The organism is Arthrobacter sp. P1_B3 (assembly GCF_056406615.1).
In genome coordinates this window covers 1-54,806 of the sequence record NZ_JBFTZV010000026.1, presented here as the reverse complement: position 1 = coordinate 54,806, position 54,806 = coordinate 1, and the positions used below count along the sequence as shown (strand labels likewise).

The window sequence follows — 54,806 nt, the reverse complement described above, 5'->3', positions numbered from 1 at the left end:
CGCCAGGGCCGCGGGAGGGCTTCCCGCGGGCGCCGGCGATTGGCCAAGAAAATTACGTTTCGGTAACATTGATGTTTTGGAAACTGGCCGGAAGGGATATTTGTGTCGAGCGAGCGAACCATCGTCACCCCGCCAAGGGCAGACGCAGGTTCTCCGTCGAGCCGAAAAGCAAGCTACCGCCCCGAAGTCCAGGGCCTTCGCGCCCTCGCGGTCCTCATGGTGGTCACCTACCATGTGTGGCTGGGGCGGGTCTCCGGCGGCGTAGACATCTTCCTTCTGATTTCGGCATTCCTGATGACGCTCAGCTTCACGCGGAAGGTCGAAAGCGGCGCGCCACTCCGGCTGCTGAGCCACTGGATGCATCTGCTCAAGCGCCTGCTGCCCGCCGTCGTCGTCGTGATTCTCGGCGTCCTCGCCGGCACCTGGGCCATCCTGCCGCAAAGCCGCTGGCCCGAGGTCCTTGAGCAGGCCTGGGCCTCCCTGTTGTACCGGCAGAACTGGCTTCTGGCGGACAGCGCCGTGGACTACTACGCCCAGGACCATTCGGGCGCGAGCCCGCTCCAGCACTTCTGGTCACTCTCGATCCAGGGCCAGGTGTTCGTGCTCTGGCCTCTCGTCTTTGCCGGCACGGCACTTCTTTCCCGCCTGCTCCGGCGCGTGTACAGCCGCCGGAACGGACAGGACCACGTGCTGCTGCGCTACCGGCCCCTGCTGGCAGCGGCCTTCGGCGCCATCTTCGCCGTGTCTCTCGCGTACTCGATTCAACAGACCGCAACGAACCAGGCCCACGCGTACTTCGATACCGGCGCCCGGCTCTGGGAGTTCGCCCTCGGCTCGCTCCTGGCCCTCGCCCTGCCGTACGTCAAGCCGGGCAAGATCCTGCGGATCGTACTGGGCTGGGCCGGCCTGRTGGCCATGCTCTCCTGCGGGCTGCTGCTGACCGTGGACCGTTCCTTCCCCGGATTCATCGCGCTGTGGCCCACGCTCGCCGCCGCCGCGATCATCACCGCCGGTCAAAGCGGCAGCCGCTTCGGCGTCGACCGCTTCCTGACCTGGAAACCCCTGGTGGCGCTGGGAGACAACTCCTACGCGCTCTACCTCTGGCACTGGCCGCTGCTGGTCCTGGCCCTCGCCGGGGCGGGCATCACGGCGCCGAACCTGTTTCAGGGGCTGTGCATCGTTGCCGGGTCCGTCGTTCTGGCCGTGCTCACCACCCGCTTCGTCGAGAAGCCGCTGCGCGAATGGCACTGGCCCAAGCGCCGCGCCTGGCGTACCGCCGTCGTGATTGCCGCCTGTGGTGCGCTGCTGGCCGGTCCCGTGGCCGTCTGGCAGAGCCAGCTCGTCGCCGACGAGGCCGAGGCGGCATCCCAGCCCAAGGAGCTGACCCCCGGCGCGGCCGCCCTGGCACCGGAAAACGCCGGCAAACCCACGCCGGAGGCGAGAATCATCCCCGCACCGGCAGCGATGAAGAACGAGTGGGCCGACATTGACGGGCTGTGCACGGACGGAAACGTCCCCAGTGACCCCTTGCTGCAGGGCTGCCTGCAGAACAACAGGCCGGAGAAGGTCACCAAGCGGATCGTGGTGCTCGGTGACTCGCATGCCCAGCAGTACATGGCGGCGCTGGGCCCCATCGCGAAGAGCCACGGCTGGGAAGTGGTCACCCTCCTAAAGGGCAACTGCCGCTTCGGCGGGGAATCCCCGGAGCGGGACGCGGACTGCAACGCCTTCAACAGGGCCAGCGCGCAGTACGTCCTGGACCACCACCCCGACGCCGTTTTCACGGTTGCGTCCCTGACCCACAAGGAAGCACCGTTCGAGACCGAAGTGCCCCAGTACCTGGAGGGCATCAAACCCTTCACCGACGCCGGCATGGACGTGGTGGGCATCCGCGACAACCCCCGCTTTAACATCAACATGCCCGAGTGCGTCCAGAAGAACGGCGAGGACGCGGCGGAATGCAACGTGCCGGAGCAGGAATCGCTCGCAGGGTCCTCACCGCTCGACGCGTACCGCGGCCGGGTGCCCGGGCTGCACCTGATGGACATGAGCGATTTCATCTGCGCCAACGGAACCTGCCCCGCTGTGGTGGGCAACGTGTACGTCTACAAGGACGACAACCATCTGACCAAGACCTACGTCCAGACCATGATCCCCATGTTCGAAAAGCGGCTGCTCGCCGCCACCGGCTGGAAATAGACCGGCCTTCCCCGGCGGGTGCGGCCGATCCCGGCTGGGGCGGCCGCAGGGCCGGTTTGGGCGGTCGGGGAGACGTGCGGGCATGGGACGGCTCACATTGAGCCGCACATTACTGCCCCGGAATATGGCTATCGCCGCCAAGGTTCTACTATTTATTCAGGACTTCTGCACAACCTGCTGCACAACCTTCTGCACAGACCAGACCCGTAATGACGGGCTGGTCATCTGTTGCAACCCCTACCCGTGAACCCCGTAACCCAAGGTAAGAGGCGCACTCATGACCCAGCCCGAACACAATCCCTTCGGCTTCATCGGCCTGACGTACGACGACGTCCTGCTCCTGCCCGGCCACACCGACGTGATCCCCTCGGAAGCGGACACGTCCTCCCGGATCTCCAAGCGCATCACGGTCCAGACCCCGCTGCTCTCCGCCGCGATGGACACCGTCACGGAGTCCCGCATGGCCATCGCCATGGCGCGCCAGGGCGGCCTCGGCGTCGTCCACCGCAACCTTTCCATCGCTGACCAGGCCGACCAGGTGGACCGGGTCAAGCGCAGCGAATCCGGCATGATCACCAACCCCCTGACCATCGGCCCCGAGGCCACGCTGGCCGAGCTGGACGACATCTGTGCACGCTACCGCGTCTCCGGTCTCCCGGTGGTGGACGAGGGCAACAGGCTGCTGGGCATCGTCACGAACCGCGACACGCGCTTCGTGCCCGAATCCGACTTCCCGCTGCGGCTGGTCAGCGACGTCATGACCAAGATGCCGCTCGTCACCGGGCACGTCGGCATCAGCCGCGAGGAAGCCTCGCACAAGCTGGCCACGAACAAGATCGAGAAGCTGCCGCTCGTTGACGAGCAGGGCCGGCTCAAGGGCCTGATCACCACCAAGGACTTCACCAAGGCCGAGCAGTACCCGCTCGCCACCAAGGACGACGAAGGCCGCCTGCGCGTCGGCGCGGCGATCGGCTTCTTCGGCGACGGCTGGGAACGCGCCATGACACTCGTGGACGCCGGCGTGGATGCCCTCTTCGTGGACACCGCTAACGGCCACTCCCAGGGTGTGCTGGAGATGATCCGCCGGCTCAAGTCCGATCCCGTTGCGGCGCACGTGGACATCATCGGCGGCCAGGCAGCCACCCGCGAAGGTGCCCAGGCACTGATCGACGCCGGTGCCGACGGCATCAAGGTCGGCGTCGGTCCCGGGTCCATCTGCACCACCCGCGTGGTGGCCGGTGTGGGCGTCCCGCAGATCACGGCCATCTACGAGTCGGCGAAGGCTGCCATCCCGGCCGGCGTCCCGCTGATCGCCGACGGCGGCCTGCAGTACTCCGGTGACATCGGCAAGGCGCTCGTCGCCGGCGCCGACACCGTGATGCTCGGCTCCCTGCTGGCCGGTTGCGACGAATCCCCGGGTGACCTGATTTTCGTCAACGGTAAGCAGTTCAAGAGCTACCGCGGCATGGGCTCCCTTGGGGCCATGCAGACCCGCGGGAAGAACACCTCTTACTCCAAGGACCGCTATTTCCAGGCGGACGTCTCCGGCGACGACAAGCTCATCCCGGAAGGCATCGAGGGCCGGGTCGCGTACCGCGGTCCGTTGTCGTCGGTGGCGTACCAGCTGGTCGGCGGCCTCCGCCAGACCATGTTCTACACGGGCGCACCGACCGTGGCCGAGCTGAAGGCGCGCGGCAAGTTCGTCCGCATCACCCCGGCCGGGCTCAAGGAATCGCACCCGCACGACATCCAGATGACGGTCGAAGCCCCGAACTACGGGTCGCGCTAAGACCCTTCGCCAGAACGGGTGAGCCCGCCGAAACCACAGTTTCGGCGGGCTCACCCGCTTAAGGGGCAGGCTCACCCTTCTTAGGGCGGCTTACGGCGGCCCGTTTCCAGCGGCGGTGCCGCTCACGCCGGCTCCGGGCCACGGAACTAGGCTGGAGGCATGTCCGAACTCCTGCCGGCACGTGCGCCCAAACGCAAGCTCGCGCTCAAGCCCTACGCCCGCGCCGTGGCGCAGGTGCTGCGGGTCAGCTTCCGGGCCTCGCCCGCCGCCGTCGTCATGAAGGTCCTCGGCTCGCTGATCTCGGCGCTCCTGCCGCTGGTCACGACGTACTTTGCGGCCCTGACCACCACGGCGCTGGCCGCCGCCTACGCGGGCGACGCCGACGCCGGCGGCCAGGCCGTCGTCTACGTCATCATCACCGCGGCACTCGGGCTCTTCTGGGGATCGTTCAGCAGCGTGGACCGCTACATCCAACAGCTCATGAGCTTCCGGGTCGGCGCGATAGTCGGGGATCTCATGTACGAGCGCTTCCTGACCCTGGACTTCTGGCGCTACGACGACAAAGAGACTGTGGACCTGTACGACCGCGCCAAGCGCTTCTCCGATTCCTATGCCCGCGTCCTGGACCGGATCGCCGCCATCTTCACCCAGCTCGTCTCCGTGCTCCTGGCCATCGGCGCGCTGTTGCTGGTCAGCTGGTGGATCGCCGTGATCGTCCTGATCGCGATCGTCCCCAGCGTCTACCTGCAGTTCAAGCTCTCCCGCGAGCAGATCGCGCACTGGAACACCCAGGTCGATTCCCGCAGGCAGCGCAGGATGATTGAAACCAACCTCCTGCGCCCGCAGCACATCGCCGAGATGCGGCTCTACGGGATCGTCGGCTACCTCATGGGGCTGCGCTCCCGGCTGCGGGACGCCGACGAAAAGCGCCGGCTGGACTTCCAGAAACGCTACATTCCCAAACAGCTCGCGGCCGATGCCCTGCAGTACGGCGCCGAGGTCGTCTCCCTGATCTGGGTGGTGGGCCAGATCATCGCCCGCGCCCAGCCGGTGGGGCAGTTCCTCTATGTCCAGCAGATTGTCAGCCGCGCCCTGTCCACCGCCAACAACCTCGTCTCCTCGCTCAGCTCGATCGACGAGGACCTGGCGAACCTCAAGGACTACGAGCTCTTCATGGCGCTGCCGGTGCAGTCCGGCCAAGCCCCGCCCCTGCTGCAGGCGCCGAAAACGGTGGACCTGCGGGACATCCGCTTCACCTACACCGGCAGCGAACTGGAAGTGATCCGCGGCATTTCGCTGACCATCAGGCAGGGCCAGCACATCGCGATCGTGGGGGAGAACGGCGCCGGCAAGTCCACCCTGATCCGCATCCTGGCCGGGTTGTACCGTCCCGATTCCGGGCAGGTGATGCTCGACGGCGTGGACCTCGCCGCCGTCGACGTCACGTCCTGGCACCGGCACCTGGCGGTGCTCAGCCAGGAGTTCCTCAAATACGAATTCGCCACCGCGGCGGAAAACATCTTCTTCGGCGACGTCGATTCGCCCCGCGATGACGGTCGGGTCCGTCGCTCCGCCGCGGATGCCGAAGCCCTCGAGTTCATCAACAAACTGCCCAACGGCCTGGACAACCATGTCAGCAACTGGATGGAGGACCCGCGCGGTCGGAAGGGTTCCGGCCTTTCCGGCGGGCAGTGGCAGCGCCTGGCGATGGCGCGGAACTTCTACCGCAACGCCTCGTTCATGGTGATGGACGAGCCGACGTCGGCCATCGACGCGCTGGCCGAGCACCGGATCTTCACGAGGCTCTTCGCTGACCGCGCCAGTACCATCATCGCCATCAGCCACCGCCTCGCCACGATCGAGAAGGCTGACGTGGTCTACATGCTCGAGGACGGCAGCATCGTCGAACAGGGCACCCACAAGGAACTCGTGGCGCTCCGCGGCCGCTACTTCCGGATGTTCGAATCCCAGCTGACCGTCCCGGATACCGAGAACGTCAGCGGCGAGTGAGGGGAGGGCCTTCGATGGTGGTCCGCACGCGGGCCAGGCTGGGTCGCGGCGGGACACTGCTGAAACCGAAGCCGACGGCGGGCCGGACGGCGGCGAACGGGGACTGCGCCCACAGCCCCACCACCGCGCGCAGGCCCGAGCCCGTGCCGATCCCGGCAATGTGCCCGTCGAAAATCCACCGCTGCCCGTGGTGCCAAAGCATGACGGACACAGTACGCCGAAGCGGCGCCCCGCGTCGGCTGGGATAACCTAGAGCAGTGACTTACGAGATTGAGATTGGCCGAGGCAAGCGTGGGCGTCGTGCCTACTCCCTGGATGACATTGCGATCGTCCCCAACCGGCGCACACGTGACCCCAAGGACGTCTCCGTCTCCTGGCAGATCGATGCCTACAAGTTCGACATGCCGGTCATCGCGGCGCCGATGGATTCGGCCATGTCGCCGGAAACCGTCATCGCCCTGGGCCGCCTCGGCGGACTCGGCGTGCTCGACCTCGAAGGCCTGTGGACCAGGTACGAGAACCCGCAGTCCGTGCTGGACGAGATCGGGGGCCTCGCGGACGAGACCAACAGTCCCGCCGTCACCCGGCGCATGCAGGAGCTCTACCAGGCGCCGATCCAGCCCGAGCTGATCACCTCGCGCCTCGCCGAGATCCGCGCCGCCGGTGTTACGGTGGCCGGCTCCCTGACCCCGCAGCGGACGCAGGAGCACTATAAGACCGTGGTGGCCGCCGGCGTCGACATCTTCGTCATCCGCGGAACCACCGTCTCGGCAGAGCACGTCTCCAAGGACCACGAGCCGCTGAACCTCAAGCAGTTCATCTACGAGCTCGACGTCCCCGTAATCGTCGGCGGGGCGGCCGGCTACACCCCGGCCCTGCACCTGATGCGCACCGGTGCCGCCGGCGTGCTGGTCGGCTTCGGCGGCGGAGCCACCACCACCACCCGCCGCGCCCTGGGCATCCACTCGCCGATGGCCTCGGCCATCTCCGATGTCGCGGCCGCCCGCCGCGATTACATGGACGAGTCCGGCGGACGCTACGTCCATGTGATCGCCGACGGCGGCATGGGATCCTCCGGTGACATCGTCAAGGCCATCGCCATGGGCGCCGACGCCGTGATGCTGGGCAGCGCCTTGGCCCGCACCGACGAAGCCCCCGGCAAGGGCTGGCACTGGGGCCAGGAAGCCCACCACGTCGAACTGCCCCGCGGCGACAGGGTCAACGTCGGGACAGTGGGGCCGCTCGAAGAGGTCCTGTTTGGGCCGGGCCACCACACCAACGGCACCTCCAACCTCATCGGGGCGCTGCGCCGTTCCATGGCGACCACCGGCTACTCGGACCTGAAGGAATTCCAGCGCGTCGACGTCGTCGTCTCGCCGTACGCCGGAAACTGAACGCCACACCGGCCTTTGTTTGGCCCTGCCCATCCGGGAAACTTGGACGTAGTCTGGTGCCCTACGAGGTTTGACCCGGATGGAGGCGTGACATGAACAGTTTTGCCGGCGGTTCTGCCGTGGCCGGAGGTGCCCTTGGGCCTGCGGAACGCGAGGCTTCAATCACTGTGCTCAGGGGCAGCACCGCCCCCGGCAAAGAGCTCGACATCCTGATCGTGGGCGGAGGCATCGTGGGCGCCGGCGCCGCCCTCGACGCCGTCACCCGCGGGCTCACCGTAGGCATCGTAGAGGCGAATGACTGGGCCGCGGGGACGTCGTCGCGTTCCTCGAAGCTTATCCATGGTGGCCTCCGGTACCTCGAAATGCTCGACTTCGGCCTGGTCAAGGAGGCACTGCACGAACGCGGCCTCATTCTCTCCGTGCTGGCACCGCACCTGGCCCGGCCGGTCCCGTTCCTGTACCCGCTCCACAAGCCGTTCCTGGAACGGCCCTACGTCGGCGCCGGAATCGCCCTGTACGACGCGATGTCCATCACCGGCGGGCACAGCCGCGGCGTCCCCTTCCACAAACACCTGACCCGGCGCGGAACCCTGCGCGCCGCCCCCAGCCTCAAGGACGACGCCTTCGTCGGGTCCATCCGCTACTACGACGGGCAAGTCGACGACGCCAAGTACGTCGCCAACCTCGTGCGCACCGCGGCGCACTACGGCGCCCACGCGGTCAACCAGATGTCGGTGGTGGACTTCGTGCGCGAAGGCGAGCGCGTGGTCGGCGCCAAGGTGGTCAACCACGAGGACGGCTCCAGCTTCAACATCCGGGCCAAGCAGGTCATCAACGCCACCGGAGTCTGGACCGACGAAACGCAGGCCATGGTGACAGACCGCGGGCAGCTCAAGGTGCGGGCCTCCAAAGGCATCCACCTGGTAGTGCCTCGCGACCGGATCCAGTCCACGGTAGGGCTGATCCTGCGGACCGAGAAATCCGTCCTGTTCGTGATCCCCTGGGGCAGGCACTGGATCATCGGGACCACGGATACCGACTGGCACCTCGACAAGGCCCACCCGGCGGCCTCCTCCAAGGACATCGACTACCTGCTGGAGCACGTCAACAAGGTCCTCAAGCGCCCGCTGACCCGCGAGGACGTCGAGGGCGTCTACGCGGGGCTGCGCCCGCTGCTGGCCGGGGAAAGCGATTCCACCGCGAAGCTCTCCCGGGAACACGTGGTGGCCCACCCCGTGCCGGGTCTCGTGGTGGTGGCAGGCGGCAAATGGACCACCTACCGGGTGATGGCCAAGGATGCCGTCGACGAGGCAACGCGCAGCATGGACGAGCGCGTCCCGCCCAGCTGCACGGAGTCCATCCCCCTGCTGGGAGCGAGCGGCTTCAAGGCCGCATGGAACCAGCGGAACCGGATGGCGGAGGAGACCGGCGTCCACGTGGCCCGGATCGAACACCTGCTCAACCGCTACGGTGCCATGGCTCCGGAGGTGCTGGCGATCATCGCCGACAGCCCGGAACTGGCCGAGCCCCTGCCGGGCGCGGACGACTATCTGGCCGCCGAAGCCGTCTACGCGGCCACTCACGAGGGCGCCCGGCATGTCCAGGACGTCCTGACCCGCCGCACCCGGATTTCGATTGAGGCGTGGGACCGCGGTGTGTCCGCCGCCCCGGTAGTCGCTAAACTAATGGGAGACGTTCTCGGCTGGAGTGATGCGCAGCGCGAGGGCGAAATCAAGCACTATCTGGCCCGGGTTGATGCCGAGCGCCTGAGCCAGCAGCAGCCGGACGACGAATCCGCCGACGCCGCACGGCTGGGCGTGGAGGACATCGTGCCCCTGCGCTGAGACGCAGCACCGGCCGGCAGTGGAGATTACAACGCTAGTCATTGGACTGCCGGCCGGCGTGCACTGACGCCACTTCGAAGGGACATCTCTTGGCGGAACCACTGGACCGGTACGACGCCGAGCTCACCACGCCCGAGATGGTGATCCTCGAAATGGATGCCACGGACAAGCTCGACGCCACTTCCCAGCTCGCCGAACGCATGCATGCGGCCGGACGAATTTCCGATCTCGAGGGATTCCTCCAACAGGTCAATGCCAGGGAGCACCAGCTCGCCACCGGCCTGCCCGGCGGCGTGGGGCTGCCGCATGCCCGCAGCGAGCTGGTCTCCCAGACCTCCATCGCTGTCGGCATCACGAAGTACGGCAGGGCACTGGACTTCGGGGCGGCGGACGGCCCGGCCACTGTGATTCTGCTCATCGCCACTCCGGCGAGTTCCTTTTCCGATCACCTCGAAGTGCTCGCGACACTGGCACGCTCACTGTCGAAGGAGTCCTTCCGCGAGTCGCTGCGCCGCGCCTACGACGCCGAAGTGATCGCCGAACTCATCAATTCCAGCCTGGTGTTCTTCGACCACTGAGAGTGGGGCAGGCCCTTTCGTGTCGACTCCGTCGCCACGCAGGGACCCGGCTGCCCCACTCTGGTCAGGCCCAACTGCTGCCCCGTTTCGCTGTTCTACACAGGGACGAAGTACGGTTAAGAGGTGCTGAAAACTGCCCTCAAACCCCGCTGGATCGCAGGACTCGTGTTCGCGATCGCCATTTCCGGGGTCTTTGTGCTGCTCAGCCAGTGGCAGTTTGGCCGTTCAACGCAGGCGGAAGCCCCAGTCTCCACCACAACAGAGGAGACGCGCCCGCTCACCTCGGTCCTGCAACCCGGGGGGTTCTTCCCCGGATCGGTGGCTGACCAGATGGTCTCCGCCACCGGCAGCTACGACCCCCAGAAGCAGGTCTTGGTCCCGGGACGGCTCAACGACGGGGCGAAGGGCTACTGGATCGTTTCCGCTTTCGCCGTCAAGGATGCCCCGGCCCTGTTGGGCCGCGGGGCCACGCCGCAGACCTGGATTCCGGTCGCGCGCGGCTGGGTCGCGGATCCCGCGGACGCCGTGGCGCCGCCGCCGGGCACCATCGAACTGACCGGACGGCTCCTTCCGTCCGAGTCCCCGCTGCCGCAAACCGATCCCGGGCCCGGCCGCGCCAGCGCCGTCTCAGTCGCCGAACTCATCAACGACTGGAACATCAGCAGCTACCCGGGCTTTGTCGCGGCGAGCACCGAACTGGCCGGCGGCACCGACGTCGGGGCCTCAGCCACCGGCGACGTCAAACCCCTCCGGATCGGCCCGCAGCCGCCCGTGCAGCAGGTCAACTGGCTAAACCTCTTCTATTCCGTGGAATGGGTGGTCTTCGCCGGCTTCGCGTTGTTCATCTGGTGGCGGCTCGTCAAGGACGACTACCGCCGGGACCTCGAAGACGAGCTCGACGAGGAACTCGCCGGGGACGAACCACCGGCCCAACACCCCACGGCCCAACACACGGCCGAACAGGCCACCGACCCGCATCCCACAGCCCCCCACCCCACAGACCCGAGAGTGCAATCATGATCGAGCCCCAGCCCGCCATCCAGCCGCAGACAACCAACGGCACGGGGAAAACCGGCAAGAAGCGCCGCTTCGGCGGCACCGAGGCCCAAATCCGGTCCGCCCTGAAGTTCTACAAGGTGCTCGCCTACCTGACAGGTTCGATGCTGCTGCTGCTGTGTGCCGAACTGGTCGCCCGGTACGGCTTCGGGCAGTACCTCTACGCCGGCGGCACCAACGCCATCACCGGCCAGCCGTTCGGCCTCGGATTTGCCGACGCCGAGCCGCCAGGGGTGATCGGGGGCGTCAACCTCTCCGTCGCGGTCCTGATCGTGCACGGCTGGATGTACGTCGTGTACCTCATTTCCAACTTCCGGCTGTGGTCCCTCATGCGCTGGCCGTTCACCAAGCTGGTGGTTATGGCCTTGGGCGGCGTGGTGCCGTTCCTGTCCTTCTTCGTTGAGAAGAAGTTCCACGCGGAGGTCGAGGCCGAACTCGCCGCCAACCCGCAGGCACCCCAGCGGTACTGAACCCCGGCGGCTCTAAACAGCGTCACGACGCCGGCAGCCGCCGTCGGGCGTGTGAGTTCGCTTACCTCCGCCCTCGATTCGGGGCCCGCGCCGGCTTCTCAATGTGCGGGCGGGCAGCGGCGCAAAGTAGGCTAGTGGGGTGACTACTCCCTCTGCATCCCAGACGTCCCACAGGCCCGTTCTGGTCGTTGACTACGGTGCCCAGTACGCGCAGCTGATTGCCCGCCGCGTCCGGGAAGCGAATGTGTATTCGGAAGTGGTTCCGCATACCTACAGCACCGAGCAGCTGCTGGCTAAGAACCCCTCCGCGATCATCCTCTCGGGCGGCCCCTCGAGCGTCTACGCCGACGGCGCGCCCAGCGTCGGCGCTGACCTCTTCGAGGCCGGTGTCCCGGTCTTCGGCATCTGCTACGGCTTCCAGGCCATGGCCAACGCCCTCGGCGGCAAGGTGGCCCAGACGGGGCTCCGCGAATACGGCGCCACCGAGACCACCACCCTGGGGGAGGGCCGCTCCATCCTGGCCGGCATGCCCCAGCAGCAGAGCACCTGGATGAGCCACGGCGACTCCGTCCATGAAGCCCCCGAGGGCTTTGAGGTCCTCGCGACGACGGCGGGCGCCGACGTCGCCGCGTTCGCCAACGAGGACAAGCGCCTTTACGGTGTCCAGTGGCACCCCGAGGTCAAGCACTCGGCCTACGGCCAGCAGGTCCTGGAAAACTTCCTCTTCAGGGGCGCCGGGCTGGAACCGAACTGGACCACCGGCAATATTCTGGAAGAACAGGTCCAGCGCATCCGCGAACAGATCGGCGACTCCAAGGTTATCTGCGGCCTTTCCGGCGGCGTCGACTCGGCAGTGGCCGCGGCCCTGGTCCAGCGTGCAGTCGGCGACCAGCTGACCTGCGTTTTCGTAGACCACGGGCTGTTGCGCGAGGGCGAGGCCGAACAGGTCGAACGTGACTTCGTGGCCGCCACCGGCGTCAAGCTCTATGTCGCCAACGAGCAGGAGCGCTTCCTGAGCGCACTTGCCGGCGTCAGCGATCCCGAGACCAAGCGCAAGATCATCGGCCGCGAATTCATCCGCGCCTTCGAGGAAGCCGAACTGGCGATCATCGCCGAAGCCGCGGCGCACGGTGAAAAGATCAAGTTCCTCGTCCAGGGCACCCTGTACCCCGACGTCGTCGAATCCGGCGGCGGCGAAGGTGCGGCCAACATCAAGAGCCACCACAACGTGGGCGGGCTGCCCGAGGACCTGCAGTTTGAACTCGTTGAACCGCTGCGCGCCCTGTTCAAGGACGAGGTCCGCGCGGTCGGTGCGCAGCTCGGCCTGCCGCAGGAAATCGTCGGACGCCAGCCCTTCCCCGGACCGGGCCTCGGCATCAGGATCGTCGGCGACGTCACCAAGGAACGCCTGGACCTGCTCCGCAAGGCCGACGCGATCGCCCGCGCCGAGCTGACCGCCGCCGGACTGGATGACGAAGTGTGGCAGATGCCCGTGGTGCTGCTGGCGGACGTCCGCAGCGTCGGCGTCCAGGGCGACGGCCGCACCTACGGACACCCGATTGTCCTGCGCCCCGTGTCTTCCGAGGACGCCATGACCGCCGACTGGTCGCGGCTGCCCTACGATCTCCTGGCCCGGATTTCCAACCGGATCACGAACGAGGTGGACGGCGTCAACCGCGTGGTGCTGGATGTGACCAGCAAGCCGCCGGGAACCATCGAGTGGGAATAGCAATGTGAATGGCCGGCCTTTCGAGGCCGGCCATTTCATTTTGTTCCTGACAATTCGAGCCGAATTTCGCACCGCCCAGTGTTGCGGCCCCGCACGTGCCGGGGATTCGGGCTACCCTCGAAAGCATGCCGGTATGGTCCAAGGCGTCCCGCGCCAGCCAGACAACCGCGAGCACCCACAACGCGGCCAGGGAAAGCGCGGACGCAACACAGACGAGCGTTGATACGTCGAACGCGCTAGAGTCGAGCCCGCCACGGTCCGGCGCAGAGAAATCGAGCACAGAAAAGAAGGCAGCAGTGTCAGTTGGTCAAGGCCACCCCGAGGGCTCCGAGGAGTTCAGGAAATGGCTGTCGGAGCTCAAGCCCGTCACCGGAGCAGATACCATGCTGCGCTTCACCAAAACGCCTGAAGGCTCGATCGACCTGACCCATGCCCATCCGTCCGGGCTTGCCCAGCTGATGGCAGGCCGGCGCACCCGGCTCTCGACGTTGATCCGCGACCGCCAGCAGTATGTTGTTGCGGCCAGGGCATCGCGGAACCTGCGCTCCAAGATTTTCGAACTCGCCAATGACCGCGGCATCGACGCGGGGTATTTCTCCGCCGGCACGGTCGTCTGGACGTCCGCCGTCGGGGGTAAGCCGCAACGGATCTCGGCCCCGGTCATGCTCACCGCCATTTCCCTCACGGTGCGCCCCGGCGAGGACGACTACGAACTTCAACTCACCGAACAGGCGCAGATCAACCCGGCGCTGGTTCGGCACCTCAAGTCAGTCCACGGGATCGTCTTTGACGTCAACGCGGTCACGCGGATGGCGTACAGCACGGCCCGTTATGACCCCCAGCCGGTTCTGGACCGTCTTGGCACCCTGGTCCAGCCGATCCACGGCGCGGAAGTCGAGCACAACCTGCTCGTCTCCACCTTTGCGGACCTCTCCGGCAACCTGGATGATCCGTGGATCAACCAGAACAACCCCCTTGTCACCGCGCTGGCACGGTCCGGTTCCGGCGAACGGGTCGACGTGCCCGCGCTTGAGCCCGGCCGCTTCCCCAGTACGGATGAGCGGGACCCGGCCGAGGAGCTTTTGCTGCTCGACGCCGACACGGACCAGCAGTATGTCATCGACGCCGTCCGGGCGGGTGACTCGTTGGTGGTCAGCAGCCCGCCGGGCACCGGCCAGACCCAAACCGTCATCAACACCATCGGCGCCCTCGTGGACGAGGGCAAGTCCGTCCTGGTGGTGGGTGACCGGCGTGCCAGCCTCGCCGAGATCTCCGCGCAGCTGGACGGCCTTGGCTTGGATTCGGTGCTCTTGCAGCTCACCGGCAACGCCAGCCCGCTGCAGCTCAAGGGCCAGCTGGTCCGGGCGATCGTCCGCAACGAGAAGTCTCTCCAGCCGCAGCTGAGCAACCTGCACGCCACGCTGACCGGGCACCGCCACGCCCTGATGGACCACGTCGCATCCCTGCACAATGTCCGGGCCCGCTGGGGCTGCTCGCCGTACGAGGCCATGCAGTCGCTGGCAGAACTGACCTCCATCCAGCCGGCGCCGGCCACGACGGTCCGGCTCAAGCGCAGCGTACTGGACAACATCCGGGACCGCGAGGAACTCGCCGGCCGGCTCCGCCGAGCCGCCGAGCTCGGCAGCTTCAGCCGCGCGTCCACCACCAGCCCCTGGCACGGCGCGCGTCTGCTCACCCGCAAGGAAACGCAGGAAGCGCAGAACGTTGCCCAGTCCGTGGCGGAGAAACTGCCGTTGCTGCGCGGGCGCATGGACGCCGTGGCGGAACACGCAGAGATCCGGCTCGGCGGGACGTTCGCCGAATGGGGCGAGCAGATCGAACTTCTCGTGGCCGTCCGCGAAAGCCTGGACAAGTTCACTCCCGACATCTTTGACCGGCCGGTCCATGACCTGATCTCCGCCACGGCGTCCTCCGCCTGGCGCCGGGAACGCGGGATCGAGATGCCGTCCATGCAGCGCTCGCGCCTGCGCCGGGTGGCCAAGGAATACGTCCGGCCCGGCGTGCACATCGCGGACCTGCACAGTTCCCTGGTCCTCGTGCAGGAGCAGCGCGCCGCCTGGTCCGGCTACGCCACCACGCAGCGGCACCCGGCCGTGCCGTCCGGGCTGGGCGAAATCACGGGCCTGTACCGGGAGCTCGCAGCGGAACTGGCTGAACTCGGCCAGGCGGTCAAGCAGACCGCCGCCGGCGGCGATGTGGATCGCGCGCCGTACGATGAACTCCTGCCCCGGGTGCGGCGGCTCGTCGCCGACACCGCGACCCTGGAAACCCTGCCCGAGCGCACCCTGCTGGTCGAAAGCATGCGTGAGCACGGCCTCGGCGAGCTCCTCGCTGACCTTGCAGAGCGCGAGGTTCCGGAGGGGTCGGTGACCGCCGAGCTGGAGCTGGCCTGGTGGCAGTCGGCCCTGGAAGCCATGATCAGCGGCGATGACTACCTCGCCATGTCCGACGGCGACGCCCTGCGCCAGCTTGAGGCGGAGTACCGGCTCGCGGACAATGCCCATATCGCCAGTGGTGCTGCCCGGCTGCGGTGGAACCTGTCCGAGCGGTGGCGTACGGCAATCGCGGCGTACCCCCGCCAGGCCGAGCTGTTGCGCAGCCTGCTCAAGGACGGCCGGGTGACCCTGGCAGCCCTGAGCGGCCAGGCGCAGGAGCTGCTGCCCACCCTTGTCCCGGTATGGTCCGTCAGCCCCTATCTCCTGACGGGCCTCCTGCCGATCGAGCAGACCTTCGACGCCGTCGTGATCCTCGACGCGGAGACGACTTCGCTGCAGGCAGTCCTTCCGGCCATCGCCCGGTCCCGGCAGGTCATCGCCTTCGGCGACGAACAGGTCGCCAGCCCCCGGACCTTTACCGTGGGCGTCGAACGGCTCGCGGCCGGGGAGAGCTCCTCCCAAAGCGTTGAGAGCTCGTACCGGGCACTCTCCGCTGTGCTTCCGGTCTGGAACCTGAGGACCGTGTACCGTGCGGTCGATGAAGACCTGGTGCGCCAGCTCAGCAAGGGTTTCTACGCCGGGGAACTTTCCCGGCTCCCTGAGGGGCAATCCGCCACGGGCCTTGACCGTACCCTCAGCGTGGAGTACCTGCCCGACGGCACGGGGCTGCCCAGCGCTGACCACGACGGCGTTGAATCGGTTGTTGCCGAGGTGAACCGTGCGGTGGAGCTCGTCTTCGAGCACGCCCGGCTCCGGCCGCGGACCTCGCTGGCCGTGGTGACCGGCAGCCTTCGCCACGCCGCCCGAATCGGCGAGGCCATCAGGGCGCAGCTGCCCAACTACCCTATGCTCGGCAGCTTCTTCACGGCGGGGGACGAGTCCTTCCGCGTGGTGGATCTGGAACGGGCCCAGGGCCTGGTCCGCGACCACGTCATTTTTTCCCCGGGCTATGGCCGCACCCCGCATGGGCGCACCCTCCACAGCCTCGGGCCGCTCTCCGCCGACGGCGGCCGGGCCAAATTCGCGCTGGCGATGACGCGAGCCCGCCGGTCCCTGCACGTGCTCAGTTGCTTCCGCCCCGAAGACCTCGATGTCAGCCGCCTCAGCCACGGCGCCGTGGACTTCTATGAACTGCTGGACCGTGAGATCGCGGGCAATACAGATCTTGGCAGCCCCGCGTCCCGGGCCGCGGCCAGCGAGCAGGCGCTCGGCGCCGATCCGCTCGTGGCCGACCTGGGCGACCGGCTCCGGGCACGTGGGGCACGGGTATGGCACCAGTACGACGGCGTCCTGAACATGGTGGCGGCCGCCGATCCGATGACCACGATCGGCCAAGACGATGCTGATATTCCCCGTCCGGTAGCAATCGAGTCAGATGGCACCGGCCACTACCGGCGGATGAGCGTCCGGGAACGCAGCAGGCTCCGGCCGCAGCTCCTGGAGCGGCTTGGCTGGCGCTACATGCCACTATGGACCATAGAGGTCTTCACAGATCCCTCGGCCTGTGCCGATCGGATTGGCGGCTACCTCGGGTTGGAGAAACCTGCCGTGTCCGGCCGGCTCCGGACATCGCACGGGTTCTTCGATGACGACATCGACCACCTGGCGATTGACCAGGCGCGGGCCGCTGAGTACCACGTGGCGGACGAACCCGCGGGGCAGGTATTTCGAGGCCGCGGAACTGCGGGCCAGGACTACCGCCGGCAGGAACCAGCAACAGGAATGACAGGCAATTCAGGCAGTAAGGAGGCCGGCGGCATGAGTGCGGACGGCGACATCCGAGACAACACCGGCGCCAAGAGGGACGACGCGACCAGCGCCACTGAGCCCAAGACCGCTGAGCCCAAGACCGCTGAGCCGAAGTCCGGCGAGTTGACCGGTGACGGGCCGGACCAGGAAACGGCGAAGGAGCCGTCCCGCCGTTCGGAGGCGCCGGCCACGGTCCCCGAAGGCGTGCTGCCGAACAAGGCGGCGGAAGATGACCCCCGGCGCTGGGGTGACCAGCCTGACAATTACGATCACGACGCATGGCTCCAGGAGCAGAAGCCACCGCACTGGGGCTGACGTTGTGTGGCCGGCACCGCGGAGCCTGCGGTGCCGGCATCACCCGGCGGACGGGCTGCCCGGGGCCCAGCGCGGCGCGCTGCCCAGGCCTAGCCCGGCGCGGCCGCCACAAGGACGAAGAACAGCTTGCCTTGGGTAGAGGCGCCCGCCAGTCTGCGTGCCTGGTCGGCCGCCGCTGCCACGACTATCAGCCCGTCCGTCTCCGCGGTGGCGGGCCACGGCGAAGCATTGCCGCCCTGCACTGACGTCCAGAGCACCGGAACGGCTTCGGCCAGGATTTGGCTTTCGCCGGGTTGGTCAAAGCCGTTGCCGCCGGTGAGCACCACGTTGACGAGCTGCCCGGGGGAGACCAGCTGGATGGAGGCCGGATCCGCCATCCTGAGCGGCACGGCCGCAGAGCCGGGCGGGCTTCCCGCGAGCAGGCCCGGGCCAAGGATCTGGGCATCGGTGAGGAGTTGGCCCTGGCGCAGCGGTGCGGCCAGTTGTTTTCCCTCGAACGCGGTCTCGCTGCCGGGGTTGCCGGCAGGCACGAGGCCCGGCGGGACACTGATGCTGCTGACATCGCCGGGTTCCAGGGTCTTTCCGGCGGGAAGATCCGCCGCTGCGGCGAAAGCAACCACCGTGGCAGTGGGCGCGGGAGCTAGCTGCTGAACCGTGAGGCCGGCCGGGATGCAGAACAGGAGGGCCGCGATAAGTCGCCGGTTCCCGTTCATCCAGCCGCGCAGGCGGCGCCGTGACGGACGGCGGCCGGGAGGCCGTTGCCGGCGGGTCTTCGCCGGGCCCCGGCTCCGGAACGGGCGGCCCGCCGCGGACAACGTGGCGGCGGGAAGGTTGGCGGCGCGGATCCCGGCGCGTGCCCAGCGGCCGGAGCCTTCGACGGGCGTGGGGAGGGACGGCAGGGACGACGCCGTGAAGGGTGCCCCGGACGAAGGGGTGGATGACGTCCAGGGCCAAGGCGGGGAAACCGCGCTGAGTGAAAGGGCCATGCCGTCACGCTACGGACCCGGGCGCATCGACGGGAGCCGCAGAACCGCCTATGTGGACAATGGCCACCGGCCCAAGGATTACGCTGACTCAGCCAGCAGAGGCCCACCTGACGGGCCGGCGCCGAACAGGCCGGCGTCTGACGGGCCCGCCCTAAGCAGGCGGGTGTCCTGCTAGAGCGCGGGGGCGGGTGCGGGGGTGGCCGCAGGAGCTGCAGGAGCCGGGGAAACCGTGCTGCCCTTGGCGTCGCGGGAATCGGTCCGGTAGAAGCCGGAGCCCTTGAACACTACGCCGACGCTGTTGAACTTCTTGCGCAGCGTGCCCTGGCACTCGGGGCAGGACGTCAGGGAGTTGTCGCTGAACGACTGCACGATCTCGAAGGCATGGCTGCAGTCCTTGCAGGCGTATGCATACGTGGGCACTGGAAATCCTCACTCTGGGGCAAACGAGCAGGTCCCGTGCTGCCGAGCCGGAATCACTGCCGATATGCCTATCGACCGGTTCCGCCCTTAGCAGTCGCAGGGCCTGAGTGCCAATTCTATCACCTTGGCAGGAACCCACATCAGCCGGGGCGGCATCAGCCGAGCCGGATGATCCCGCCCGGGGTCAGCGCCACGTCGACCTTCCGGTCGAACGACTCGGCGGGAATGCTGCCCGCGGGCAGCACCTCCGTGTCATAGACGACGGCCGCAGTCGGCAACGCGACAGCGTCGGACGCTGCGCCGGACGCGGGGGACATGGCGGCCAGGGCGGCAAGGAACTTGTCGTAGTAGCCGCCGCCTTGTCCGATGCGGTTGCCCGAGAAATCCACGGCGGTGGCCGGGAGGATGACTGCCGTGGCGTCGCGCATTACGGCGGTGCTGTGGCGTTCTCCGACAGGCTCCTGGATGGGGGCGTATCGGCTGCGTACAAACCCGGACTGCGGAGTCCAATACACCCAGCTGAGCGAGATATCGGGTTCGCACACCGGAAGCAGCACCCGGTGCCCGGCAACGGTCATGGCCGTCAACAGCGGCAGCGTGGGCGGTTCGGCGCCCACACCGAGGTACACCGCGAAGATGCCTTGGCGGCCGCGGGCCTGCCCGGAGGCCCACTCGAGCCCGTGGCGGGCGATGCCCGCCGCGGCAGCATCCTGTGCGGCCGGCGGGAGTGCGGAACGCTTCGCCCTGTGGCTGGAGCGTATTTCCTCTTTAGACGCCAAGCTGGCCTGTCCTCTGCCTCTTCCGGCCGCCAGGTGTCGGGAGGGCCTGCCGGGCGGTTCGAATAAAAATTACGCAATGATTGGTCCCTCCGTTAGATTAGTCGAGTGAATACACTGAACGCTTCCGTCCGTAAGGCCGTCATCCCCGCCGCGGGCCTTGGTACCAGGTTTCTTCCGGCCACGAAGGCCATGCCCAAGGAAATGCTGCCTGTAGTTGACAAGCCGGCCATCCAGTACGTCGTTGAGGAGGCCGTGAATGTTGGCCTGAACGACATCCTGATGATCACGGGCCGCAACAAGCGGGCGTTGGAGGACCACTTCGACCGCGTCCCGGCGCTGGAGTCCACCCTCAAGGCGAAGGGTGACACGGCGAAGCTCGAGTCCATCCAGGCCGCCAGCAACCTAGGGGACATTCACTATGTCCGCCAGGGCGATCCCATGGGCCTTGGCCACGCCGTCCTCCGGGCCAAGCAGCACGTCGGGCAGGAGCCGTTCGCCGTCCTCCTGGGCGATGACCTCATCGATGCCCGCGATGAGCTGCTCAGCACCATGATCGAAGTCCAGGCCAAGACCGGCGGGTCGGTGATCGCCCTGATCGAGGTGGATCCGTCCCAGATCAGTGCCTACGGCTGCGCCGACGTTGAGGCAATCGTTGGTGAGGACTACGTCCGCGTCAATCAGCTCGTGGAGAAGCCCGACGTCGAGGACGCCCCGTCCAACCTCGCCGTGATTGGCCGCTACGTGTTGCACCCGGCCGTCTTTGAAGTGCTTGAGCGCACCGCGCCCGGCCGTGGCGGAGAAATCCAGCTCACGGACGCGCTGCAGGAGCTCTCGGCCGGCACCGGCGAGGGCTACGGCGTGTACGGCGTCGTCTTCCGCGGCCGCCGCTACGACACCGGCGACAAGCTCAGCTACCTCAAGGCCTGCGTACAGCTCGCCTGCGACAGTGAGGACCTCGGCCCGGGTCTGCGCGAATGGCTGCCCGGCTTCGCGTCCAGCCTGGCCCCCAGCCTCGCAAAGTAACTCCCGTGGGGGGCAGCTTCACCTGGCCGGTGACCCTGGAGAGTGGCGAGATCGTGTTGCGCCCGATCCGGTACCGGGACCGCAAGGAGTGGACAGCACTCCGGTCCCGTAACTGCGAGTGGCTGGCCCCCTGGGAGGCGTCAAACCCGGTCCCCGGCGGCGGCCTGCCGGACTACCGGCAGATGGTGCGTTCGCTCAAGGCCCAGGCCGCGCAGGCCACTGCCCTGCCCTTCGTGATCGCGGAATGGACGCCCGGCCACCAGGCACCGGTGATCGTGGGGCAGTTGACTGTGTCCTCGATCGTGTGGGGATCGGCCATGATGGCGACGCTTGGCTATTGGGTCGACAAGGAACGGGCCGGGCGGGGAATCGCCCCGACCGCCGTGGCCATGGCAACGGACTATTGCTTTGGCACCCTTGGGCTGCACCGCATGGAGATCAACATCAGGCCGGAGAACGCGCCGAGCCTGCGGGTGGTGGAGAAACTTGGGTTTCGCGACGAGGGATTCCGGCCCAGGTTCCTGCACATCAACGGCGAATGGGCGGACCACCGGACCTTCGCGCTCACGGCTGAGGAAGTGCCGGAAGGCCTCCTCGCACGGTGGCTGAGGACGCGCCAGGCCTGAACCTGTGACGCCGCCTGACCATCCACGGTGCCCCGGCGCCGGCCACTGGCCGGCGCGCGCGACACACCCCTGACAATGCGGGGCAGCACCCCATATACCTCATACGGTTTTGAGTGTGGACTTCCCTCTTAGCAGCTCTGTGATCCTTGTCATTGCTGTTGCGCTCTGGATCGTGTGGGTGGCGCCTTACGTTCTCCGGAACGGGCGCCACCAGCTGCAGCCTGCAGGCGAATTCCTGGCGGACGTCATGGACATGGAACCAGCAGATCCACATGCGGGGAAGGTTATGAAAATGACAGCGCAGCAGGAGAAACCCATGACCAGCACCCAGCGCGCAGTACCGGCCGGCGGCACCGCAGGCCATGGTCCAAGCAGCGGGGCGGCGGCCGGAAGGAACCCGAATTCTGCAGCGACCTCCCCGGCGTTCCGGATTCGGTGGGGACGGCTGGTGCTGGCGGTAGCCGGCCTCCTGGCCCTCCTCACAGGAGTGGTATCCGCGGCCCTTCGACTTTTCGGTATTGGTTCCGGCTGGCTCCCCGTGACGGCCCTGCTGGGCGCCGTCGCCGCCGTGGCGCTGCTCCGCCGCCTCGCTGTCCGCGACCGCCGGCGGAAGATGAACGCCGCATTCCGTGCCGCCATGGGCAGCCCGGAACGCACTACTGCGCGGCCTTCCGCGCCCGAACAGGTCCCCACCCTTCCTGCCGGCCGTCCCGCTGCCCGGCCGGAAAGCCCGCTCTTCGACGCCGAGGCGGACCGGGTCACTCCCAAGCCTGCACCGAAGCCGTTGACCGCACTGGAGCTCCGCCAGGCCGCCCTCGCCGAAGCGGCAGCCTCGGGGGATACCTCGGCGGCTTTGGCAGCCGAAACTGCGGCGGCCGCGGAGGGCTCCAGCTGGGAGCCCGTCGATGTTCCCAAGCCCACCTACGTCGAAGCGGCGAAGGCCGAACGCGCTGCTCCCATGCCGCTCGACCTGCCTGAAGCGCCGAAAGCCGTCGGGAAGCCGTCTCTCAAGCAGGGCGCGCGGCCGGCCGCATCCGATCCGCGGGCCGCGGACGATTCCGAGTCAAAGCAGCTCAGCAAGGCCCAGAGTGCTTTGAGCAACCTGGACGATGTCCTCCAGCGGCGACGCGCCTGATCCGCTCCGTTCCTCCGGAGATTTCGCCCCGGGCAGCCAGCGATGGCTGCCCGGGGTTTTCATTTCCCCGGGGCGTCGCGGGTGGGCTTCGTTGCGGTAGCCTCGGGTCATGACAAGGATCTGTGTCGCCGGCGGAACCGGCCAAGTAGGCCGTGAAGTGGTGCGCAGGGCTGTCGATGCCGGGCACTCGGTGGCCGTCCTCAGCCGCAACCAGCCGGCGGCCGGCACTGCCGCCAACATCAGCGGCGCGGAATACTTCCGCGCGGACGTGACGACGGGAGAAGGTGTCGCGGCCGCCCTGGCCGGTGCCGACGTCGTGATCGATTGCCTGGAGGGACGCTCCGGGACGGCGCGCAAGAACTTCGCCGACGGCGGCGCGCGTCTTCTGGCCGCCGCTCGGGATGGGGGTACGGCGAGGGCCGTCATGCTGTCCATCGTGAACTGTGGTCGCAGTAAGGCAGCCTTCTACCGGTCGAAGGCTGCCAAAGAACACGTCTACGAGCTGTCCGGACTGGAGACAGTGGTGGTCCGGGCCACCCAGTTTCATTCGTTGCTGGCAATGATGTTCGGCGCCGGCTCGAGAGTGCGGATCATCCCCGTGGTGCGAGGCGCCCGGTTCCAGCCGGTGTCGCCGGCCGACGCGGCCGCGGTGCTCCTGGAAACCGCACTGGAACGGGGGCCGGTTCCAGCTGCGGGACCGCGGCACCGGGTGCTGAACCTCGGCGGCCCGGAATCCAAGGACATGGCCGACTTTGCCCGGGAGTGGCAGCGGGCCACGGGCGTCAAGGGCCAACTGGTGCGCCTACCGCTGCCCGGCGCGACGGGCCGCTATTTGCGCGAGGGGCTAAACCTGGTGCCGGAGGCGCGACACGGCAACGAGACATTCCGGGGCTGGCTGGAAAACAGCGCAGATAGTTTGTAGCCTAGGGACACCGGCAACGCCGTTCCCTCAGGACCGGCGTTGCTTCGGGGCTATAGCTCAGTTGGTAGAGCGCTTCGTTCGCATCGAAGAGGTCAGGAGTTCGAATCTCCTTAGCTCCACAGTTTGCAGGGGTTTTTGAACCCTTGAATGATGAAATAAACACTTTGCCAGGTGAAATCACTAAGAGCGCCTCGCCGAAAGGTGCGGTGCCGTCACCGGAACCGAATACGTCAACAAGATATTGTCAAGGAAGCCGCCCCGGGTCGATTTCGCGTGCTAGGTTAGCGGCAAAGCCGCGGCGATTGCCAGCAGCTTCCGTACTCTTGGGGGAGAGTGACGATGATCCCGAACAACAGGCAGCTCATCAATCTCATGGCCGGCGCCGATCCGGTTTTTCTTGCCAGCCGATTCGCTACCGATTTTTCGGCAGCCCTCGGTCTGGAGGGGGAGCGGGGCACTTTCCGGTACTTCGGGGGAGGCTATTGGGACATCAGGATTGACGGAGGCCCTGCGTTCCAGTTGACCCCTCACGGATCGAGAGTCGTCCGGGCCAACGGGTCGGCCGAAGATGGCCCGGTCATGACGAGCCCGCGGCTCCGACCGCCGTGGTCCCTGGTGCTGCCCTGTCATTCGACATCGACCGGACCGAACCCACGGATGAGGACCTGGCGGAGCTGGAATCTTTGAAATCCAGTGTCCAGAACTTTCCCGGAACGACCTGAGCCGGAAGATAAGGGATCGTCATGACGGAAACATCCGCCGAGAACCCCACCACCGCCCGGCGAACGTCGCGACGGACAGGCCCAAACCGACGCATGATTAACGCATGAGAGGGTCAATGATCGACCCGCTCCGGACCGGACTCCGCAGCCCGCATTTCTCTTGGGGGACAACTTGAATTCACGCATCACCGGCCTGCTGTTCACCGCGGCACTGACGGGGGTCCTGCTCACTGCCGCGGCGTGCGCCGTCCCGCAGGCGAGCACGGAGCCGAACGCCACGCCTCTGAGCGCGCCGGCCACTACTGTGGAGCCCTCGCCCAGTGCCGCAGCCACAACAGCGGCAACCCTCACCCCGGCAGTCAGTGAGACGGCGGCGGCGCCTGCTCCGGAGACCCGACAGTCTGCACCGATGCAGACGTTCACGTTTCCGGACGGCCACATTTCCTTCACCCACCCGGCGGGCTGGACCGTCACGGTCAAGCCCGGTCCGGTAAACAACGCTGAAGAGCAGAAGATCTCCTTCGAGGCGACCATCTCGGACGAGTCGGGCGCAGAATTGGCCCGCGTTTACAGCGGTAAGTACGGCGACGGCGCCGCGGGTCCGGCCAAGCGGACCGTTCTGGACCACAGCCCCGTATCAGGAATCACGGACAAGTCAGGGGAAACCGCGCAGTTCGGCTTCGCCTACGATGAGGACCTGGCGGGCGGTCTCCACTACTTCATGGATGTCCGGGAAGCTCACGAGTTCCTGGCACATGACGGCAGCTCCGGGTCCAACCAGATCGCGCTGCCCGACAGGATCATGAACGCTTACGTCGTCCTCACTGATTCACCGTCCACACTGGCCTTCACTTCGCCGGCCGCCGCGAAAGCCTGGATGGAATCCGGACGGTACGCCCAGCTCAAAACGATGCTGCTCAGCCTGAAATACGCGTAGCCGGATAAGATCCCGGCGTTCCGACCTGGCACCGCCGGACCGTCCTGCAAGCCCAGGCGACGCCATGGTGCGTGACTACCCCGTGAAGAGGACCAATATGACAGCTACAGCGATCAGCACCCGGACGGCGTCGGACGTCAATCTGCACGTCGGCGCACCGGGACCCGCCGTGGCCACCGAAGCGGCAGCGCTCCTCAACGAATCCCTCGGCTCTGGATTCATCCGCCCTTCCGAGCTGGCTGAACTCACGGCAGGCCACGGGGGAGTCCTCATCCGCGCCCGCAACCGGCCCGGCCAGCTCTTCGGCGCGGCCACGGCCCGCCTCCTGGGCCGGGAAGACGTCAATGCGCTGCAGGACCTCCTGAGCCGTGCCGGCGTCGAGGCCGGCCTGGACGGGCACCGGATCGGTGAGCTGAAGTCCATTGTCGTCTCGCCCGCAGCCCGGGGGATGGGCCTCGGCACCACCATGCTTGCGGCCAGTCTCGATTTTCTGAAGGCCTGCGGTTGCCGCTATGTTGTGTCCGCGTCGTGGGTCTCGGCCGATCCACAGCAATCTTCTCTCGGGATGCTGGAACGGGCCGGATTCGCGCAGAAGGCGGGCGGTTACCTGTGCCCCGAGTGCGGCGCCGAGTGCGTCTGCGCGGCCATCATCCTCGTGCTGCCACTCGAGGATTGGCCGGTGGGCCCCGGCGGCACGTGACCTAACTCGTGGGGGCTGCCGTGGCGACTGGTTGTCAAGGCCTGCTGGATGATCTGTTGGTCGGCCGTCAGAGCCTCGGGCGGCCGGGCGCCAACGCCGAACAGGGCCGGCGGCCGCTAGAGCTCTTCCTTGGCGAGGGCCGTGGTGCCGGGAGGTGTCGGCCGTCCGAGGCGCATGTCGAGTCTGGCGCGCAGCCTTGCGGCGGTGACCTGAACCCGGTGCTGCGGGACGGGCGCATTGTGGGAAGCCTTCGCGGAAACGAGCGGCCCGCCGTCCGTTATTTCCGCAAGCCCGTTCACGGACTTCCACGCGATGTCCAGGAGTTCAAGCTCTTCGTTCCGTGCCAACTCGCTGCCGGCGAGCACATCCAGCGCTGCCAGCCCTAGGGCTTTGATGTCCTCGTCCTCGTCCAGGGCACGTTCCAGTGCCCATTGTGTCCGTTTCCACCACTCGGCCCGGTCGTCGGAGATGGCCTTCTGGCGCAGTGTCTGCCAGGCCATAAACGCTCCAACTGCCGCCGCTATGAGTACCGCAACAGGGGCAAGCGCGGCAACGATCTGCCACCACTCGGCCGGACTTGAGTGGAGAAGGACTTCAACTGGAACTGGAGTCGGGGCAGGCGTTGGCGGCATGCGATCAGCCTAAGCCGCAGCCCGGACAGTGTCAGGCGACGAGGCGGGCGCGGCGTGGTTTCGGCGCTCGCGCGCCATCACCGCTGCCACCGGTGTCCGGCCACCGGTGTCCGTGGTCTCCCGGTGGGCGCCCCGGCGTGGATGCCGCCCTTGACGGTCCGCTCACCGGCTCTTCCAACCGGCAGCTTGCCCACCGGCTGTTGCCGGAGGAGCCGTTCTGAATATCCCCTCGGGCGGCGCGGAACGTCCCGTCGGCGACGCCCTTCTGGTGCTTCCCACCCGTAAGGATGAACAGGACAGCACGGACAAGTAGCCGCGGTACCCTCCGGTCACAGCGAAGCGTAGAGCCGGCCGAGTGATGTCAGCTGGCCGTTGGTTTTGTAGAGGGCTGACGGGCCCATGGCAGGGTCGCTGGGTTCCCTGGATTTCCACGCAAACCGTTCGACGAAGGGCATCACACGCATGCCGGCTACCGCAACCTGCATGAAGTATGCGATTTCGCGGGTCGTGTATTTGGACGGATGTGCCGGGGTTGCCGACCAGTCCGCAACCGCAAATTCGGTAACCCAGACCGGCCTTCCGTACCTGTGATGCAAGTACCAAACTTTTGCGAGGAAGCTCTCTGGGTTCGGCGAACCGTAGGAATGCATCGTCATGAAATCGACCCGGAGATTCGCCTTCCGCGCCCTGGCCATGAACTGGTCCAACCATGGGCTCCTGACACCGACAGTGGCCGGAGATCCCAGCCGCAGGCCGGTGGACTGAAGGTGGGGCCACAACCGGATGGCCTCATCGACAGACATGCTGGCTTGGCCAGGGTGGTCCGGCTCGTTGAAAGCGAGGAGGTGTCTGGTCCTCGTCTGGGGAAGTTGCCTGGCCACGTCGCCAAGGGCGTCCTTTCGGAGCAAAGCATTCGCGCTCCACACCATCGGGACAAAGGCCGGGTTGGTCGTGACGGTATACGCGGATCCCCAGGAGTAGTACCAGTTGGCGTTGAGGCTCCGGATTTGTCTCAATGCCAACGCATCGTCTCCGCCGTGGGCTGCGCCTTTAAGAGCCCTTGGGGCAGAGATGGCCGTCCGGGCAAGGGATGGTGCGGACGGGGCCGGAACCGGCCCTGGGGGTGGTGTGGCGGCGAAACTGGCCCCGGCCGCAGCCGGGGCAGCCAGCATTGCAGTGAGAAATGTCCGGCGATCCATGGATTCCTTCTTCCGAAGCGAAGCGGGCCGATACCAATCCTCAACCGGATGTGACCAAGATCACGCTACGCCACTCTCTCGGCATTTGGAACAGCCGCAACGTGTCGCAATACCGGCGGCTTCGCGTGCGGGGCAAAAGAGTTTTCATGAGATGGTGTGAACATGCGTGATCGGCGCCGTGGCCGCGCCGGCGCTGCCATCTGCGCGGCGGAACCCAAAACGCAAATCAACGGCAAACCAGCCGAAATCCACTGCAGACATCCACGGCAGAATCCCACAGCAGAATCCCAGTGCAGAAACACAGTGCAGACGAGGCCACCAACCATGAAGAACATGATCGTGATTGCGATTGCCCTGCTGACGCTTCTGCTGACCGCAGCCTGCTCCGCCTCGCCGAATCCCGAGCCGTCCGCCGGGAGCGCGTCCGCGGGCCTGCCGGCGTCGCTTCCCAAACCGGACGCGGCCGAGCAGGAAGCCCTCCTGGCCTCGCTCGCCGCGATTGACCCCCGGCTGCCAAGCGATACGGCAGTCGATAAGGCCCGCAGGCTCTGCGGCCGCCTTCTGGGGCAGTCGCCGGAAGACCAGCTCATCGCCGCCGCAAAAGCGGAGTTCACCGGCGGCGACGTCCCGGCCGTCTCGGACGAGGACGCGCAGCGGGTACTCTCGGCGATCGGGGCCAACGGGTTCTGCCGCTAGCCTTGTTAATAACACGAGGAGAACTATGACCACCCTGAAAGAACGCCTGCACGCCGACGTCGTGAGCCACATGAAGGACCGCAACAAGGTTGCCCTCACCACTGTGCGCAACGTCCTGGGCGAGATCGAAACCCGCGAGAAATCGGGTAAGACGCCAATCGTGCTGGACGACGCACAGGTGACCGCCCTCCTGCAGAAGGAAGCCGCCAAGCGCCGCGACACTGCCCGCATCTACACCGAAGCCGGCGAAGCCGAGCGTGCCGCTGCCGAGATCGCCGAGGCCGAGGTGATCGAAGCCTACCTGCCCAAGCCACTCACCGCAGCCGAAGTCGAGACGATCGTGGACGAGACCATCGCGGCGCTCAAGGCCGACGGGGTCGAGCTGTCCCTGCGTCAGCTGGGAGCAGTGATGAAGCCCGTCACCGCCACGGTGGCCGGACGTTTTGACGGCAAAGCCGTCAGCGAAATCGTCCGCAACCGTCTCGCGCAGCAATGAGCCTGATCCGGCTGCACGACGTCGGCGTCCGTTTCGACAACACACAGATCCTTCGCGAGGCGTTCTTCCGCTTGGAACCCGGGGACCGGGTGGGCCTGATCGGCAAAAACGGCTCGGGGAAGACCTCCATACTCAAGCTCATCCTGGACCAGGTGTCCCCGGACACCGGAACGGTCACCGTGGAGCAGGGAACCAGGGTGGGGTATTTCTCCCAGTTTTCCGAGCTGGACGGCGAGGCGACCATCCTCGAGGTCCTTGACGGACTGTTCGTCCAGATCAAGGCTGCCGAGGCCGAGCTGGCAGGCATCGACGCCGCCATTGCGGCAGACCCCGCCGAAGCAGAGCTGGACCGGCTGATCCGGCGCCAGGCCGAGCTGTTCGAGGACATGGACCGTCTCGACGGATGGGACTACAAGCGGCGCATCGACACCGTCCTGACCACGCTGGGGTTCAGCGAGGCGCACCGCACGTGCGCGATTGACGAACTCTCCGGCGGGTGGCGCAACCGCGCTGCTTTGGCGAAGATCCTGTTGGAGGGTCCGGACGTATTGCTGCTGGATGAACCCACCAACTACCTCGACGTGGCCGGCGTCGAATGGCTGGAAAGCTGGTTCCGCGACTACCGGGGTGCCGCGATCATCGTCTCGCACGACCGGAAGTTCCTCGATGCGGTGGTCAACCGGATTATCGAGGTGGAGAACTTCCATCTGCACGAATACCCGGGAAACTTCGCCGAGTACGTTGTCCAGAAGCAGTTCCGGCTCAAAACACTCGAGGCGCAGTTCGTCCACGAGTCCGAGCTCCTCGCCTTTGAAGCGGAGGGCATCGCCGACCGCCGCGAGGCCGCCAAGGCAGCCAGCCGCGGGCTGGGGAACCAGTTGGCCAAGATCAAGAAGGCGCGCACACCCCGGCCCGTCGACCAGATCGTCACCGAGATCTACGGCGGGCTGCACGTGAAGGATGTCCTCTGCCGGGTCGAGGGGCTGGGCAAATCCTATGGCGACAAAGTGTTGTTCGAGGACCTCAGCTTTGAGATCCGCCGTGGCAACAGGATTGTGGTCCTGGGCTCCAACGGCAGTGGCAAGTCCACGCTGCTGAAAGTGCTGACCGGGGAGGAACCGACTGATTCCGGTGATGTGGTCTGGGCCAAGGGGCCCGGTTTTGTTTCGTACAACAAAATGCTGGAACAGCTCGACGACGCCGACACCGTCTCGCACGCGGTCAACGCGCTGCCGGACAGCCTCGCCTTCAGCGCCACGAAGAAGTCCGTGAACAGGTTCCTCGCGATGTTCCAGTTCTCCGAGGCCGACCTCAAACAGAAGATCGGCAACCTATCCGGCGGACAGAAAGCCCGCGTCGCCATGGCTCAGTGCCTGTTGTCCGGTGCCTCGGTGCTGCTCCTGGACGAGCCCACCAACCACCTGGACATGTCCAGCACCCAGGTGATGGAACGGGCACTGCTCCACTTCCCCGGGGCGGTCGTCGTGGTCAGCCACGACCGGTTCTTCACCGAGAAAATCGCCACTCGTCGGCTGGTCTTCGGCAGCGACGGCGCGGAACCCGGCGAGGTCGACGTGCGCGCGGCCTAGCAAACGCAAGATGAACCTTTGCTCAGCGTTGGCTCAGCATTGGCTCAGGTTGTGGCAGAAGCGCGTGAACGGCCGAAACGTGCTGGGTTCTGTCCGGTAACGTGGCGCTGGCTGCCGATGGGGGACCGGCAGCGGTCTCACTCGCCGCGTTGAAAGGTATCTCTCTCATGGCAGGAATCTTCGGCTGGCTTGGTGCGTTGGGCACCACCGGCAAAGCAGTAGTTGTTGCGTCCGTCGTCGTCACCGGCGGCGCAGGCGCCGCAGCCGCTACCGTGACCCCAGATCTTCCGGCTGACCCGACGTCGACCACGACGTCGACCGGCACCGCGACGGCTCAGCCTGAGACGCCGGGAGCGGACGACCAGGAGTCCGCCGAGTCGGGCGGTCCGGCTGGGGCCGAAACTCCCGAAGCCGACGACGAGGAAGCCGATGATCGAGAGTCCGCCGAGTCGGGCGATCCGGCCGGGCCGGAGACTCCCGAAGCCGACGGCCAGGACGCGGACGATCAGGGCACGGACCAGGACTCCGACGGCCAGGACGCGGACGATCAGGGCACGGACGAGGACTCCGACGAGAATGGACCTGCTGCCCCCGCCCCCGCCGCTCCCGAGTCTCCAGCACCCGCCGCTCCGGAGTCTCCGGCACCGGCCGAAGATGATGAGCAGGACTCGGCCGATGCGCTGGAATCCGACGGCTCGCACCAGTGGAATGGCAACAGCGGATGGGCGCACCAGAATGCCAACGAGCACCGCGCCGCTGGCCAGGCCAACGCCTCCGAACACCGCGGCGACGCTGAGGACCGCGGAAGCGATCACTCCGGCAAGTCCAAGGAGCACGGCGGCTCCGGCGAACACCGCCACAACAAGTAGCGCGAACAGCTCTGAAACGGCGGCCCGGACCATTGGTCCGGGCCGCCGTCGCTGTGACGGCGCGAAAATGGGATGCCGCGAATAACGTCACGGCCGGCCGCCTTCAGGGGCGCGACGGTCCGGTCCGCGAGATAATAAGAACATGACCAACCAGGAGCAGGACCGCGACCCGTGGGAGGAGTTCGACCAGCTCAAGCCCGCAGGCCCGGACAGGGTCGCCGGCTACCCCGGCGGGGAACCGCAGGGCTTCGGCTTCCGCACGGGCGTCCGCAGCGCCAAGGTTGCCCTCGGATTTGCCGTCTACTCCCTAGCGCTTGGCAGCATTCTGGTTCTCATCGGGGCCATCGTATTCATTGGCAGCGGGAAGTGGCTGCTGCTCGGGCTCATGGTACTGGCCGAGGTCGTCTTTATCCTGGCGTTCCGGCGGCTTATGGTCCAGGTCCGGGACCGCCGCGCTTCCGGCTAGAGCCAGCCCTTCTTCTTGAAGATGGTGTACATCAGCGCCGCCGTGGCGGCCATGAGCGCGACTGCCATCGGGTAGCCGAACGTCCAGTGCAGTTCCGGCATGTGGTCGAAGTTCATGCCGTACAGTCCGGCCACAAATGTCGGTGCGAAGAGGATCGCGGCCCACGACGAGATCTTCTTGACCTGCTCGTTTTGTTCCGCGCTGGCCTCGTTCTGGCGGTTGGCGGTCAGGGTCCCGTCCAGGGTGAGCGCGTTCTGCAGCAGGTCACGGAAGGAATCGGCGCGGGAGATCAGCCGCTCCACGTGGTCCTCGACGTCGCGGAGGCTGTGCTGCAGTTCCGTGTCCACCCGGTACTTCTCGAAGCCCCGCCGGAGCTGTTGCATCATTGCAGGGAGCGGGTGGATGGCGCGCTGGAAATGGATGACTTCCCGGGCGAGTTCGTAGATCCGCCGGGACACCAGCGGGTCGCCGCTGAAGAGCTGGTCCTCTATCTCGTCGATGTCGTTTTCGAGCCCGGCCACCACGGGCCCGTAGTCATCCACCACCTGGTCCATGAGTGCGTACAGGACGGCCTCGGGGCCGTGGCGCAGCAGGTCGGGTCGGTCCTCCAGCCGGCGCCGGACCTGGCCCACGACTTTCGTCTCGGCGTGCCGGACGGTGACCACGAAGTTCCTGCCCGTGAAGATGTGCAGTTCGCCGAACTCCACGGTCTCGGTCTCGTCCAGGTACCGGGCAGGCCGGAGAACAGTGAACAGGTTGTCGTCGTAGCGTTCCAGTTTGGGGCGCTGATGGGCAGAAATTGCATCCTCGACCGCCAGCCCGTGCAGGCCGAATTCCGCCGCCACAGCCGCCATTTCACCGGGCGTGGGCCGGTAGAGCCCGATCCAGGCCATGCCCCCGCGCTCGGTCAGGGTCTCGAAAGTCTGCTCGAGGTTCCGCGGCTCGGCGCTGCGTATTCCGTCCACGTAGACGGCGTTGTCGATGATAGTCACCGGGACATTATCCTTTGTTCATCTGGGGTTCGGCGGGATCGGCCCGCCGCGGCGCGGACCGGCCGGGGGTCAGCGCGTTGCCCTGGGCGAGCCGGCTGATCAAAGGTTCGGTCCGGTAGGGGATATGGGTGTGCAGCGCCAGTACGGTCTCGGTGCGGATGACGCCCTTGATCCGAAGGATCGACCGGAGGGCCGCCTGGAGGTTGTGCGTATCCGTTGCCACCACCCGGCACCAGACGTCGCCGCGCCCGGAGATCTCATGGACTTCCAGGACTTGGGCGATCAGCCGCAGGGCCCCGACGACGCCGTCGAGTTCCCGGTGGTTGACCTCGATCGTCACGAAGGCGACGACGTCGTACCCCACCGCTTCCAGGTCGATTTCGCGGCCGCCGTCGTGCAACACGCCCGAGCGCAGCATGCGCCGCACGCGCGACTGGGCGGTGTTCCGGGCGATGCCCAGGGCATCACTGAGGTCGCCGATCTGGATCCGCGGATCCCGGATCAGCTCCAGCAGAATTTTGAGGTCGGTGGGGTCCAGACTGTTCAAATCATCACTCCAGTTCACTTCAACAGCCAGAGAATGACTGTTTTGCTCAATTTTGACACAGAATTTGGCCATGTAGATCATTGGTATTGCATTCTGTAGGTACCAATCTTTCAACCAGGCCGGGTGTTTCCCCCACAACAGGGAAAGCCCGGCCTGCACTTTGCAAGGGCACGGCCATGACAGTCTTCAGCGAACTTCGCATGCGCCCGGCCACAGCTGACCGCTGGGGCTGGGACGCTTCCACCACCGCACGGCTCGTAATGGCCGGCGTCGTGATCTTTACGCTGCTCGTCGGCGCGAATCTGGCGACTCCGCTGTACCCCTTGCTGCAGGCAAAACTGGGAATTACGGCGCTCGACGTCACGGTGGCGTTCTCGGCCTACGTCCTGGCGCTCGTGGCCACCCTGGTCCTGGCCGGTCACTGGTCCGACCACATCGGACGCCGCGCCGCCCTCGTGCTGGCGGTACTGGTGGGCCTGACCGGCGGCTTTGTCTTCGCCACCGCGGACAGCCTCGTGGCGCTCTGCGCCGGGCGCGCGCTGCAGGGCGTCGCCGTGGCGCTCGCCACCGGCGCCAGCTCGGCTGCCCTGCGCGAACTCCTGCCCAGCCGTCCGGAGTGGGCCTCCCGGTTCACGCTCCTGGCCTCGGCCGGGGGCGTCGCGGCCGGTCCCGCGATCGGCGGATTGCTTTCACTCCTGCCGGGCCCGACGACGACCCCGTACTACCTGCACTCCGTCGTCCTCGCGGCCRTGCTGGTGCCCCTCTACCTGCTCAAGGCGCGGCCCGCCATCAGCCTGCATGCCGGACCCCAGCCGCTGCGTGTCCTGGCGCCGCGGCGGCCTTCGGTCTCCAGCGACGCGCGCGGCGCCTTCTGGCTGGCGTCCTCCGTGGGCTTTCTGAGCTTTACGGTCTTCGGCTTCTGCCTCTCGCTCGCGCCTGGCTATTTCGCCCAGATTGTCCACGCCGACTCACGGCCGCTGATCGGCCTGCTGGCCGGGCTGACGCTGGGTTCCTCGGCCCTGAGCCAGCTGCTGGCCGTCCGGGGCCGGTTTGCCGTGTCCGCCGGTCTGGCTGTCTTGGGCGTCTCCGTCCTGCTGATCGCTGCGGCCGCTGCCTGGAGCAGCCCGTGGCTGCTGATATTGGCCAGCATCACTGCCGGCGTGGGGCAGGGCGTGGCCTTCCGGACCGTCTTCAACGACGTCGCCGGCAAGGTGGAGGCCGCCCGGCACGCCCAGATCATCAGCACCGTCTATGTCATCACGTACCTTGGCAGCGCCTTCCCCGTGATCGGACTGGGGCTCGCGGCCGGTATGGTCGGGCTGCAGGCCGCCGTCGCCGGTTTCGTCACGCTGTGCGCCGCCGCCGCGCTGACGCTGGCGGCCGTAACGCTGCGGACCGCCCTGCGCCAGCCGGTCTATGTGCGCCAGCCGGTCCATGTGCGCCAGCAGGTCTAGTGCGCCGGCAAGTGCGCGGTCGGCAACGGGCGCGCCGTCGCCCCGGTTACGGCAACGGGCCGTGGTTGCCCTGGATGTGGTCAAAGACCAGCGTGGTTTCGGTGTGGCCCACTACGGGGTCGGTGGCCAGGTTGTCCAGCACCCAGTCCCGAAGGTCCTCGGTGGTGGCCACGGCGATGTGCAGCAGATAGTCCACCGACCCGGACGTGTGGAAGGTCGAGAGCACTGCCGGGAGCTTGGGCACCCGGGCTGTGAACCGGTCGATCTGCTCGCGGTCGTGGGCCCGGAGCCGGACCGCAATGAGGGCCTGGACCGAGCGTCCGATCGCGGACAGGCTCAGATTGGCCTCGAAGCCCTCGATGATGCCGCGCTCCGACAGGGCGCGGGTGCGCATCAGCGCGGTCGACGGCGCGATCCCCACGAGCTCTGCCAGCTGCTTGTTCGAGATGCGGGCGTCCGCGACGAGGGCAGCGAGCAGGCGCTCGTCGATCGCGTCCAGCGGCTCGCTGGCTCCCGGCCGAACATTCTTCGCACTGCTGCTCACGGATCCTCCTCGTAGTGTGGTCTATTCATCATAAACGGCACTATCCGACAGTTCCATTCACATGCCCTACAAAAGCTCGAATTATTGCCAGATACTTGCGGAATTCAATGGCGAATATTCGTAAGGAGTAAGGGTGCTCTCTCAAGATTCATTGGCGGTCCACGCAGGCCGGAACGGGCTCACGGAACTGGGCGTCCATGCGGTGCCCATCGATTTGTCCACGACGGCACCCCTGCCGTCCGTGCACGACGGAGGCCTTGCCTACGAGCACATGGCCACGGGCGGGTCGCATGTGGAGGGGCAAAGTACCGTGTACCAGCGGCTGTGGAACCCCACGGTGGCACGCTTCGAAGATGGCGTCGCCGTCCTGGAAGGGACCCCCGAGTCTGTCGCCTTCGCCACCGGCATGGCGGCGCTGAGCGCGGTGCTCCTCGCAGTTGTGGCGGCAGGCAAGAAGCACGTTGTCGCCGTGCGGCCTCTTTACGGCGGCAGCGACTACCTGCTCGCCTCCGGCGTCCTCGGCAACGAGGTCACCTTTACGACGCCGGAAGGCGTCCGCGCCGCCCTGCGGCCGGACACCGGCCTGGTGATCCTGGAGACGCCGGCGAACCCGACCCTCGAGCTGGTGGACATCGCCCGCGTGGCTGACGCCGCCGACGGCGTGCCGCTCCTGGTGGACAACACCTTCGCCAGCCCGGTGCTGCAGCAGCCCTTCATGCGCGGTGCCGCCATGGTGCTGCACAGCGCCACGAAGTTCCTCGGCGGCCACGGTGACGCCATGGGCGGCGTAGTGGCCGCCGGCTCTGAATGGGCGGTGCGCCTGCGCCAGATCCGGGCCGTGACCGGCGGAATCCTGACACCGTGGCCGGCCTACCTGCTGCACCGCGGGTTGGCGACGCTGCCTGTGCGTGTCCGCGCCCAGCAGGCCAGCGCTGAAAAGGTCGCGGTTGCCCTGGCCGGGCACGGGCTTGTGAAGCAGGTCTACTACCCGGGACTGGCTGAATGCGACCCGCAGGGCCTTGTGGGCACGCAGATGTCCGGGCCGGGGTCGCTGATGGCCTTCGAGCTCGCCAGCGCCGAGCACGCCGAGCGGATCCCGGCCGCCGTCGGCATGATCACGCACGCCGTCTCCCTCGGCGGGATCGATACCCTCATCCAGCACCCGGCCGGCCTGACCCACCGGCCGGTCGAAGCCGCGGCCAAGCCGCACGCGAGCCTGCTGCGGATCTCGGTGGGGCTGGAGGACCCGGCCGACATCGTCGCCGACCTCGTGCAGGCGATCGAGGCAACCCGGTAGCCGGCGGACCCGGCGCCTAGCCGGAAAGGGCATCTAGCCGGTTACTGTGGCTCCGCCGCCGGCGGCCTTGCTGCCGGCGGCTTCGGTTCCGCGCGCCGCTCCGGTTGCGGACGCGGGCGCGGGATGCGCGACGGCGGTGATTGCCGCCGTCGCGCCGGCCAGTCCGATGACCGTCAGGGCAAGGGCCGTCCAGCCGAACCGCTGGAAGATCAGGCCGCCGGCCCAGCCAAGCACGCTGGAGCCGAGGTAGTAGGCGAGGTTGTACAGCGAGGCTGCCTGCGCCCGGCCCGTCGTGGCGATCAGTCCGGTCCAGCCGGAACCGATGCTGTGGGCCGCGAAGAAGCCGCCCGTGAACAGCAGCAATCCCACCAGGATCGGGACCAGCAGCTCCGTGAGCGTCAGCGCCAGGCCGCCCGCCATCAGTACGGTGCCGGCGATCAGGACGGTGCGCCGGCCGAACCGTGACGTCAGCCCCGCTGCCCAGCGCGCCGAGACGGTTCCGGAGAGGTAGGCCAGGAAGATCAGGCTGATCGCGGTGGCCGGCAGGCTGAACGGTTCCCCGGACAGCCGGAATCCCAGATAGTTGTAGACGGCCACGAAGCCGCCCATGAGCAGGAAGGCCTGGACGTAAAGGGCCAGCAGCCGGGGATTGCGGGCATGGCCGGCCAGCGTGCACCAGGCCCCGCGGATGCCGCCCGCGGCCGCGGCGGTGAACCCCTGGGCCCGCGGCACGAGGACGAGGAACAGGACAGCGGCTCCGGTGGCCAAAACGGAGACGGCCAGGGCCGCGGCCCGCCATCCCCACAGTTCCCCGACCGGTCCGGCGACCAGCCGGCCGGCAAGGCCGCCCAGGGTGGTCCCGGCGACATAACTTCCGGCGGCAAGGGCAGCATGGGCCTTGTTGACCTCTTCGTTGAGGTAGGCAATCGCGATGGCGGGGATGCCGCCGAGGGCCATTCCCTCGAGCATCCGCAGACTGAGCAGCACGGGGAAGCTCGGGGCCAGGGGGACCAGCAGTCCCAGGATGGTGGCCGCGGAGATGCCCCACATCATTGCCCGGACGCGGCCGATCCGGTCGGCCAGGAAGGACCACGGGAGCACCGTCAGGGCGAGCCCCACCGTCGCCAGGGAAATCGTCAGCGCGGCCTCGGCGGCCGAGATGTGGAGATCCGCCGCCAGGAGGGGGAGCACCGCCTGGGTGGAGTAAAGCTGGGCGAAGGTCGCGACGCCGGCAAAGGCAAGCCCGGCGAGGATCCGGCGGTAGGCCGCGGAGCCCTTCGGATGGCCAGCCCAGGCAGCAGCGTTAGCTGCAGGATCAGCTGCAGGATTGGACACTGGACTGGGACCGGCGCCGGAGGGTGCGGAAAAGCGTGGCATGCCCTCAGGCTAAAGCCTGCCCGGGGCATGCTTCCAATGCATGATTTCCATAGAATAGATAGCAAATATGGAACAGTGCACGGAGGAAGGGCCCATGGACGTCGAACACAGGCAGCTCGTGCAGCTGCTGCCCCTCCTGCCGCTGCTGGCGGAACTCGGGCGGACGGAGCACATTACCGAGACGGCTGAGCTCCTGGGCCTGCCGCAGTCGACGGTGAGCCGTGCAATAGCGCGCGCCAGCGCCATCGTGGGGACTGAGCTGTTGATCCGGGACGGCCGCGGCGTGCGGCTGACGCCCGCGGCGAAGACGCTCCTGCCCCACATCGAGGCCGCTCTCGACGAATTCCAGACGGGGCTGGATCGTGTCCGGCACGAATCGGAAGTGGTCCGCGGCCGGATTGCTGTGTCGTTCCAGCACACCTTCGGCGAGGCGATGCTGCCGCTGCTCATCAGTGCGTTCCGGAGCCGGCACCCGCAGACCGCCTTTGACCTCAGCCAGGGCGCACGGGACGGCTGCCTCGCGGAACTGGCCGAGGGCTCCGCCGACGTGGCGCTCACCGCACCCGTGGCCGCGCCAAGCAAGAGAATCGGTTCGGCTGCGCTGTACCGGGAACCGCTGCGCCTGGTGGTGCACCACCGGCATCCCCTGGCCGGCCGCCGTCGGGTCCGGGTCGCCGAAATCCGGCAGGAGCCGTTCGTGGCGATGGGGTCCGGCTACGGCATGCGCTCGCTGACCGATGCGCTGTTCCGGGAGGCGGGGTTCCGCCCCCGGATTGCCTTCGAGAGCCAGGACTCGCACACCGTCCGCGGACTTGTCTCGGCCGGGCTCGGCGTCAGCATCCTGCCGCCGGGCGGTTCCGCGCCGGGGCGGCAGCTCCCGTCGCCGGGGGCCGGCGCCGATGACGGCGGGCCCGGGTGGGTGGAGATTCCCCTGGATTCGGCCCTGGCGTTCCGCGAGATCGGCCTCGCGTGGCGGGAGCCGGTTTCGCGGAATGCCGGGGCCGATGCCGAACCTGATCCCGTGCGCTTGTTCCGCGAACTCGTGCTGCGCGACGGGCCCGCACTCCTGGTTGGTTTCGTGCGCGAACGCTCGGGAGGCTGAGCCGGGCCGACGGGCGCGCCGAGGTCGCCGGTTGGCCGCGAGATCGCCGTAAGAGGACCGCGGTTTCGCACGTTTCCGGCGATCTCGGGGTTCAGGGGCCCGCGAGGTTCTGGGGGCCTGCGGCGGTCAGCGGCCGGCGAGCAGCCCGTGCACGACGTCGGCGACGGGTCCGGCCTGCGCTTGGCGCCAACCCGTGCCCGCCCACAGGTTCAGGCGCTCCGCGTCGCCGGCTGCTGCCGCCGCGGCCCGGAGGGGAGCCGTCAGGTGGTGGACCGCCGGGTAGGCCTCAGGTGCCTCGGGGTGGTCGCGGACAAATTCGTTCTCCAAGGCCCGGGCCTGCCGGCCGGTGAAGGCGCGCGTCAGCCGGGTACGCGTGAAATGCGGATCCGCCAGGGCATCCTTGTGCAGCTGCCTGGCGCCGCTTTGGTCCGTACGGAGAAACGCGGTGCCCAGCTGGGCAGCAACAGCCCCGGCGCGCAGCACGGCGTCGAGCCCGGCCGCATCCATAATGCCCCCCGCGGCCACCAGCGGGACGCCGACGACGGACCGCACCTCCGCGAGCAGCTCCGCCGTCGTGCCGCCCGGCACTGCCCCGCCCGGCACTGCCCCCGAGGCCGGAAGGAACGCCGCGCTGTGTCCGCCGGCGCTCGTGTGCTGCACCACCAGGGCATCCACGCCCTGCTCTGCCGCCTGAACGGCCTCGGCCGCGGTGGTGACAGTGGCAAGCACCGCCGATCCCGCCCGCTGCAGAGCGCGGACGACGTCGAGGCCGGGTAGCCCGAAGGCGAAACTGACCAGCTCCACGGGGTCCGCCAGCAGGGCATCGATCTTTGCCTGCCACTCGTCGTCGTCATCCAGCCGCAACTGCGGGAGCTCCACGCCGTATCGCCGGGCATCGGCCCGCAACTGCAGCCGGTAGTCCTCGAGCTCCGCCAACACCGCCGCGGACGGCGGCAGTTGGGCCGGATCCGGGACGAACACATTCATGCCGAAGCGGGCGCCGGACTCCCGGATGGTGCGGACTTCCGCCTGCATGGCCGCCACGCTCTTGTACCCGGCGGCCAGGAAGCCAAGCCCGCCGGCGCGGTGCACGGCCTCGACGAAGGCCGGCGTTGAGGTTCCTCCGGCCATGGGCGCCGCGATGACGGGTGTGCCGAAAAGATCCTGGGGCATTGCGGGCTCCTTGCAGGGGTTCAGTAACCTGTTCCAGTGACTAACACTGACTTCCCGCCGGCGGCGGACTCCGTTCCATCTTCCACCACGCCATCCACCCCGGCAGCGACGACGGGCGCTGTGATCGGCCTGGACATCGGCGGCACCAAAACCAGAGGCGTCCGGTTCGAAGGAGGCACGCCCGTGGCCGACGAATCGGTGGGCAGCTCCAACGTCCAGAACGTCAGCCCTGAGGAAGCCGCCCGCAACCTGGCGGAACTCTTCGGCAGGATCGGCGGGGGAGAAGTGGCCCAGGTCTACGCGGGGGCCGGCGGCATCGACACCGACGACGACGCCGCGGCGCTCGCGGCACTGATCGCCCCCCACGTACCCGGCGCACGGATCACAGTGGTCCATGACTCCCGGCTGCTGCTCGCCGCAGGCGGCGCCAGCACCGGCGTCGCCGTGATCGCCGGCACTGGCTCGGCCGCGTGGGGCAGGAACGGCCGTGGTGAGGAAGCCCGGGCCGGGGGCTGGGGCTACTTGCTCGGCGACGAGGGCAGCGGCTACTGGCTGGGCCGGGAGGCCGTCCGCCACAGCCTGCGGCGGATGAACCAGGGGCTGGAACCGGACGAACTCACCCGGGCCCTGCTGGCCTCCTGCGGGGCGGATGACCCGAACAAGCTGATCGCCATGTTCCACTCGCCCGCGACCGGACGCCGCTTCTGGGCCCAGCAGGCCCGGCTCGTGGTGGAAGCCGCAGACGCCGGCCACGCGCCGAGCCAGGCCCTCATTGATCAGGCTGGGCGCGACCTCGCCGACCTGGCCGCGCAGTCCGTCAGGCAGCTCGGCATCGAGGGTCCCGTCATCCTGGGCAGCGGTCTGGGCATGAACGTGCCGCGGTTGCAGGAGTCCTTCCGCGCGGCACTGGCCGTCGCGGGGATCACCGATGTCCGGGTCCTGGCGCAGGAGCCCGTCTTCGGGGTGCTCCAGCTGGTGGCGGAACAGGACTAGCGGGGGGCAATCCTCCGGCCACTACGCTGGAGGCATGAGCATGCAATTCGACACCCGGCCCGCCGCCTACGCCGTCATCATCCGCGACGCCGAGATCCTCCTGGCGTACTGGAAGCAGGACGGCCGCGAGGGATGGACGCTGCCCGGCGGCGGCCTGGACCTCGCCGAACACCCTGTTGACGGTTGCCGCCGCGAAATCCACGAGGAAACCGGCTACGACGCCGAGGTTGGCGCCATGCTGGGGATCGACGTCGGGCACTGGCCGTCCGAAGTCCGGCTCGACGGCGGCGAGCGGGACTTCCAGTCGCTCCGGCTGGTCTACGAGGCGGCGATCACGGGCGGGGACCTGCGCCACGAAGTGAACGGGAGCACCACCCACGCGGCCTGGATTCCGCTGCATGCGGTGGCGGAGCTGAACCGGGTCTCGCTGGTGGACGCCGGACTGCGCCTGTACCGCGAGAGGCCGCTGAACGGAAAACTTTCCGGCTAAATCGCTAGCCAGGCGCAGGCGCCATGGCTATTCTGTAGAAACCGCAGCGCAAGTAGACGACACAGCGCAGTAGACGGGATCAGCCAGGAGCCGGCCGCAGCAAGCCGGCCGACGATGGGGAGGTGGAAGCAATGAATGCGATATTTCTGAGCGCGCAGCGCACCGATACAAGCCAAATCATTACTCCTGCCCCGTCCCACGGCGCAGCCTAGCCATCCAGCGCTAGTCTCCACGCGCGCGGCGTCCCTTGCCGCCGCAGCGCACCTGCACCGCACCACGGGCCCCATCAAAGGGTTTTCGTTGACCACTCATGCTGCATCGCCCGGCGCCCGTGGCGCCCTCTTCACCGATTCATCTGTTGCCAGTTCATCCGTCCCTACTGCAGCCATCCCCAATTCAGCCACCACTAATTCAGCCACCACTAATTCAGCCCTGCACTCCAATGCGGCTGGCCCCGAGGGGCCGGTCCACTACGGTTACACGGCGGGCATCGCGGAGCGTTTCGCGGCACATCCCGTGCCAGGAGGCCACCGCCGGGGCCGAGTCATCCGGGTGGACCGCAACCTCGTCCTGGTGGCCGACGGCGACGGGGCCGCCCACCTGCCCTACCCCCGCGGCGGGGAGCTTCCCGTCACCGGGGACTGGGTCTGGCTGGGCTCGAACGCGGCGGGGGAGCCCGCCATCGCGGGCATACTGCCGCGCCACTCGGAGCTGAGCCGCAAGCGTGCCTTCGAAGCCTCCTCTGAAGCACAGGTCCTTGGCGCCAACATGGACGTCGTGGGAATCGTCGTTCCGGTGGACCGCCCGCTCACGCACAACCGGCTCGAACGGACGCTGGTCGCGGCTTGGGACTCCGGCGCCACTCCGCTCGTGATCATCACGAAGGCGGACATCGCGGATCTCGCGGACGACGTCGTGGGGACGGTCGTGCGCCAATCGGCCGGCGTCGACGTCGTCACCACCTCTGCCGAGAACGGCGACGGCCTCGACGAACTGCTGGGCCATCTGCCACCCGGCGGCACGCTGGTGCTGCTGGGGCCCTCGGGCGCCGGCAAATCCACGCTCATCAATGCCCTCGCCGGCGTCGCGGCCCAGGAGATCGGGACCGTTCGCGCCGGTGACGGGAAGGGCAGGCACACCACCACGTCCCGCGCGCTCGTTCCCCTGCCCGGCGGCGCCGTCCTGATGGACACGCCCGGGGTGCGCGGCTTCGGGATCTTCGACGCCGACGAAGGAATGGAGGAGATGTTCGGCGACCTAGAAGAGCTCTTCGAGCACTGCCGCTTCTCGGACTGCGCGCATGGCCGGGAGCCCGGCTGCGCCGTGCAGGCCGCGCTCGCCGACGGCGGACTCGACGACCGCCGCTGGGCCAGTTACCTGAAGCTGCAGCGCGAACTCGCCGCCCTGGCCCGCCGCCACGACGCGGCCGCGCGGCGGGCCTACCAGCGCGAATGGCACCAGAAGATCGCGGTGGCGGGCAAGAGCCAGCGGTCGGCCGAACGTGACAACCATGAGAACGCGCGCGACCGGGGCGGCAAAGCCAGCGGCGCCAAGGGCGGCCGGCGGCGGCCCCGCTGAGGCGCACCGCGCGGTGACTCAACGGTCCCGGTGGCGCGCCGGGAGCTCTTCCGGCGCGCCACCCATCCAAAATCGTTGTGCTTCCGAAGCCTTACGGGAGCCGCGCGCCGCTGACATAGGCCGGGGCGCTGGTTAGTCTATGAGCTAACTGCTTTATGGCCAGTACACTGATGAGCAGTTGGCTGGTCCCTGTCGATGTTGCCGCCAACAGTTAGGTAAGCCCGGAAATGGCCGAAGCCATGATCGAGTTCCAGAACGTCACGAAGCAGTACCAGGGTGGCCAGCCCGCCGTTGACGGACTGACCATGTCCATCGGCAAAGGCGCCATCACGGTCTTCGTCGGACCTTCCGGCTGCGGAAAGACCACCTCCCTGCGGATGATCAACCGCATGGTGGAACCCACGTCCGGCATCATCACCGTCGGCGGGGCCGACGTCACGTCAGTGCCCGCCGCGCAGCTGCGCCGGTCCATGGGCTACGTCATGCAGTCCTCCGGTTTGATGCCGCACCGCTCCGTGCTGGACAACATCGCCACCGTTCCCCGGCTTAATGGGGTGTCCAAAGGGGACGCCCGCAAGCGCGCGCAGGAACTGCTCGACGTCGTCGGGCTGGCCTCCTCCCTCGGCAAGCGTTACCCCTCCCAGCTTTCGGGCGGCCAGCAGCAGCGCGTCGGCGTGGCCCGGGCGCTCGCGGCCGATCCGCCCGTGCTGCTCATGGACGAGCCCTTCAGTGCCGTGGACCCCGTGGTCCGCGATGAACTCCAGAGGGAGTTGCTGCGGCTCCAGCGAGACCTGGCCAAGACGATCGTCTTCGTCACCCATGACATCGATGAGGCCACTGTCCTGGGCGACAAAGTGGCCGTGTTCGGCATCGGCGGCAAACTGGCGCAGTACGCCGCCCCTGCCGAGATCCTGCGGGCCCCGGCCAACGAGTTCGTGGCGTCCTTCGTGGGCCGCGACCGCGGGTTCCGGCACCTTGCGTTCAGCCCCTCCGACGGCGTCACCATCCACCCCGTCCCCACCATCACGCTCGAACAGCTCCAGGCGGAGGGCAGCTCCGACGACTGGCAGCTGGTGGTCGACGGCGCGCTGCGTCCGCTGGGCTGGGCCGGGCCCGGCAGCGCCAGCGGAGCCGGCGCGGAAATGGTTCCCGGAGGCTCCCTCTTCCGCAAGGGGGACACCCTCCGCCGGGCACTGGACGCGGCCCTGTCCTCGCCGTCAGGGCTTGGCGTCACCGTGGACGACGACGGCCGGGCAGCGGGGGTCATTGTCGCCGCCGAGGTTCTCGAAGTGATCGAATCGGACCGCAACGTCCGTCACGGGGTCCTCTAATGGAGTGGTTCCTGGCCAACAAGGAGCAGGTCTTCACGCTCGCCGGCCAGCATCTTGTCCTCGCCGTCCTGCCGATGATCTTAGGCCTGCTGATCGCCATCCCGCTGGCTCAAGTTGCCCGGCAGAGCCGTGCCCGGCGCTCCGTGGTGCTCACCGGGTCCTCGCTGCTGTACACGATCCCCTCGCTGGCGCTCTTCATCATTCTGCCGACCGTCCTCGGTACCCGGATCCTGGATCCCGTCAACGTGGTGGTCGCCCTGACCATTTACGCGGTGGCACTGCTGGTCCGCGCCGCCCTGGATGCCTTCGATTCGGTGGACGAGGACCTCCGCCAGGCCGCCGTCGCCATGGGCTTCAAACCATTTGCCAGGTTCCTCCAGATTGACCTGCCGCTTTCCCTGCCGGTGATGTTCGCCGGGCTGCGCGTGGTCTCCGTCAGCAACATCTCGCTGGTCAGCGTCGCGGCCCTGCTCGGGATCGGCAACCTCGGGATGCTGTTCACCTCGGGACTGCAGCGGGACTTCGTCACCGAGGTCGTGGTGGGCATCATCGCGATCCTGATCCTCGCGCTCTTCATGGACGCCGTCCTGGTGCTGATGGAACGGCTGCTGACCCCTTGGACCCGCGCCTCGGCGGCCACGGGCGGCAGCACCGATTCAGGCGCCGGCCCGGACAAGACCGGCCCCGCTGCCGCGGCGATGCGGCTTTCGCGTCCCAAGACCGGAGGGGGAAACGCATGAGCAACGTCGTCACGGACACCGCCGACTGGCTCACCGATCCGGCGAACTGGAGCGGCAGCAGCGGAATCCCGGTGCGGCTTCTCGAGCACCTGGCCTACACCGGGCTCGTCATGCTGATCGCCATGGCCATCGCCATTCCGGTGGGACTGTATGTGGGCCACACCGGCCGCGGGCGGGTTGCCGTCGTGGCACTCGCCGGCGCCCTGCGGGCCCTGCCCACCCTCGGCCTGCTGACCCTGTTCGTCCTGATCGCCGGCATCGGGCTGATGCCGCCGATCTGGGCGCTCGTGATCCTGACCGTCCCGCCCCTGCTGGCCGGCACCTACGCCGGGATCTCCAGCGTTGACCGCAACGTGGTGGACGCCGCCCGCGCCATGGGCATGACCGAGTGGCAGGTCCTGTTCCGGGCGGAATTCCCCAACGGACTGCACGTCATGTACGGCGGGTTCCGGACCGGGGTGCTGCAGGTGATCGCCACCGTCTCGGTGGTCGCGTACATCAACCTGGGCGGTCTGGGCCGCTACCTGTTCGACGGGCTGGTGCTTTCCGATTTCCCGCAGATGCTGGGCGGTTCGCTGCTGATCGCGGGCCTCGCGATCAGCGTCGACCTTGTCCTGGCCCTTATTCAGAGGCTGTTCCTGTCACGGGGTGCCTCGTTCCAGCCGAACCGCAGCCAGAAGGCTGCGGTTGATCTCACAGACTCCGTATACACGGAGACTGCTGTTCAAGGAGGTACGTCATGAACGAATCCCGCCAACGAGCGCTCGGCAGGCGCGCATTCGGCGGCCTGGCCGCCGGCGTGGGCCTGGCCCTGGCACTGTCCGCCTGTGGAGGCTCATCCAACCCGCTGAGCTCGGCACCGGCCAGCAGCGGCGGCGCCTCCGGTTCCGGCGGCGCCCTGGTGATCGGCTCCGCTGATTTCCCCGAGAGCCAGATCCTGGCCGAGGTCTATGCCGGCGCCCTGAACGCCGCGGGCGTTACGGCCAGCACCAAGCCGAACATCGGCTCGCGCGAGGTCTACTTCAAAGCCGTCCAGGACGGCTCGGTGGACGTCGTTCCCGACTACAGCGGCAACCTGCTGCTGTACGTAAACAAGGACGCCACCGAGGTCTCGGCCGATGACATCGCGAAGGCGCTCCCGACCAAGCTCCCGCAGGGCCTGGCCGTGYTGGATGCCTCCAAGGCCGAGAACAAGGACGCCATGGTGGTCACCAAGGCCACTGCCGAGAAGCACCAGCTGAAGTCCATCGAAGACATGGCGAAGGTCTGCAGCGAGCTTGTAATCGGCGCCCCGGCGACCTTCGCCGAACGCGCGTACGGCCTGCCCGGCCTGGCGAAGAACTACAACTGCGTGCCCAAAAAGCTGGAGCCGTTCAGCGACGGCGGCGGCGCCGTCACGCTCAAGGCACTGCTCTCGGACCAGGTCCAGGTCGCGGACATCTACACCACCACCCCGTCCATCCCGGACAACGACCTCGTGGTGCTGGAGGATCCGAAGAACAACTTCATCGCCCAGCAGGTGCTGCCGCTGTACAACTCGGCCAAGATGACGGACAAGGCGAAGGAAGCCCTCAACTCCGTGTCCAAGGTCCTCACCACCGAAGACCTCATCAACCTCAACCGTGCCGTCAGCGGCAGCCAGAAGCAGAACCCGAAGGACGCCGCGGACGCGTGGCTGAAGGAAAAGGGCATCGTCAAGCAGTAGCCGGCAGGGCGGGGGAGCGCGGCGGCTACATGCCGCGGCGAACCCCGCCGGCCAGTGACCACGGCTGACCTGCCGTCGACGCCGGTGCCCGGGCTTGCAGCCCGGGCACCGGCGTCGTTGTTGTTACTGCCGCGTCCGCGTGTGAGTCATGTCTCAGCGGAAGTACATCCTCCATATGGCATATTTGATGAATGGCAGAATTCAAGCAGTCCACCAAGCTTCATAATGTCCTTTACGACATCCGTGGACCGATTCTTCAGGCCGCCCAGCAGATGGAGGCGGAGGGTCATCGCATCCTCAAACTGAACATCGGAAACCCGGCCCCGTTCGGGTTTGAAGCGCCGGACGCGATCCTGGTGGACATGATCCGCCACCTGCCGCATGCCCAGGGCTACAGCGACTCGCGCGGCATTTTCTCGGCCCGCACCGCCGTCTCGCAGTACTACCAGACCCGCGGGATCCAGAACATCCACGTGGATGACATCTATCTCGGCAACGGCGTCAGCGAGCTGATCACGATGTCGCTCATGGCCCTGCTCGACGACGGCGACGAGGTCCTCATCCCCACCCCGGACTACCCCCTGTGGACCGCCTCGGTTGCCCTGGCCGGCGGGAAGCCCGTGCACTACCTCTGCGATGAGGAAACCGGCTGGCAGCCCGACCTCGAGGACATGGAAGCGAAGATCACTCCGCGCACCAAGGGGATCGTGGTCATCAACCCGAACAACCCCACGGGTGCGGTGTACCCCAAAGCGACGCTGAAAAAGATCGTCGCCCTCGCCGAGAAGCACGGCCTCGTGCTCTTCGCCGACGAAATCTACGAGAAGATCCTCTACGAAGATGCGGTGCACGTAAACCTCGCCTCGCTCACCGGCGACGACGTCCTGTGCCTGACCTTCAGCGGGCTCTCCAAGGCCTACCGGGTCTGCGGTTTTCGGGCCGGCTGGATGGCCATCTCCGGGCCGAAAAAAGACGCCGCGGACTACCTCGAGGGCATCAACCTGCTCGCCAACATGCGCCTCTGCGCCAATGTTCCTGCCCAGCACGCCATCCAGACTGCCCTCGGCGGCTACCAGAGCATCAACGACCTGATCCTGCCCGGGGGACGTCTCCTGGAGCAGCGGAACAAGGCCTACGACATGCTCAACGCCATCCCGGGCGTAAGCACGCAGCAGGCCCGCGGGGCGATGTATCTGTTCCCGAAGCTGGACCCCGAGGTCTATCACATCCGCGACGACGAGAAATTCGTCTTGGACCTGCTCCGCGAGCAGAAGATCCTCCTGTCCCACGGCAGGGCGTTCAACTGGGTTCGGCCGGACCACTTCCGGATGGTGACGCTGCCAAACGTCAAAGACCTCGAGGAAGCGATCAACCGCATGGCGGACTTCCTGAGCCGGTACAAGGGGAACTAGGCTTCGGTCAGCGGCGCAACGGGGCTCCTGCTCCGCCTACTGCGGCTGCGTCAACCGGAAAGAGGCATTGATGGCAGACTCTGCGACGTTCGATGACCAACCCTCGAAACTCCTCAAGGTAGGGAAGGGCTTCAGCCTGGAATCGCTGGACCCGGGCTCGACGCCGGGCTACGACGGCGGCAAGGCCGACGGCGAGCAGCTGCTCGGCGAACTCGACGGCAAGCTCACGCAGCTGCAGGAGCAGCTGTTCGCCGAGTCCAGGACCGGCGGCAAGAAACGCGTGCTGCTGGTCCTGCAGGCCATGGACACTGCGGGCAAGGGCGGCATCGTCAACCACGTGATGGGCCAGATGAATCCGCAGGGCGTGCAGCTGAAGTCGTTCAAGGCGCCCACGCCCGAGGAACAGTCCTACGACTTCCTATGGCGGATCGAAAAGGAAGTGCCAGCGGCCGGCATGGTTGGGGTCTTCGACCGTTCCCACTATGAGGACGTCCTGATCCACCGGGTGCACCACTGGGCGGACGCCGAGGAACTGGAGCGCCGCTACCGGGCCATCAATGAATTCGAGGCCCGGCAGGCGGCCGCCGGAACGAAGATCGTCAAGGTCATGCTGCACATCAGCCGCGATGAGCAAAAGAACCGGCTGCTGGCCCGTCTGGAGGACCCCGCCAAACAATGGAAGTACAGCAGTGGGGACCTTAAGGAACGGGCCTTCTGGGCCGACTATATGGACGCTTACCAGACGGCCCTGGACAAGACCAGCACGGAGCTGGCGCCGTGGCATGTCGTGCCGGCCAACAAGAAGTGGTACGCCCGCATCGTGGTGCAGCAGCTCCTACTGGAGGCCCTCGAAGGCCTGAATCTCAAATGGCCGGTTCCGGACTTGGACATGGACATGGAACGCGAACTGGTGCAGCGGTCCTGACCGGCGGTCTTTGAAAAGCAGGTGTTTAGTTCTTGTCCGCAGCCTGGTCCCGGGCGGCGGCGAGCCGCTTGCGGGCGCCTTCCAGCCACTGTTCGCAGCGCTTGGCCAGTGCCTCGCCGCGCTCCCACAGCGCGAGTGATTCTTCCAGGCTGGCGCCGCCGGCCTCCAGCTTGCCCACCACCGCGACCAGCTGCTCGCGGGCGTCCTCGTAGCTGAGGGCCTCGATGTCGGCGTTCGGGCTGGATTCTGCTGCCATGTGGATGCTCCTTGGTTGATGCGGTTACTGCGTCCGCGGTGTCTGTTGCGTGCCGTCTGGTGCTGTTGTTTGGTCCGGGCGGGTTATTCCTCGGCCGGCTCCTGGCCGCCGGTGGACTGGGCGGTGAACCGGCCGCCGGCCACCCGTACCGTAAGGTCCGTGCCGGCGGGCGCCTGCGTGGGGTGCCGAACCACGTCCCGGTGCGTCGCGGCGGACGCTCCGGAGCCGGCGAGCTGGACCACCGCGTAGCCGCGGTCCAGCGTTTTTTGCGGTGAGAGCGCGCGCACCTGCGCCTTGAGGTGGACCAGCTGGTCCGCTGCCCGTACGACGGCGGCGCTGATGGCGGAGTGCGAGCGGACTTTGAGCCGTTCGACGTCGTCGTGGCGCTGGGTGATCATGACGTCGGGGGAGAGCAGCACGGGGCGGGAGCGCAGGGACGCCAGCCGGTCGCCCTCGCGTTCAACGAGTCGGGTGACCCCGCGACGGAGCTGGTCCCGTGCCTGCCGGACCCGGACGAGCTCTTCCGCGACATCCGGAACGATCCTCTTCGCCGCGTCTGTGGGCGTTGAAGCCCTGAGGTCTGCGACGTCGTCGAGGATGGGCCGGTCCGCTTCGTGCCCGATCGCGCTCACCACGGGGGTGGACGCGTCCGCGACAGCCCGGATGAGCTCCTCGCTGCTGAACGGCAACAGGTCCTCGAGGGCGCCTCCGCCGCGGGCGATGACGATGACGTCGACCCCGGGGTGGGCGTCGAGCTCCCGCAATGCCGCGATCATCTGGGCTACGGCGGTGTTGCCCTGGACCGCTACTTCGCGGATCTCGAATTCGACGGCCGGCCAGCGCAGGGCAGCGTTGCGCAGCACATCCTTCTTGGCGTCAGAGTCGCGGCCGGTGATCAGGCCGATCCGGTGCGGGAGCAGGGGGAGGCGTTTTTTGCGGGAATCGGCAAAGAGCCCTTCGGCGGCGAGGGCGTGGCGCAGCCGCTCAATCCTGGCGAGGAGGTCGCCGAGCCCCACGGGCCGGATGTCCTTCACGGACATGTTCAGCCGGCCCGTCTTGAGCCAAAATTCGGCCTTGATCAGGGCAACAACCCGGGAGCCGCGTTCCAGCGGAGCGTCCTGGCGGTCCAGCACGGTGGTCCAGACCGACGCCGGCAGCGAGATTTCGGCGTCGATGTCCCGGAGCGTCAAGTAGGCGTTGCTGCCACGCCGGTTGAGCTCGATCACCTGTCCCTCAACCCATGCCGAGGGCGCGCGGTCGATGTGCATCTTGAGCTTCTGGGACAGCAACTGCAGAGGCCAGGGGTTGTCCGGGCTGGTTTGAGCCGCGGTGGCCGGTAGCGTGGTGGCCGCCGCCGCGTCCTCAGGCATGCGTGGGCTCCATGGCCGAGAGTGCCCTGTGGAGTGCCTTATGCATATGCGTGCGTGTCCTTTTGCCCGAGGGGACTGCCGGCGGCCCGCACCCCGGCGGGTGGGCCGGCCGGCAGCCGGAAGTTGTCTCTGTCAACTCTATCCATAGCTCTACCACCGGGGCCCGACTTTTATGGCCGCGCCCGGCCCCGCCCTAGGATGGGAGGGACGCCATCAACCTCCTAGGAATCCCTTGCGCACTTTTGTCTCCTCCGCCGCCGTCCTTATCGGGCTTCTGATGGCAGCCGTCGCCGTTCCAGCCATGTGGGTTGACCGCAACATCGTCCAGGAAGACGGCTTCGTAGCCCTGACCGCACCGCTGGGCAAGGACCCGGCGTTCCAGCAACGGCTCGCCACGGCCGCCGTCGATGGCGTGGCTTCCAGCGCCGGCATCCCTGCGGCCCTCACGGAGCTTGCCCGGCCGGTCATGGACAACGCGGCACAATCGCTCACGGGGCTGCCCGGCTACTCCGAGGCGTGGGCCGAAACCCTTCGCAAGAGCCACCGCCTCACGTTCGCCGACCCCAGCACGCTGCCGCCGGAAATTGACGGCACCTCGTCGCTCACCCTGGATGTCGCACCGCTTGCCGGGCTGGTGGCCAAACAGGTAAGCGAGGCGACCACCCTTCCGCTGGAGGCGCCCGGCCAGGTGCTGATCCATATCGGGCAGTCCAACCAGCGCCAGCTGATCGAACGCGTCACCGTCTACGCCCCAATGGGCTACGCCGTTGCCGTCGGCGCGGGCATCGCCTTCGTGCTGGCGTTCGTGGCGGCCCGACGCCGGTGGACCGTCCTGGTCGGCATGGGCGTCGGCGCGCTGGTGGTCGCCGGTGTGTGGAAGCTGGCCAGCGATGCCGCCAGCACCGCCGTCGCCGGGACCTCGAGCGGCAACGATGTGGCGGAGCTCTTCAAGAACGAGTTCGTCGCGGCGTGCTCTGCCAGCTTCGGCCAGTGGATCGTCGCTGCCGCTGTTGCGGGAGCAGCACTGCTGGCCACAGGCGTGGCTGTCCGCGTCGCCGGGGGCCGCAAACGGGGCAAGATTGAACACCGGTAGCATGGGAGCATGACCTCCACCGCTGTTTCCGTTCCGATGCCATCTGTTCCGCGCCGACGGCGTTCACCGGAAGACGTTCTGGCGGCCGCCCCTGTCGCCGGTCCCAAAAAAGTCCTGCTGGCAGCCCCGCGCGGCTACTGCGCCGGCGTTGACCGTGCGGTCATCGCGGTGGAAAAAGCCCTGGAGCACTACGGCCCGCCGGTCTACGTCCGCAAGCAGATCGTGCACAACGTCCACGTGGTCAGCTCCCTGGAGGAGAAAGGCGCCATCTTCGTCGATGAGACCGACGAGGTCCCGGAAGGTGCCCTCGTGATCTTTTCCGCGCACGGAGTTTCACCCGCCGTCGTCCAGTCCGCCGAGGACCGCGGACTGCGCACCATTGACGCGACCTGCCCGCTGGTCACCAAGGTGCACCGCGAAGCCGTCCGGTTCGCCAAGGATGACTTCGACATCCTGTTGATCGGCCACGACGGCCATGAGGAAGTGGAAGGCACCGCCGGCGAGGCTCCCGAGCACATCCAGATCATCAACGGCCCGCACGAGGTCGACAAGGTCACGGTCCGCGACCCGGAGAAGGTCATCTGGCTCTCGCAGACCACACTCAGCGTGGACGAAACCATGGAGACTGTGCGCCTGCTCAAGGAGCGGTTCCCCACCCTGCAGGATCCGCCCAGCGACGACATCTGCTACGCCACCACCAACCGCCAGGTGGCCATCAAGAAGATCTCGCCCCAGGCGGAACTCGTGATCGTGGTGGGCTCCGCCAACTCCTCGAACTCCGTCCGCCTCGTGGAGGTGGCACTGGAATACGGCGCCAAGGCCTCCTACCGGGTCGACTTCGCGAACGAGGTTGACGAGACCTGGTTCGAGGGCGTCGCCACGGTAGGTGTGACATCGGGGGCCTCCGTCCCTGAAGTCCTCGTCAAGGACGTGCTCCGGCTCCTGGCCGACTACGGCTACGGATCGGTCGAGGAAGTCGTCACGGCCGAGGAAGACCTCCTGTTCTCCCTGCCCAAGGAGCTCCGGGCCACCCTGAAGCAGGCCGGCGACGTCACCCGCGCCCTCGGCGGCCGCGGCACCCGCCCCGAACAGTCCTAGGAACTGGACCGTCCCAGGAGCTGCACAGCCCTGGGAACTGGACCCTCCCAGGAGCTGCACAGCCCTGGGAGCCGCACAGTCCGAGGAACTGGACAGTCCCGGGCACTCAGCCGTCGGAACTGACCCGTCTTAGGCCGCGGACTCTTCGGACTCGTCCCGGGGCTGCAGTTCCGGGGCTGCGACTGCGCGCGGCGCGACCTCGACGGCGGGCGGAGTGGCCAGACCGGCGGATTCCAGGGCGTTCAGCTTCCTGGCGGTGGGCAGGACCCGGGCCTCAAGGGTCCCGACCATGGAGTTGTACCTTTCCACCGAGGTCTTCAGCGAGGACCCCAGCTTGGTGACGTTCTCGCCCAGCGTGCCCATCCGGTCATAGAGCTGCCGCGCGAGCTCGAAGAGTTCCCGGGCGCTGTCCGTCAAGACGTCCTGGCGCCACGTGAACGCCACCGACTTCAGCACCGCCAGCAAGGTCCCGGGGGAGGCCAGGACCACGTTCTTGGACAGGGCATAGTCCAGCAGGGCCGGGTCCGCCGAGAGCGCGGCGGCCAGAATGGACTCCGCCGGCAGGAAACACACCACCAGCTCCGGAGAGTTGCCGGGGATGTCCCAGTACTTCTTGCTGCCCAGCGCGTCCACGTGGGCCTTGAGGGCCTTGGCATGGGCGGCGAGGTGCGCCTGCTGGCTGCCGGGCAGCTGCGAGGACTGCTGGCCTGTCTGGGAGGCGCCGAGGTCCTGGGCGGCGAGATACGACGCCAGCGGGACCTTTGCGTCGACTACGAGCTGCTTGGCGCCGGGCAGTTGCACCACGAGGTCGGGCCGGAGGCTGCCGTCCGGGCCGGAGCCGTGGGCCTGCCCGCTGTGGACCTGTTCGTGGAAATCCACGTGCCGCAGCATGCCTGCTGCCTCGACCACACGGCGCAGCTGGACCTCGCCCCACTGGCCGCGGGCGCTGTTGGAGCGCAGGGCAGACTCGAGCGCATGTGTGGAGCGCAGCAGCTGCTCATCGGACAGGCGGGCCTCCTGCAGTTGCTGGGCAAGCTGGCCGTACTGCTCCAGCCGGTCGCGTTCGAGCAGGGACACCTGCTGCTGCACGGCAGTGAGCTTCTCCGCCACCGGCGCCAGCGCACGGAGAACACTGCCGTCCTGGTTCCGGGACTCACCCAGCTCCCGGTTCTGGGCCGCGAGAAGGCGCCTCTCGGCGTCGGCCGCGGCGAACTGGGCGCTGACGTCGGACAGCCGGGCCGATACGCCGTCGAAGTCCTGTTCCACGGCAAGGTACCGCCGGTGCAGCAGGAAATAGACGACGGCGGCGCCGGCGACGGCACCGGTGAGCAGCATGAGCAGGGCAAGAATCAGTGCAAAAGCATCCATGACTTCACTGTGGCATGCCCCTGTGACAGTTTTGGCTTCGACGCCCGGAACACCGGGGATTTACACCGGTCTTACGGCCGGAACCCCCGCGCGGGCCGCCGCCCAAGCCTTGGCACGGGCCGCCGAAGCAAGCCCCGCGCGGGCCCCCGCGCCGGCCTCCACACGGCCCCAGCAC

At 67.4% G+C, this 54,806-nt stretch carries 49 protein-coding genes and 1 tRNA gene; 36 read left to right on the top strand and 14 right to left on the bottom strand.

From position 1 onward, the window contains the following. The first annotated feature begins 102 nt into the window (after positions 1–102). The 3 genes from AC1D2F_RS20300 (at position 103) to AC1D2F_RS20290 (ending at position 5,998) form a co-directional block, all read left to right on the top strand. Positions 103–2,199 (top strand): acyltransferase family protein, encoded by a 2,097-nt coding sequence (locus AC1D2F_RS20300; protein ID WP_476967571.1) that lies wholly within the window; start codon positions 103–105, stop codon positions 2,197–2,199. Between the two features lie 277 nt (positions 2,200–2,476). After that, positions 2,477–3,988 carry an IMP dehydrogenase gene (guaB, locus tag AC1D2F_RS20295; RefSeq protein WP_229994798.1) on the top strand — a complete coding sequence of 504 codons (1,512 nt, stop codon included), beginning with the start codon at positions 2,477–2,479 and terminating at the stop codon, positions 3,986–3,988. A gap of 159 nt (positions 3,989–4,147) precedes the next feature. Continuing rightward, on the top strand, positions 4,148–5,998 hold the full coding sequence (locus tag AC1D2F_RS20290) for an ABC transporter ATP-binding protein (RefSeq protein WP_476967570.1): 1,851 nt from the start codon (positions 4,148–4,150) through the stop codon (positions 5,996–5,998). Here the strand turns inward: AC1D2F_RS20290 and AC1D2F_RS20285 are convergent. Beyond that, positions 5,985–6,200: a hypothetical protein gene (locus AC1D2F_RS20285; RefSeq protein ID WP_229994796.1), complete on the bottom strand. Its 216-nt coding sequence runs from the start codon at positions 6,198–6,200 to the stop codon at positions 5,985–5,987. The two genes, AC1D2F_RS20290 and AC1D2F_RS20285, sit on opposite strands and share 14 nt — an antisense overlap. Before the next feature lie 55 nt (positions 6,201–6,255). Between AC1D2F_RS20285 and AC1D2F_RS20280 the strand changes: the two genes are divergently transcribed. The 7 genes from AC1D2F_RS20280 (at position 6,256) to AC1D2F_RS20250 (ending at position 17,589) form a co-directional block, all read left to right on the top strand. Next, the gene (locus AC1D2F_RS20280) at positions 6,256–7,392 is read left to right on the top strand and encodes a GuaB3 family IMP dehydrogenase-related protein (RefSeq protein WP_229994795.1); all 1,137 of its coding nucleotides are present in this window, start codon (positions 6,256–6,258) and stop codon (positions 7,390–7,392) included. A 92-nt stretch (positions 7,393–7,484) separates the two neighbouring features. Next, the gene (locus tag AC1D2F_RS20275) at positions 7,485–9,236 is read left to right on the top strand and encodes a glycerol-3-phosphate dehydrogenase/oxidase (protein ID WP_229994794.1); all 1,752 of its coding nucleotides are present in this window, start codon (positions 7,485–7,487) and stop codon (positions 9,234–9,236) included. Between the two features lie 89 nt (positions 9,237–9,325). Then, on the top strand, positions 9,326–9,814 hold the full coding sequence (locus tag AC1D2F_RS20270; RefSeq protein ID WP_229994793.1) for a PTS sugar transporter subunit IIA: 489 nt from the start codon (positions 9,326–9,328) through the stop codon (positions 9,812–9,814). Positions 9,815–9,937: 123 nt separating this feature from the next. Then, positions 9,938–10,834, top strand: a complete 897-nt coding sequence (locus AC1D2F_RS20265; protein WP_476967569.1) for an SURF1 family protein — start codon at positions 9,938–9,940, stop codon at positions 10,832–10,834. Then, the gene (locus AC1D2F_RS20260; RefSeq protein WP_229995993.1) at positions 10,831–11,340 is read left to right on the top strand and encodes a DUF3817 domain-containing protein; all 510 of its coding nucleotides are present in this window, start codon (positions 10,831–10,833) and stop codon (positions 11,338–11,340) included. The genes AC1D2F_RS20265 and AC1D2F_RS20260 overlap by 4 nt, the downstream gene beginning before the upstream one ends. 139 nt (positions 11,341–11,479) lie before the next feature. Next, positions 11,480–13,069 (top strand): glutamine-hydrolyzing GMP synthase, encoded by a 1,590-nt coding sequence (gene guaA, locus AC1D2F_RS20255; protein ID WP_476967568.1) that lies wholly within the window; start codon positions 11,480–11,482, stop codon positions 13,067–13,069. 296 nt (positions 13,070–13,365) lie between these two features. Next, positions 13,366–17,589 carry an AAA family ATPase gene (locus tag AC1D2F_RS20250; protein ID WP_364745635.1) on the top strand — a complete coding sequence of 1,408 codons (4,224 nt, stop codon included), beginning with the start codon at positions 13,366–13,368 and terminating at the stop codon, positions 17,587–17,589. Between the two features lie 89 nt (positions 17,590–17,678). Here the strand turns inward: AC1D2F_RS20250 and AC1D2F_RS20245 are convergent, their stop codons facing one another. From AC1D2F_RS20245 to AC1D2F_RS20235, 3 genes are all read right to left on the bottom strand, one after another. Beyond that, positions 17,679–18,575, bottom strand: coding sequence for an RcpC/CpaB family pilus assembly protein (locus AC1D2F_RS20245; RefSeq protein WP_476967567.1), 897 nt, complete (start codon positions 18,573–18,575; stop codon positions 17,679–17,681). A 171-nt stretch (positions 18,576–18,746) separates the two neighbouring features. After that, positions 18,747–18,995: an FmdB family zinc ribbon protein gene (locus tag AC1D2F_RS20240; RefSeq protein ID WP_364745640.1), complete on the bottom strand. Its 249-nt coding sequence runs from the start codon at positions 18,993–18,995 to the stop codon at positions 18,747–18,749. 155 nt (positions 18,996–19,150) lie between these two features. Next, positions 19,151–19,774 (bottom strand): 5-formyltetrahydrofolate cyclo-ligase, encoded by a 624-nt coding sequence (locus tag AC1D2F_RS20235; RefSeq protein WP_364745643.1) that lies wholly within the window; start codon positions 19,772–19,774, stop codon positions 19,151–19,153. A gap of 105 nt (positions 19,775–19,879) precedes the next feature. On the opposite strand from AC1D2F_RS20235, the gene galU reads away from it, so the two are divergent. The 7 genes from galU to AC1D2F_RS20200 all read left to right on the top strand — a co-directional run bounded on the left by galU (position 19,880) and on the right by AC1D2F_RS20200 (position 25,839). Further along, entirely contained in the window at positions 19,880–20,797 is a 918-nt protein-coding gene (galU, locus tag AC1D2F_RS20230; RefSeq protein WP_364745646.1) for a UTP--glucose-1-phosphate uridylyltransferase GalU, read from the top strand. Positions 20,798–20,802: 5 nt separating this feature from the next. After that, complete coding sequence (locus AC1D2F_RS20225; protein WP_229995396.1) at positions 20,803–21,423, top strand: GNAT family N-acetyltransferase; 621 nt, start codon at positions 20,803–20,805, stop codon at positions 21,421–21,423. 139 nt (positions 21,424–21,562) lie between these two features. Continuing rightward, positions 21,563–22,558 (top strand): hypothetical protein, encoded by a 996-nt coding sequence (locus AC1D2F_RS20220; protein ID WP_364745991.1) that lies wholly within the window; start codon positions 21,563–21,565, stop codon positions 22,556–22,558. Positions 22,559–22,667: 109 nt separating this feature from the next. After that, positions 22,668–23,480, top strand: a complete 813-nt coding sequence (locus tag AC1D2F_RS20215; RefSeq protein WP_476967566.1) for an SDR family oxidoreductase — start codon at positions 22,668–22,670, stop codon at positions 23,478–23,480. 46 nt (positions 23,481–23,526) lie between these two features. Then, positions 23,527–23,599 (top strand) — tRNA-Ala (locus AC1D2F_RS20210). 775 nt (positions 23,600–24,374) lie between these two features. Beyond that, entirely contained in the window at positions 24,375–25,139 is a 765-nt protein-coding gene (locus tag AC1D2F_RS20205) for a hypothetical protein (protein WP_229995398.1), read from the top strand. Positions 25,140–25,236: 97 nt separating this feature from the next. Further along, complete coding sequence (locus AC1D2F_RS20200) at positions 25,237–25,839, top strand: GNAT family N-acetyltransferase (RefSeq protein WP_229995399.1); 603 nt, start codon at positions 25,237–25,239, stop codon at positions 25,837–25,839. A 116-nt stretch (positions 25,840–25,955) separates the two neighbouring features. Here AC1D2F_RS20200 and AC1D2F_RS20195 read toward each other — a convergent pair whose 3' ends face one another. Together AC1D2F_RS20195 and AC1D2F_RS20190 are read right to left on the bottom strand one after the other, a co-directional pair. Then, the gene (locus AC1D2F_RS20195) at positions 25,956–26,339 is read right to left on the bottom strand and encodes a hypothetical protein (protein ID WP_229995400.1); all 384 of its coding nucleotides are present in this window, start codon (positions 26,337–26,339) and stop codon (positions 25,956–25,958) included. A gap of 461 nt (positions 26,340–26,800) precedes the next feature. Then, positions 26,801–27,643 (bottom strand): glycosyl hydrolase, encoded by an 843-nt coding sequence (locus tag AC1D2F_RS20190; RefSeq protein WP_229995414.1) that lies wholly within the window; start codon positions 27,641–27,643, stop codon positions 26,801–26,803. Between the two features lie 351 nt (positions 27,644–27,994). On the opposite strand from AC1D2F_RS20190, the gene AC1D2F_RS20185 reads away from it, so the two are divergent. The 5 genes from AC1D2F_RS20185 (at position 27,995) to AC1D2F_RS20165 (ending at position 31,786) form a co-directional block, all read left to right on the top strand. Next, the gene (locus AC1D2F_RS20185; RefSeq protein ID WP_364745655.1) at positions 27,995–28,366 is read left to right on the top strand and encodes a hypothetical protein; all 372 of its coding nucleotides are present in this window, start codon (positions 27,995–27,997) and stop codon (positions 28,364–28,366) included. A gap of 25 nt (positions 28,367–28,391) precedes the next feature. Then, positions 28,392–28,862, top strand: a complete 471-nt coding sequence (locus AC1D2F_RS20180) for a GatB/YqeY domain-containing protein (protein ID WP_229995402.1) — start codon at positions 28,392–28,394, stop codon at positions 28,860–28,862. Further along, positions 28,859–30,451: an ABC-F family ATP-binding cassette domain-containing protein gene (locus AC1D2F_RS20175; RefSeq protein ID WP_229995403.1), complete on the top strand. Its 1,593-nt coding sequence runs from the start codon at positions 28,859–28,861 to the stop codon at positions 30,449–30,451. The genes AC1D2F_RS20180 and AC1D2F_RS20175 overlap by 4 nt, the downstream gene beginning before the upstream one ends. Before the next feature lie 167 nt (positions 30,452–30,618). Further along, positions 30,619–31,320, top strand: a complete 702-nt coding sequence (locus AC1D2F_RS20170) for a hypothetical protein (RefSeq protein WP_476967565.1) — start codon at positions 30,619–30,621, stop codon at positions 31,318–31,320. Positions 31,321–31,462: 142 nt separating this feature from the next. Beyond that, positions 31,463–31,786: a hypothetical protein gene (locus AC1D2F_RS20165; RefSeq protein WP_229995405.1), complete on the top strand. Its 324-nt coding sequence runs from the start codon at positions 31,463–31,465 to the stop codon at positions 31,784–31,786. Here AC1D2F_RS20165 and corA read toward each other — a convergent pair. Continuing rightward, positions 31,783–32,778: a magnesium/cobalt transporter CorA gene (gene corA / locus AC1D2F_RS20160; RefSeq protein WP_229995406.1), complete on the bottom strand. Its 996-nt coding sequence runs from the start codon at positions 32,776–32,778 to the stop codon at positions 31,783–31,785. The genes AC1D2F_RS20165 and corA overlap by 4 nt on opposite strands. Positions 32,779–32,785: 7 nt before the next feature. Then, positions 32,786–33,325, bottom strand: coding sequence for an Lrp/AsnC family transcriptional regulator (locus AC1D2F_RS20155; protein WP_229995407.1), 540 nt, complete (start codon positions 33,323–33,325; stop codon positions 32,786–32,788). A 176-nt stretch (positions 33,326–33,501) separates the two neighbouring features. Between AC1D2F_RS20155 and AC1D2F_RS20150 the strand changes: the two genes are divergently transcribed. Then, positions 33,502–34,779 (top strand): MFS transporter, encoded by a 1,278-nt coding sequence (locus AC1D2F_RS20150; RefSeq protein ID WP_476967564.1) that lies wholly within the window; start codon positions 33,502–33,504, stop codon positions 34,777–34,779. 46 nt (positions 34,780–34,825) lie between these two features. On the opposite strand, the gene AC1D2F_RS20145 is transcribed toward AC1D2F_RS20150, so the two are convergent. Next, entirely contained in the window at positions 34,826–35,323 is a 498-nt protein-coding gene (locus AC1D2F_RS20145) for an Lrp/AsnC family transcriptional regulator (protein ID WP_229995409.1), read from the bottom strand. 133 nt (positions 35,324–35,456) lie between these two features. Between AC1D2F_RS20145 and AC1D2F_RS20140 the strand changes: the two genes are divergently transcribed. Next, entirely contained in the window at positions 35,457–36,620 is a 1,164-nt protein-coding gene (locus AC1D2F_RS20140; RefSeq protein WP_476967563.1) for a trans-sulfuration enzyme family protein, read from the top strand. A gap of 33 nt (positions 36,621–36,653) precedes the next feature. Here the strand turns inward: AC1D2F_RS20140 and AC1D2F_RS20135 are convergent, their stop codons facing one another. Further along, a complete protein-coding gene (locus AC1D2F_RS20135) occupies positions 36,654–37,997 on the bottom strand; it encodes an MFS transporter (RefSeq protein WP_476967562.1) in 1,344 nt (447 codons plus the stop codon). Between the two features lie 94 nt (positions 37,998–38,091). Here AC1D2F_RS20135 and AC1D2F_RS20130 point away from each other — a divergent pair, with 94 nt between their 5' ends. Next, entirely contained in the window at positions 38,092–39,099 is a 1,008-nt protein-coding gene (locus AC1D2F_RS20130; RefSeq protein WP_476967561.1) for a LysR family transcriptional regulator, read from the top strand. A 126-nt stretch (positions 39,100–39,225) separates the two neighbouring features. Here AC1D2F_RS20130 and AC1D2F_RS20125 read toward each other — a convergent pair whose 3' ends face one another. Then, positions 39,226–40,272, bottom strand: coding sequence for a nitronate monooxygenase (locus AC1D2F_RS20125; protein ID WP_476967560.1), 1,047 nt, complete (start codon positions 40,270–40,272; stop codon positions 39,226–39,228). A gap of 36 nt (positions 40,273–40,308) precedes the next feature. On the opposite strand from AC1D2F_RS20125, the gene AC1D2F_RS20120 reads away from it, so the two are divergent. The 9 genes from AC1D2F_RS20120 to AC1D2F_RS20080 all read left to right on the top strand — a co-directional run bounded on the left by AC1D2F_RS20120 (position 40,309) and on the right by AC1D2F_RS20080 (position 49,446). Continuing rightward, positions 40,309–41,265, top strand: a complete 957-nt coding sequence (locus AC1D2F_RS20120; RefSeq protein WP_414645487.1) for an N-acetylglucosamine kinase — start codon at positions 40,309–40,311, stop codon at positions 41,263–41,265. 34 nt (positions 41,266–41,299) lie between these two features. Continuing rightward, positions 41,300–41,755, top strand: coding sequence for an NUDIX hydrolase (locus tag AC1D2F_RS20115; RefSeq protein ID WP_229994666.1), 456 nt, complete (start codon positions 41,300–41,302; stop codon positions 41,753–41,755). A 432-nt stretch (positions 41,756–42,187) separates the two neighbouring features. Continuing rightward, a complete protein-coding gene (gene rsgA, locus AC1D2F_RS20110; RefSeq protein WP_364745994.1) occupies positions 42,188–43,333 on the top strand; it encodes a ribosome small subunit-dependent GTPase A in 1,146 nt (381 codons plus the stop codon). Positions 43,334–43,560: 227 nt separating this feature from the next. After that, on the top strand, positions 43,561–44,664 hold the full coding sequence (locus AC1D2F_RS20105; RefSeq protein ID WP_476967559.1) for an ABC transporter ATP-binding protein: 1,104 nt from the start codon (positions 43,561–43,563) through the stop codon (positions 44,662–44,664). Then, entirely contained in the window at positions 44,664–45,404 is a 741-nt protein-coding gene (locus tag AC1D2F_RS20100; protein ID WP_229994665.1) for an ABC transporter permease, read from the top strand. The genes AC1D2F_RS20105 and AC1D2F_RS20100 overlap by 1 nt, the downstream gene beginning before the upstream one ends. Beyond that, complete coding sequence (locus AC1D2F_RS20095; RefSeq protein ID WP_229994664.1) at positions 45,401–46,147, top strand: ABC transporter permease; 747 nt, start codon at positions 45,401–45,403, stop codon at positions 46,145–46,147. Before AC1D2F_RS20100 ends, AC1D2F_RS20095 begins: the two co-directional genes overlap by 4 nt. After that, the gene (locus AC1D2F_RS20090) at positions 46,144–47,109 is read left to right on the top strand and encodes an ABC transporter substrate-binding protein (RefSeq protein ID WP_229994663.1); all 966 of its coding nucleotides are present in this window, start codon (positions 46,144–46,146) and stop codon (positions 47,107–47,109) included. The genes AC1D2F_RS20095 and AC1D2F_RS20090 overlap by 4 nt, the downstream gene beginning before the upstream one ends. Before the next feature lie 191 nt (positions 47,110–47,300). Beyond that, on the top strand, positions 47,301–48,521 hold the full coding sequence (locus tag AC1D2F_RS20085) for a pyridoxal phosphate-dependent aminotransferase (RefSeq protein ID WP_018773782.1): 1,221 nt from the start codon (positions 47,301–47,303) through the stop codon (positions 48,519–48,521). A 70-nt stretch (positions 48,522–48,591) separates the two neighbouring features. Next, entirely contained in the window at positions 48,592–49,446 is an 855-nt protein-coding gene (locus AC1D2F_RS20080; protein WP_229994662.1) for a polyphosphate kinase 2 family protein, read from the top strand. Positions 49,447–49,471: 25 nt separating this feature from the next. On the opposite strand, the gene AC1D2F_RS20075 is transcribed toward AC1D2F_RS20080, so the two are convergent. Both AC1D2F_RS20075 and xseA read right to left on the bottom strand, forming a co-directional pair. Continuing rightward, a complete protein-coding gene (locus AC1D2F_RS20075; protein ID WP_229994661.1) occupies positions 49,472–49,702 on the bottom strand; it encodes an exodeoxyribonuclease VII small subunit in 231 nt (76 codons plus the stop codon). Positions 49,703–49,785: 83 nt separating this feature from the next. Further along, complete coding sequence (xseA, locus tag AC1D2F_RS20070; RefSeq protein ID WP_476967558.1) at positions 49,786–51,072, bottom strand: exodeoxyribonuclease VII large subunit; 1,287 nt, start codon at positions 51,070–51,072, stop codon at positions 49,786–49,788. Positions 51,073–51,304: 232 nt separating this feature from the next. Here xseA and AC1D2F_RS20065 point away from each other — a divergent pair, with 232 nt between their 5' ends. After that, positions 51,305–52,165 (top strand): hypothetical protein, encoded by an 861-nt coding sequence (locus AC1D2F_RS20065; RefSeq protein ID WP_476967557.1) that lies wholly within the window; start codon positions 51,305–51,307, stop codon positions 52,163–52,165. Positions 52,166–52,174: 9 nt separating this feature from the next. Further along, positions 52,175–53,263 carry a 4-hydroxy-3-methylbut-2-enyl diphosphate reductase gene (locus AC1D2F_RS20060; RefSeq protein ID WP_277522563.1) on the top strand — a complete coding sequence of 363 codons (1,089 nt, stop codon included), beginning with the start codon at positions 52,175–52,177 and terminating at the stop codon, positions 53,261–53,263. A 129-nt stretch (positions 53,264–53,392) separates the two neighbouring features. Here the strand turns inward: AC1D2F_RS20060 and AC1D2F_RS20055 are convergent, their stop codons facing one another. Continuing rightward, positions 53,393–54,631 carry a DNA recombination protein RmuC gene (locus AC1D2F_RS20055; protein ID WP_229994657.1) on the bottom strand — a complete coding sequence of 413 codons (1,239 nt, stop codon included), beginning with the start codon at positions 54,629–54,631 and terminating at the stop codon, positions 53,393–53,395. Positions 54,632–54,806 lie beyond the last annotated feature (175 nt).

Excerpts from the sequence above, each read along its gene's own strand:
- AC1D2F_RS20060 (WP_277522563.1), top strand. The coding sequence starts at position 52,175 with ATGACCTCCACCGCTGTTTCCGTTCCGATGCCATCTGTTCCGCGCCGA.
- AC1D2F_RS20100 (WP_229994665.1), top strand. The coding sequence starts at position 44,664 with ATGGAGTGGTTCCTGGCCAACAAGGAGCAGGTCTTCACGCTCGCCGGC.
- AC1D2F_RS20200 (WP_229995399.1), top strand. The coding sequence starts at position 25,237 with ATGACAGCTACAGCGATCAGCACCCGGACGGCGTCGGACGTCAATCTG.
- AC1D2F_RS20055 (WP_229994657.1), bottom strand. The coding sequence starts at position 54,631 with ATGGATGCTTTTGCACTGATTCTTGCCCTGCTCATGCTGCTCACCGGT.
- AC1D2F_RS20285 (WP_229994796.1), bottom strand. The coding sequence starts at position 6,200 with ATGCTTTGGCACCACGGGCAGCGGTGGATTTTCGACGGGCACATTGCC.
- AC1D2F_RS20245 (WP_476967567.1), bottom strand. The coding sequence starts at position 18,575 with ATGGCCCTTTCACTCAGCGCGGTTTCCCCGCCTTGGCCCTGGACGTCA.
- AC1D2F_RS20290 (WP_476967570.1), top strand. The coding sequence starts at position 4,148 with ATGTCCGAACTCCTGCCGGCACGTGCGCCCAAACGCAAGCTCGCGCTC.
- AC1D2F_RS20105 (WP_476967559.1), top strand. The coding sequence starts at position 43,561 with ATGGCCGAAGCCATGATCGAGTTCCAGAACGTCACGAAGCAGTACCAG.
- AC1D2F_RS20125 (WP_476967560.1), bottom strand. The coding sequence starts at position 40,272 with ATGCCCCAGGATCTTTTCGGCACACCCGTCATCGCGGCGCCCATGGCC.
- AC1D2F_RS20170 (WP_476967565.1), top strand. The coding sequence starts at position 30,619 with ATGGCAGGAATCTTCGGCTGGCTTGGTGCGTTGGGCACCACCGGCAAA.
- AC1D2F_RS20085 (WP_018773782.1), top strand. The coding sequence starts at position 47,301 with ATGGCAGAATTCAAGCAGTCCACCAAGCTTCATAATGTCCTTTACGAC.
- AC1D2F_RS20130 (WP_476967561.1), top strand. The coding sequence starts at position 38,092 with ATGGACGTCGAACACAGGCAGCTCGTGCAGCTGCTGCCCCTCCTGCCG.
- AC1D2F_RS20275 (WP_229994794.1), top strand. The coding sequence starts at position 7,485 with ATGAACAGTTTTGCCGGCGGTTCTGCCGTGGCCGGAGGTGCCCTTGGG.
- AC1D2F_RS20215 (WP_476967566.1), top strand. The coding sequence starts at position 22,668 with ATGACAAGGATCTGTGTCGCCGGCGGAACCGGCCAAGTAGGCCGTGAA.
- AC1D2F_RS20180 (WP_229995402.1), top strand. The coding sequence starts at position 28,392 with ATGACCACCCTGAAAGAACGCCTGCACGCCGACGTCGTGAGCCACATG.
- AC1D2F_RS20135 (WP_476967562.1), bottom strand. The coding sequence starts at position 37,997 with ATGCCACGCTTTTCCGCACCCTCCGGCGCCGGTCCCAGTCCAGTGTCC.
- AC1D2F_RS20115 (WP_229994666.1), top strand. The coding sequence starts at position 41,300 with ATGAGCATGCAATTCGACACCCGGCCCGCCGCCTACGCCGTCATCATC.
- AC1D2F_RS20175 (WP_229995403.1), top strand. The coding sequence starts at position 28,859 with ATGAGCCTGATCCGGCTGCACGACGTCGGCGTCCGTTTCGACAACACA.
- AC1D2F_RS20260 (WP_229995993.1), top strand. The coding sequence starts at position 10,831 with ATGATCGAGCCCCAGCCCGCCATCCAGCCGCAGACAACCAACGGCACG.
- AC1D2F_RS20185 (WP_364745655.1), top strand. The coding sequence starts at position 27,995 with ATGAAGAACATGATCGTGATTGCGATTGCCCTGCTGACGCTTCTGCTG.
- xseA (WP_476967558.1), bottom strand. The coding sequence starts at position 51,072 with ATGCCTGAGGACGCGGCGGCGGCCACCACGCTACCGGCCACCGCGGCT.
- AC1D2F_RS20190 (WP_229995414.1), bottom strand. The coding sequence starts at position 27,643 with ATGCTGGCTGCCCCGGCTGCGGCCGGGGCCAGTTTCGCCGCCACACCA.
- AC1D2F_RS20075 (WP_229994661.1), bottom strand. The coding sequence starts at position 49,702 with ATGGCAGCAGAATCCAGCCCGAACGCCGACATCGAGGCCCTCAGCTAC.
- AC1D2F_RS20165 (WP_229995405.1), top strand. The coding sequence starts at position 31,463 with ATGACCAACCAGGAGCAGGACCGCGACCCGTGGGAGGAGTTCGACCAG.
- AC1D2F_RS20095 (WP_229994664.1), top strand. The coding sequence starts at position 45,401 with ATGAGCAACGTCGTCACGGACACCGCCGACTGGCTCACCGATCCGGCG.
- AC1D2F_RS20195 (WP_229995400.1), bottom strand. The coding sequence starts at position 26,339 with ATGGCCTGGCAGACACTGCGCCAGAAGGCCATCTCCGACGACCGGGCC.
- AC1D2F_RS20080 (WP_229994662.1), top strand. The coding sequence starts at position 48,592 with ATGGCAGACTCTGCGACGTTCGATGACCAACCCTCGAAACTCCTCAAG.
- guaB (WP_229994798.1), top strand. The coding sequence starts at position 2,477 with ATGACCCAGCCCGAACACAATCCCTTCGGCTTCATCGGCCTGACGTAC.